The sequence below is a fragment of the Pseudomonas sp. PDM02 genome, from assembly GCF_014852285.1.
Classification (GTDB): Bacteria; Pseudomonadota; Gammaproteobacteria; order Pseudomonadales; family Pseudomonadaceae; genus Aquipseudomonas; species Aquipseudomonas migulae.
Map to the genome: position 1 here is coordinate 170,293 of NZ_JACVBL010000002.1, position 55,850 is coordinate 226,142.

Here is a 55,850-nt window from a genome sequence, read left to right on the forward strand (position 1 = left end):
GGCGGCCAGCGGTTGATTCAGTTCATGGCTGATGCTTGCCGACATGGTCCCGAGCGCCGACAGCTTGCCGGCCTGCACCAGGTCATCCTGGGCGCGTACCAGTTCCTGCTGGGCGTGTTCGCGCTCCAGCACTTCCTGTTTCAGTCGGCGGTTCAGGCCTTCAAGGTCGCTGGTTCGTTCAGCGACCCGGCCTTCCAGTTCGCGCCGGGCCTTGGCTTCGAAGGCGATCCGTTCAAGGTAGTGACGGCGCCGTTGCATCATCAGGCCGAGCAGCAGCATCAACACCAGCAGCGTCGCGCCGCCGATGGCGACCACCGTGCGCACCGGGCGATCAATCAAGGTGCGCGGTGCAAGAATGCTGACGCTCCAGCCGGTTTCGTCGATCTGCCGGGTTTGGGTCAGCCAGGCGTCGGGATTGAGATTCAACGGCTTCGGGTCGCGGGTTGGATAGGGTTGAATCGCGGTGATTGCCTCGCGCTCGCCCTCGCCCAGTGGCCGGGTCGCGCGGAATCGCCATTCTGCCCGCGAGGTGAGGATGACTACGCCGTTGTGGTCGGTGACCAGCAGTTGTTCCGGGGTTTTACCCCAAAGGCTTTCGGTGTGGTCCAGGTCGACCTTGACCACCAGCACGCCGAGGATTTTTTCACCGTCGCGCACGGCCGCCGCAAAGAAGTAACCGCGTTTGGCCGAGGTGGTGCCCAGCCCGAAAAACCGCCCGAGACGCCCGGCCATGGCTTCGCTGAAGTACGGGCGAAACGAAAAATTCCGGCCGACGAAGCTGTCGTGTTTGTCCCAGTTGGACGCCGCGAGGGTCTTGCCGGTGGTGTCCATCAGGTACATGACTTCGGCACCGGTCTGCGCGCTGATGTTCTTCAGCAGGCGGTTGGCATTGCCTTGGGTCACACCGTCGTCGGGGGCCCCGAGCGTGGCGCGCAGGGCCGGCAGGTCGCCGAGGATCTGCGGCAGCACTTCGTAACGGTGCAGGGTGCCCAGCAGGTTGGCGACGTACAGGTCGAGGGTCTGCCGGTTCTGCCCGGCCAGTTCGCTGCGGTAGTAACGCTCGGCCAGATGCTCCAGCGGCCACAGCAACGGCGCCAGGCACAGCGCCAGCAGGGCGAGGCTACGCCAACGGGGTCTGCGGGGGAGGGTCGGAGTCATGAGCATCAGGCGCCTGAGGGTACAGGCGCATTATGCCTAGGCTTGCCCGGCAAGACACTCGCGCAGCGCGGTTTGCCAGTCTGGCTGACTGACGCCCCATTCGCGGAGCAGCCGACTGCAATCGAGGCGCGAGTTCAACGGTCGGGCGGCAGGCGTCGGGTATTCGCTGGAAGGGATGGGCAACAGGTGTGCGCAAGGCTTGCCCTGTTTGCGCAGCGCTTCTCCGATGGCCTGGGCGAAACCGAACCATGAGGTTTCACCTTGAGCGGTCAGGTGATAAGTGCCCCAGGCGCCCCGCTCACCGGCCTGCCAGCGCTCGATCAGCGCGAGGGTGCTGTTGGCGATCGTGCCGGCCCAGGTGGGCGCGCCGATCTGATCGGCAACGATGCGCAACTCGGGTTTTTCTTGCAGCAGACGCTGCATCGTCAGCAGGAAATTGCTGCCACTGGCCGAGTAGACCCAACTGGTCCGCAGAATCAGATGCATGCCCCCCACCGCCGTGATGGCTTGTTCGCCAGCCAGTTTGCTCTGGCCGTAGACCCCCAGCGGCTTGGGCGCGTCGGCTTCGTTGTAAGGCTCGCCCTTGCTGCCGTCGAACACATAATCGGTGGAGTAGTGAATCAGCGGGATGCCCAGCGCCAGTGCTTCTTCGGCCAGAATTCCCGGGCCCGTCGCGTTGATGGCGAACGCCAGCTCAGGTTCGCTTTCTGCCCGATCGACCGCCGTGTGAGCGGCGGCGTTGATGATCAGGTCGGGACGAACGCGCCGGACCTGCTGACGAATCTGCTCCGGTTGAGCCAGATCGAGTTGATCGCGCCCCAGCACCATGAGTTCATCAGCCGCGCTCAAGCGACGCTGCAGTTCGCGTGCGACCTGGCCGTGCTGGCCAATGATGAGAATTCGCAAAGGGATTTTCATGGAAGCAGTTCAGATTCCTGCCAGCTTTTACCGTGTTGGTCCTTTTCTGACAGTTGAGGCGCTTCTTCCAGTTCCCAGTCGATGGCCAGTGTCGGATCGTCCCAGCGAATGCAGCGATCTGACGCCGGGTCGTAATAGTCGGTGGTTTTGTAGAGAAACTCGGCGTACTCGCTGAGTACCAGGAAGCCATGGGCGAAGCCTTCCGGTATCCACAACTGACGATTGTTCTGTGCGGACAAACGCACACTGGCCCAGCGTCCGAAGTTTGGCGAACTGCGGCGGACATCAAGGGCCACATCGAGTACTTCCCCCGCAGTCACCCGAACCAGCTTGCCCTGGGTGTGTTGCACCTGATAGTGCATGCCACGCAGCACGCCTTTTCGCGAACGCGAGTGGTTGTCTTGAACGAACGCTTTCTTGAGGCCGGTGGCGTTTTCAAACTCACGGACATTGAAGCTTTCATAGAAAAACCCACGTTCGTCACCAAAGACCTTCGGCTCGATAATCAGCACACCTGGTAACTGGGTGGGGGTGACTTTCATTACGCTTCTCCGGCAATCGTATAGAGATACTGGCCATAACCGGTCTTGCCGAAATACTTCGCTCGCTCAAGCAAGTGCTCGCGATCGATCCAGCCATTCATGTAGGCAATTTCTTCGAGACAGGCCACTTTCAGTCCCTGGCGGTGCTCGATGGTTTGCACGTATTGCGACGCTTCAAGCAGGCTGTCGTGAGTGCCGGTGTCGAGCCAGGCGAAACCGCGGGTAAAGCGCTCGACCTGAAGTTTGCCGCGTTGCAGATAGGCGTTGTTCACATCGGTGATTTCCAGCTCGCCGCGCGGTGACGGTTTGACGGCCTTGGCAATGCGGATAACGTCGTTATCGTAGAAATACAGCCCGGTGACCGCATAGCTGGACTTTGGCTTGAGCGGTTTTTCTTCGATCGAGATGGCGCGGCCTTCTGCGTCGAAGTCGATCACGCCAAAGCGCTCCGGGTCCTTGACCCAATAGCCGAATACCGTCGCGCCGCTGGTTTGCTGCGCCGCTCTTTGCAACTGGCCACCGAAGTGCTGACCGTGGAAGATGTTGTCACCGAGGATCAGGCACACCGGGTCGTCGCCGATGAATTCCTCACCAATCAGAAACGCCTGGGCCAGGCCATCCGGCGTAGGCTGTTCGGCGTAGCTGAAATGGACGCCGAACTGACTGCCGTCACCCAGCAGGTTGCGGTACTGCGGCAGATCCTGCGGGGTGGAAATCACCAGGATTTCCTTGATGCCAGCCAGCATCAACACCGAGATCGGGTAGTAGATCATCGGCTTGTCGTAGATCGGCAACAGCTGTTTGGAAACGCCTAGCGTGATCGGGTGCAGGCGCGTGCCCGACCCTCCAGCCAACACAATTCCTTTCATCATGCGAGTAACTCCTTGATATCGGTGTAGCCTAGTCGTTCACCCTGATAACTGCCATCTTGAACGCGGCGGCACCATTCCAGGTTTTCCAGATACCACTGAACGGTTTTGCGCAGGCCGGTTTCGAAGGTCTCTTCCGGCACCCAACCCAGGTCGCGCTCGATTTTTCCGGCATCGATCGCGTAACGCAGATCGTGCCCGGGGCGGTCCTGGACGAAGGTGATCAAGTCGGCATATCGGGTAACACCGGCTGGTTTGACCGGGGCAAGTTCTTCGAGCAGGGCACAGATGCTGCGCACCACGTCGATGTTCGTTTGTTCGTTGTGTCCGCCAATGTTGTACGTCTCGCCGACGACACCTTCGGTGACTACTTTGAGCAACGCTCGTGCGTGATCCTCGACGAACAGCCAGTCGCGGATCTGCAGGCCGTTTCCGTAGACCGGCAGCGGTTTGCCGGCCAGCGCGTTGAGAATCACCAGCGGAATCAATTTTTCGGGGAAGTGGAACGGGCCATAGTTGTTCGAGCAGTTGGTCAGCAATACCGGCAGCCCGTAGGTGCGCTGCCATGCGCGGACGAGGTGGTCCGAGGCCGCTTTGCTGGCGGAGTACGGCGAGCTTGGCGCGTACGAAGTCGTTTCGGTGAACAGATCATCGACACCGTGCAGGTCGCCGTAGACTTCGTCGGTGGAGATATGGTGGAAGCGGAAGGCGCTTTTTTCCGGCTCGGCCAGCGTGTGCCAGTAGGCGCGAGTGGCTTCCAGCAGGCTGTAGGTGCCGACGATATTGGTTTGAATGAAGTCCGAAGGCCCATCGATGGAGCGGTCGACATGGGACTCAGCCGCCAGGTGCATGATGGCGTGTGGCTGGAAACGTGTCAGTACGGCGCTCACGGTGGCTTGGTCGACAATATCGGCCTGCACGAACTCGTAGCGAGTGTCGGTGGCAATGCTGGTCAGCGATTCGAGATTGCCCGCATAGGTCAGTTTGTCCAGGTTGAGCACTTCATGCTCGGTGTGCCGAATCAGCTGGCGAACCAGGGCAGAGCCGATGAAACCGGCGCCGCCGGTGATAAGAATACGCATGTGGGCCAGCCTTTTTTTCCGTCAGACGATATAGCGAAGATCATAGCTTGTCGGCAGGAGAGTGGTGGTGCAAGAGGGTTGTGTCTGCAATTTGGGTTTTGTGGCGTAAACAGGGGGTTGATTATCGACCGATGCGGTGGCGATATAAGCGCCTAATAAAATTTCAGGGGTTGTTGTATGCCGCTCGCCACGTTGATTCATCGCGCCAGTTTGCCCAGCCCGCAAGTGTCTGCGGAGCAAGCGCTTGAGCTGCTCGAGGGGCATTACGGGCTGAGCGCAAAGCTGCAGGCGCTCGGCAGCCAGCAAGACCTCAACTTCCGCGTTGACAGTAAGCATGGGCGTTTCGTCCTGAAAATCTGCCGGGGCGACTATTCGGTGCTGGAGCTGCAAGCCCAGCATGCCGGGCTCAAGCATCTGGCCGAACACTCCGGTGTGCCGGTGCCGCGAGTGATCACCGCGCAAAGCGGCGCCGACCTGCTGTCACTGGAAATCGACGGGCAAGCGGTGCACGTACGCCTGCTCGAATACATCGAGGGCCAGTCGCTTACACATCTCGATCATCTGCCCGGATCCGTGGTGGCCGGTTTCGGCCGGCTCTGCGGCGAAATGGACCTGGCGCTGGCCGCTTTCGATCATGCGGGCCTTGAGCGCACCCTTCAGTGGGACGCCCGCCACGCGAATGCGTTGATCGCGCATTTGCTGCCGGTGATTGAAGATGACCGACAACGCGCGTTGATCGCCAAAGTGGCCGAACAGGCCGAGCGGCATTTGCAGCCGCTGGTGGACAAGTTGCCGGTACAGGCCATTCACATGGATATCACCGACGACAACGCGGTCTGGCAGCGCGATGCACAACGCCAGTGGCAATTGCAGGGCGTGATCGATTTCGGCGATCTGGTCCGCACGTGGCGCATTACCGACCTGTCGGTGACCTGCGCGGCGCTGCTGCACCATGCCGGTGGCGATCCGTTCTACATTTTGCCGGCGGTTCAGGCTTATCACGCGGTCAATCCGTTGCAACACGAAGAGCTGCTGGCGCTGTGGCCATTGATCGTTGCGCGGGCGGCGGTGCTGGTGCTCAGCGGCGAGCAGCAGGTCAGCATCGACCCGGGTAATGCCTACAGTCGCGACAACCTGACCCATGAGTGGGAGATTTTCCGCGTGGCCACGTCGGTGCCGTTGGCGTTGATGGAAGCGGCGATCCTCACCTCGGTCGGCCACAGCCTGCCGGACATCGGCAGCGAAGGTTTCGCACCGCTGCTGCCGAGCCTGGTCGGGCGTGAATTTGCCTTGATCGATCTGGGTGTATTGAGCCCGCATTTCGAGGCCGGTAACTGGGAACAGGAGGGGATCGATCAGCGTCTGTTGAGCGAAGCGGCTGCGGCCCACCGCTTGGCAGCGAGCCGTTACGGACAATACCGTTTGTCCCGCACCCGCCCGGACAGTGCGACGGAACCAGACACCTGCCCGTTGCATGTCGAGCTGCGGGTGCCTCATGGCACTGCGGTCGAATCGCCGTTTGCCGGGGTTGTGCATCAACCAGCGTCGGGTGTGCTGCAACTGGACGGCCCGCAGTTGAGCGTGCGGTTGTGGGGCGTGACACCGTCGCTGCACACTGGTGCGGCACTGGTCAAAGGCCAGGTGTTGGGTTCGGTCAGCGGCCCGTTGCGGGTGCAGTTGTGCCGAGGCGCGGCGCTCGATGCGCCGTTGTTTTGCACGCCTTCGCGCGCGGCCGCCTGGCAAGCGTTGTGCCCGTCGCCGGCAGCGTTGTTGGGGCTGGCGTGCGATGCCGAGGCAGAGCTCGATGCGCAGACTTTGCTGGCGCGCCGCGACGCCAGTTTCGCCCGGACCCAGAAGCACTATTACGTCGACCCGCCGCGCATCGAGCGTGGCTGGCGCAATCACTTGATCGACATGCAGGGTCGCTCCTACCTCGACATGCTCAACAACGTCGCGGTGCTTGGCCACGGTCATCCGCGCATGGCCGCGGTCGCCAGTCGTCAATGGTCGCTGCTCAACACCAACTCGCGGTTCAACTACGCAGCGGTTGCCGAGTTTTCCGAGCGCTTGCTGAAACTGTCGCCGGAGGGCATGGACCGGGTGTTCCTGGTCAACAGCGGCAGCGAGGCCAACGACCTGGCGATCCGTCTGGCGTGGGCCTACAGCGGCGGTCGCGACATCATCAGCGTGCTGGAGGCGTATCACGGCTGGACCGTGGGCGCGGACGCGGTCTCGACCTCGATCGCCGACAACCCCAAGGCCTTGAGCAGCCGTCCCGACTGGGTGCACCCGGTGACCGCGCCGAACACCTATCGCGGCGAATTCCGTGGCCCGGACAGTGCGCCGGATTATGTGCGCAGCGTCGAACACAACCTGGCGAAAATCGCCGAGCAAGGTCGCCCGCTGGCCGGTTTCATCTGCGAGCCGGTGTATGGCAATGCCGGTGGTATTTCGCTGCCGCCGGGTTACCTGAAACAGGTCTATGCAATGGTTCGTGCGCAGGGCGGCGTGTGCATCGCCGACGAAGTGCAGGTGGGTTACGGACGCATGGGCCATTTCTTCTGGGGCTTCGAAGAACAGGGCGTGGTGCCGGACATCATCACCATGGCCAAAGGCATGGGTAACGGCCAACCGCTGGGCGCGGTGATCACCCGTCGGGAAATCGCCGAAGCGCTGGAGGCCGAGGGCTACTTCTTCTCGTCGGCGGGTGGCAGCCCGGTCAGTTGCCAGATCGGCATGGCCGTTCTGGATGTGATGGAAGAGGAAAAACTCTGGGAAAACGCCCAGGTCGTGGGCGGGTATTTCAAGGAGCGTCTTGAGGCGCTGATCGACAGTCATCCGCTGGTGGGCGCGGTGCACGGTTCCGGTTTTTATCTGGGCGTCGAGTTGATCCGCAACCGTGAGACTCTGGAACCGGCAACCGAGGAAACGACGGCGCTGTGTGACCGGCTGCGGGAGCTGGGGATTTTCATGCAGCCGACCGGTGATTTCCTGAACGTCCTCAAGATCAAACCGCCGATGGTTACGTCGCGCCAGAGTGTGGATTTCTTTGTCGACATGCTGGCGAAGGTGCTCGCCGAGGGGTTGTAAACGCATAACCCCTGTGGGAGCGGGCTTGCTCGCGAATGCGGTGGATCAGCTGACATTTTTGTTGATTGATACACCGCATTCGCGAGCAAGCCCGCTCCCACAGGGGGATAATGATTAGTCGATTGTTATCGGGTTTTAGTGCTGTTGTTTTCGACAGAAGGAAGATTAATCGCTTTTAAAGCCGATTTTTATCGGCTATAAAGTCGCCATTGCCGCGGCGTGTCTCTTCACGCCCGGCGCTTCCCTTTCTGTCATCGGTCGATGCCAAACTCGACCCACAGCACTTGCCCGGAGATGATTCATGAGCCGTATCGTTACCGTCGCCGCCACCCAGATGGCCTGTTCCTGGGACCTTGAAGCCAACCTCGAAACCGCTGAAAGGCTGGTCCGTGAGGCTGCGGCCAAAGGCGCGCAGATCATCCTGATCCAGGAACTGTTCGAGGCGCCGTACTTCTGCCAGAAGCCGAACCCGGATTACCTGCAACTGGCCACGACGGTTGAAGACAACGTCGCCATCAAGCATTTCCAGAAAATCGCCAAAGAACTGCAAGTAGTGCTGCCGATCAGCTTCTACGAACTGGCCGGCCGCGCACGTTTCAACAGCATTGCGATCATCGATGCCGACGGCTCCAACCTCGGGATTTATCGTAAAAGCCACATCCCGGACGGCCCTGGCTATCACGAAAAGTATTACTTCAACCCGGGCGATACCGGCTTCAAAGTCTGGAACACCCGCTACGCGAAAATCGGCGTAGGCATCTGCTGGGATCAGTGGTTCCCGGAATGCGCGCGCAGCATGGCGTTGCTGGGGGCGGAAATTCTGTTCTACCCGACCGCCATCGGCAGCGAGCCGCACGACAAGACCATCTCGTCCCGCGATCATTGGCAGCGTGTGCAACAGGGCCATGCCGGTGCCAACCTGATGCCGCTGATCGCCAGTAATCGCATCGGCAATGAGGAGCAGGACGGGTACGACATTACCTTCTACGGCTCGTCGTTCATCGCCAACCAGTTCGGCGAGAAGGTTCAGGAACTCAATAAAACCGAAGAAGGCGTATTGGTTCATCGCTTCGACCTCGACGAACTGGAGCACATTCGCAGTGCGTGGGGCTCGTTCCGTGATCGCCGCCCGAACCTATACAATGCGCTCAAAACCCTCGACGGTTCCCTGGAGTCCTGACCGCATGACCACTTTAAACAGCACCCCGCGCGCCGACGGCTTCTACATGCCCGCCGAGTGGGCGGCGCAAACCCAAACCTGGATGATCTGGCCCGAGCGTCCAGACAACTGGCGCCTGGGCGGCAAACCGGCGCAAGCCGCACACGTGGCGGTGGCCAAGGCCATCGCGCGTTTCGAACCGGTGACCGTGGCGGTGTCCGCCGGCCAATACGAAAACGCCCGGGCGCGTCTCGACGTGCCGAATATTCGTGTGGTCGAGATGTCCAGCGACGATGCCTGGGTCCGCGACACCGGCCCGACATTCGTCATCAATAACAGCGGTGAAGTCCGCGGCGTGAACTGGGATTTCAATTCGTGGGGCGGTTTTGACGGCGGGTTGTATTCGCCGTGGAACCGCGACTCGCAGGTCGGCGGCAAGATCCTCGAGATCGAGCGCAGCCCGCGTTATCGCACCGAGGGTTTTGTGCTCGAGGGCGGTTCGATTCACGTGGATGGCGAAGGCACGCTGATCACCACTGAAGAATGCCTGCTCAACCGCAATCGCAACCCGCACATGAACCGTGCGGAAATTGAAGCGATGCTCAGCGCGAATCTGGCTGTGGATAAAATCATCTGGCTGCCGGACGGTTTGTTCAACGACGAAACCGACGGCCATGTGGATAACTTCTGCTGCTACGTGCGTCCGGGCGAAGTATTGCTGGCCTGGACCGACGACCCGCAAGACCCGAATTACCCGCGCTGCCAGGCGGCGATGAAAGTGCTGGAAAGCAGCACCGACGCCAAGGGTCGCCCATTCAAGGTGCACAAGATGCCGATTCCGGGGCCGCTGTATGCGACCGAAGAAGAGTGCGCCGGTGTCGACCCGGTGGACGGAACTCAGGAGCGCAATCCGACCGTGCGTCTGGCCGGTTCCTACGTGAACTTTCTCATCGTCAACGGCGGCATCATCGCGCCAAGTTTCGACGACCCGCTGGATGGTCCGGCCAAAGAGATTTTGCAGAGCCTGTTCCCGCAACACGAAGTGGTGATGGTGCCTGGCCGCGAACTGTTACTGGGAGGCGGTAACATCCACTGCCTTACCCAACAACAGCCCGCGCCGCACAAGGAGTGAGTGGGGTTGTAACAGCTTGAGTTGATTGCTAAATCGCTCAGGCAAACGTTTTCCCCGTACGCCTCGCAGAAAGCCCGCAGCCCGTCAGGACTGCGGGCTTTTTTTGTATCCGCTCGTCGACCATCCAGACACATTGGCACAGCTCTTGTATCTCACCAGGTGTAGACAGGGAGGGGGAGGACTTCGATGTTCTGTCATAAACCTTGGATAAGTTAGCCGCTCACAAACCAGGAGAGAGCGCGGAAATGAACGCCGAAATGAATGTGGTGAGCGAGCGGGCATTGCATCCCCTGGCAGTAAAGAACAGCGATTCGCTCCAGATTCTGGCGCACTGGTTGAAGTCCAATGGAACGCGTCAGATCAGGGAACCTGATCCGCGCCGGATGATGATCGAGCGTTACCCCGCTGGTTTATTCAGCGAAGCGGAACTGGAAGCGTTGTGGGATGTGATGGAAGGATAAGAAGAAAAACAACGGATTGATAAAAGCGCTGCCGGGAGGGCGGCGCTTTTTTATGGGTGATGGTTTTGTGGGCATTACGCATAACCCCGTGTAGGAGCCGGCTTGCTGGCGATAGCGGTCGTCCGGCCAGCAAATACGTTGACTGTTACACCGCTATCGTCGGAACGCCGCCCGCAACAAGCCGGCTCCTACACGGGGCGGCGTGATGTCGGAGTCCGGGGTGTTTAGAAGCTGTAAGTCCCGGTCACCACCACGCTGCGCGGTTCACCCGGCTGAATCTGCGCCGCGCTGGTGGCCGACGAGTAATAGGTTTTGTCGCTGATGTTGTTCAGCGCCGCACGCAAATCCCAATCCTTCTGACGGAACCCGGCCAACGCATCCCAACGGCCATAACCCGGTAGCACGGTGGTGTTGAGGTTGTCGGCGTAACGCTGGCCCACCAGGGTCAAACCGGTTTCGGCGTACCAGCCCATTTCCGGTTTCCAGGTCAGGAACAGGCTGCCGTTGTGCTTGGCCACGTTGCTGATGCGCTTGCCTTCAAAGCCGTTGTTGTCCTTCTCGACCGTCGCGTCCTGAACGCCCACGCCACCGCGCACGTACCAGTTGCCGACAATCTTGCCGGTGCCGGTCAGCTCGATCCCGCGGGAACGTTGTTTACCGGTAAGCAAGGTAATGGTCGGGTTGAGCGGATCGCTGGTGCGACGGTTGTAAAGCTCCAGTTCGTAGACCGCCAGCGTGGTGCTCAGGCGATCGTCGAGCCAGTCGCTCTTCACGCCGATTTCCTTCTGCTTGGTCAGCTCGGGACTCAGGTCGTTGGTGTTGCCGGCAGCGCCAGGCGTGATGCCGATCAAGCCACCGCCCACCGGGGAAAAGGTCTTGGTCCATGACGCATAGAAGGAGTGATTCTGCAGTGGCGTCCAGACCAGTCCTACACGTGGGCTGGTGCTGTGGCTGTCGCGGTCCTCGGAAATGTCCCGCAGGTTGTTGGTCGATTCGATGTCGAAGGTGTCGTAACGCAGACCGCCCAACAGTTGCCATTCATCGTTCAGGCGCAGTTGGTCCTGCACGTACACCGCACGGCTTTCGACTTCGGTGTGGTTGTCGCTGGACACCTGCATGCGTCCGGTGTGACGCAAATTGCGATTAGGGTTGTTCAGGTTCAGCGCCGGTACGGGCCGACTGCCGGGGCCGGTCGTGGCGGCGGTGTACAGGATCGGGTCGCGGCGCTGGCTGCCGATTTCGATGCCGGTCAGCAATCGATGCTCAAGGCCAAAGGTATCGAAACCACCCTCCAGCTCAACGTTGTTAAACACGTTGCGCGTATTCAGGTCCTGCTGCCAGTGCTGGCGCGTGACCGAATTGGTCGCCGGGGTGTAGCCGATCAGGTAGGTGTTGTCGAAATCGCTGTTGAGCTTGAACACACCCAAGGTCTGACGCAGTTGCCAGTTCTCGTTGATGTCATAGCTGAGTTTTGAGCGCAGGGATTGCGACTTGTCATCGATGAAATCGTTATCGCTGCCGTAGGTCGTATCCCGTCCGACATCGGCCGGGCGTCCGTTGACACCGGGGATTCCGCGATCCGGCGTACGGTTGTAGCGGCTGTATTCGTACTGCACCAACCAGTTCAGGTCGGGTGTCAGTTGCCAGCTCATCGACGGCGCGAACAACTGGCGATTGCCGCTGACGCCATCGCGGAAACTGTTCTGATCCATGTTGCCCATGTTCAGACGCAGGCTGATGTTCTCGCTGGGGTCAGTGCTCAGGTCCGCGTAAAGGCTGCGCAGATCGTTGCTGCCACCTTGGGCTTCGATGGTCGAACGGCGGCCGAATTCCGGCAACTTGCTGACCCGGTTGACGATCCCGCCCTGGCTGCCACGGCCGTACAACACCGCCGCCGGCCCCTTGAGGACTTCGATGCGCTCGATGTTGTGCAGGTCGCGCACGTACTGGCTGTCGTCCCGAATACCGTCCAGGTAAAAGTCGTTGCTGGCGTCGAAACCGCGAATGCGCAAGCTGTCGAAGCGGGTGTCGGCGCCGCTGCTGACGTTGGGCATTCCGCTCAGCGCCGTGCCCAGATCGTTGGTCCCGTAATCGACGACGTTCGAGGTTTTTATCGAGTCGATGGCTTGTGGCACGTAGCGTACCGGCGTGGCCGTGCGGGTCGCTGTGCTGGTTTCTTTCACACGTGGATCGTCAGCCTCTGCTTCGGCGCTGATCGAAGTAGCCGGCAGGGTTGTAGGCGCGGCGTAGGTAAAACCGGCAGATAGCAAGGCAGAGAGCCCAAGACTGAAGGGCGTAAGACGAAAAGGGGCAGGCATTAAGGACGCATCCGTAGGATTTTGGGTAGTATCGTGAAGGGTGCGAATGGTAATGCTTGCTATTTACTTTCGTGAATTATTCCTGAGAAGTTCCTTTGTTTGATTGTTTCAATTTGTGTCGTATTTGTTACAGAAAGGATTTTCAGCATTCGACCGATTCATGAAACAGACTGAAAGCCATTCCGGCGTTTTTCAGAAACTGTCGCAGGGCTAACCTGCCGGCATCGATTTTCCCTACCTTTTTGCCGGAGCCTTCCCATGATCCTTCACTACATTTACGACCCGTTGTGCGGCTGGTGCTACGGCGCAAAACCACTGGTGCAAGCCGCTCAGGCCGTTCTGCCGGTGATTGCCCATGGCGGCGGCATGATGACCGGCGCCAACCGCCAGAGGGTCTCGCCACGTTTGCGTGACTACGTGATGCCCCACGACCGGCGCATCGCCGAGTACACCGGTCAGCCATTCGGCGAAGCGTATTTCGAAGGGTTGCTGCGCGATGAAACGGCGGTGTTCGATTCCGCTCCGCCGATTGCCGCCGTGCTCGCGGCTCAGCAGATCGCTGGCCGTGGGCTGGAGTTGTTGGGCCGTTTGCAGAGCGCGCATTACGTGGAAGGGCGGCGTATCGCCAATGAAGCCGTGTTGATCGAGCTCGCCAACGACATCGGCCTGGAAGCCGAAGCCTTCTTGTCAGCGTTTGAAAACGCCGACACCGATGGCCACATCAAAGCCAGCCGCGCCTTGTTGGCCAACGTCGGCGGCCATGGTTTCCCGACCTTCGCCCTGGAGCAGGATGGCCAGTTCACGTTGATCGACATCAGCCCGTGGCTCGGCAAGCCGCAAGCCGTCGTGGCATGGCTGAGTCAATCGCTTCCCGCAGACGCCGCGACATCCGAGTTTCAGGCCTGTGGCCTCACCGGCTGTGCCCACTGAATTCTCCCGGAGCCTCTCATGGATAACCTGAGCCTGATCAAAAGCACCTACGAAGGCGCCAACTCCCAGGAAAATGCGCGCAACACCGCCGCAGCCCTGGCCGATGACGCTCGCTGGACCGAAGCCGCAGGCTTTCCCTACGCCGGCACCTACGTTGGTTTTGACGCCATCGTCGAGAATGTCTTCAAGCGTCTGGCCACCGAATGGGAAGGTTTTCAGCTGAAGATCGAGGACTACGTCGCACAGGGAGACAAGGTGTTTGCCTACGGCAATTACAGCGGAGTCTACAAAGCCACCGGCCGCTCGATGAATGCTCGCGTCGCCCATTTGTGGACCATCGCCAATGGCAAAGTTACCCATTTCGAACAATTCGTCGACAGCCACACCGTGCAGCTGGCAATCGTGGACAAGTAATTTCTTAGACGATTTTCACCTAATCACAGACGATTCATGAAATTGACACATGGTTAAGGGCGCGGATAGGATTCGCCCCAACGCCTGTGGCTAACCGCCATGACTCAAAAAAATAAAAAGGCCCGCTCCGCGATTTATCGTGGGCGGGCCTTTTTGTTTTCGGGTGAAAAAAGAGTGCGATAGCGCCGTTTCAGCCGTTCGACACAGCGCGTATCAACCCGAAATAAGGAAAAGAACAAAATGTTGAATAAGCGAATCAGCCTGATCGCTCTGGGGATGTTGAGCGCGACACAGGCCATGGCTAACGACCAGGCCGAATCCAAGGGTTTTGTTGAAGACAGCAGCCTAAAAGTGCTGCTGCGCAACGCCTACATCAATCGTGACTACAAAGACGGTCGTGCGGACAAAGCCGAGTGGGGCCAAGCGGCCATCGGCACGTTCTCGTCCGGTTTCACCCAAGGCACCGTCGGTGTGGGTGTGGACGCGTTCGGTCTGTACGCACTGCGTCTGGACGGCGGCAAGGGTCGCACCGGCGCGCAAGGCATCGACTTCTTCAAGAAAGGCGACAGCGGCAACGCGGCTGACGACCTGTCGAAGGGCGGCGCAGCGGTCAAGTTCCGTCTCTCCAGCACCACGCTGACTTACGGTGACCAGATGCCGGCCTTGCCGGTGTTGAGCTACGACAACGTGCGCCTGCTGCCGGAAAGCTACACCGGCACGCTGATCACCTCCAAGGAGATCAAAGGCCTGGAACTGAACGCCGGGCGCTTCACCGCCGAATCGCGCAAAAGCGCGGAAGGCCGTGACAGCGGTGGCCTGAAGTCGATCAACGTATTGGGCGGTAGCTACCAGTTCACCGAACAGTTCAAGGCGGCGGTGTACGCGTCCGACGTTGAAGACGTGTTGAAGAAGCAATACGTGAACGCCAACTACGTGTTCCCGATCGACAAGGATCAGTCCCTGACCCTCGACTTCAACGGCTACCGCACCAAGCTGGACGATTCTTACGTCCGCGAAAGCGGTGCCACCGGCGACGACAACAAGATCTGGAGCCTGGCAGCCACCTTCGCCACCGGCCCGCACTCGTTCACCGTCGCTCACCAGCGCAGCACCGGCGACAGCAACCTGGGCTACGCCTACGGCGGCTATCAGAAGGATCAAGGTCGCGTCGGTGACGGTGGCAACACCATCTACCTGGCGAACTCCTACTGGTCCGACTTCAACGCTGAAGACGAACGCAGCTGGCAGGTCGGCTACGGTCTGGACTTCAGCACGTTCGGCGTTCCGGGCCTGAGCTACAACGTGGCTTACGTGCGCGGCGACAACATCACCACCTCCACCAGCGAAGGCGGTACCGAGCGCGAAATCTTCAACCAGTTCAAATACGTCGTGCAAAGCGGCCCGGCCAAAGACCTGAGCGTGAAACTGCGCAGCTCGATCCTGCGTGTTTCGCAGAAGTCGAGTGAGTACAACGTCAGCGGCAACGAAGTACGTGTGTTCGTCGACTACCCGATCAACATTTTCTGATGATCGGTTGCCGTATCGAGGCCTGATTAGAGGCTGAGAACGAAGAAGCCCCGACTGGTTCGGGGCTTTTTTGTGGGCGGCACGAGGCTCTAGGTCGCGGCAAGCGCATCAGGTGCTCAACGACTATCGACGCAAAATGATCAAAACGAGCATTCGCAATGATTGATTTGCGCAATTTGTAAGGGTGGCATAAGATTATTTTGACTGAATCAATCACTCTTGTGATCGGTTCAGTCAGTTTCGAGGTGAAACACGTCTTACCCCACAATTATAAAAGGAGACCCTCGTGGCCCAATTTCCTATCAAGCGCACCATAGAACGCATTCCGGGCGGCATGATGATCGTGCCCCTGCTGATCGGTTCGCTGGTCGCCACCTTCATGCCTGATACGCCCAAGTTTTTCGGCTCCTTCACCAACGCGCTGTTCACCGGAGCGTTGCCTATCCTCGCGGTGTTCTATGTGTGCATGGGCGCGAGCATCAACATCAAGGCCACGCCTTACCTGCTCAAGAAGGGCGGCACGCTGCTGATTACCAAAGTCGGCATCGCCGTGCTCATCGGTATCGTGCTCGGGCATTTCCTGGGTGAGCAGCCGATTTCGTCAGGTCTGTTCGCCGGCATCTCGACGCTGGCGGTGGTCGCCGCGATGAACGACACCAACGGCGGTTTGTACATGGCGCTGATGGGGCAGTACGGTCGCTCCGAAGATGTCGGTGCCTACTCGGTCATGTCCCTGGAGTCAGGCCCGTTCCTGACCATGGTCACCCTCGGCATCGCCGGCCTGTCGGCGTTCCCGTGGCCGACGCTGGTGGGCAGCATCCTGCCGCTGGCGCTGGGCATGTTGCTGGGCAATCTCGACCGCGACATGCGCGACTTCCTGGCCAAGGCCGTTCCGGTGATGATCCCGTTTTTCGCTTTGGCACTGGGCGCAAGTCTGGATCTGCACAACGTCTGGCAGGCTGGCTTGCTCGGTCTCGGCATGGGTGTTGCGGTGGTCGTGTTGACCGGTATTCCGCTGTTTTTCGCTGATCGTTTGACCGGTGGCACGGGCGTCGCCGGTGTCGCTGCGGCTACCACCGCCGGGAACGCCGCAGCCGTTCCTGCGCTGATCGCGGCGGCCAATCCGGTTTACGCCGAAGCGGCCAAGAGCGCGACCATATTGGTAGCCGCCTGCGTGGTGGTCACCGCGATCCTCGCGCCGATACTCACTGCAGCCGTCGCCAAGCGCGTACAAAAGCGCAACCCTGTCGTCGTCTCTGAGCAGGAGATCGAACCTCAAAAGCAGGAGGCGTTGCGATGAGGATTCTGATCATCGCCGATGATCTGTCCGGCGCGGCGGATTGCGCCATTGGTTTTGCGAGTGTCGGGCTGCAAACCGTCGTCACGCTCGATCCTCTGAATGACAAGGCCGATGCTCAGGTGATCGCTGCTGATACGGACACTCGCCGCCTCTCTGCGGCGCAGGCTGCCGAGCGCACCGTCGCTGCGTTCAAGGCGCTGCATCAGCCTGGGCAGCGGTTGTACAAGAAAATCGATTCGACCTTGCGCGGTAACTGGGCAGCGGAAGTTGCTGCCCTGCAACCCTTGGCCGGCCTGGCGATCGTTGCCCCGGCATTCCCTGCTACGGGGCGCACGTTGCGCGGCGGTCGGGTCTTCGTGAACGGTCAACCGCTGGAAACCACCGATACCTGGAAGCTCGAAAACGCTGATCGCCCAGCTGACGTAGAAGCGATGCTCATCGCCGCCGGCCTGAGTACCGCGAAGCTGGACCTCGACACTTTGCGCGGCAACGAAAATGCGCTCGCGCAGCACATCACCGAAGTCGCCCGCAGCGGCACGCAGGCCCTGATCGTCGATGCACAAATCGAAGACGATCTGCTGACCCTCGCTCGCCTGACTGCGTCGATGGATCAGCCGCTGTTCTGGATCGGTTCGGGAGGCCTGGCGCGGGAAATCGCCAGCCTTCCGGATTTCTCAGAAACACGGTTCACGGCCATCGAACCGACCGCGCAGGAAAAAAACCAGGCGCCGATTCTGATCCTCGTCGGCAGCCTGTCCGGTGTCTGCGAGCGGCAATGCGCGCTGCTCAAGGAGCGCGGCGGTGTCAGCGAATTGGTCGTCCCGCCTGAGGTCCTTCGCCAGGGCGTCGCCCATGAAGATTGGGCAACCTGGCAGGCGCGCATTGGCGAGCAACTCGATGGCTGGAGCGACCTGCTGCTGCGCATCGGTCGCGATGATGCGTTCGATCCGCAAGAGGGCGCACAACTTTCAAGCATGTTGGCCGTGCTGGTCGAACCGCACTTCGCCAAGGTCGGCGGCCTGATCGCCACCGGCGGCGAGACGGCCCGGGCCATATTGACCACTGTCGGCATCGACAGCCTGCAACTCATCACCGAAATCGAGGCCGGCGTTGCCTTCGCCCGCCCGACTGTTTCCCGGCAAGGCCATCGTCCCGGCATCGTGACCAAGGCCGGCGCGTTCGGCACCGATCACGCTTTGTATGCGGCATGGCAACACCTGAGCGACAGCGTCGATCGCTCCTCGCCCCAACGCACACGAATCCAAGGACTCGAATGAACACTATGAGCAATTACCTCCCTATCATTGGCATCACCATGGGCGACGCCTCGGGTGTCGGTCCGGAAATCGTGGTCAAGAGCCTGACTCACGACATCGTCTATCAACAATGCCGACCGCTGGTGATTGGCGATGCGCGTCGTCTCGAACAAGCCAATGTGATCGTCGGCGGCAGCGCCAAAATTCGCCGCATCAAGGACGCTTCCGAGGCACGCTACGAGACCGGCGTGATCGACTGCATCGACCTCGACCTGATCCCCGACGACCTGCCATTCGGCGAACTCTCGCCCATTGCTGGTGACGCCGCTTACCAATACATCGCTCGTGCCGTGGAGCTGGCGCAGGCCAACCAGATTGACGCGATCTGCACCGCGCCGCTGAACAAGGAAGCGCTGCACGCCGGCGGCCACAAATACCCCGGCCACACCGAAATGCTCGCGCACCTGACCAACGTCGATGAAGTTTCCATGATGCTGGTGGCACCGCAGCTGCGGGTGATTCACGTCACGACGCACATCGGCATCATCGATGCGATCCGCAAGATCGAGCCGGGCCTGGTCCAGCGCACCATCGAGCGCGGCAACGCGACGCTGATCAAGGCCGGCATCGCCCGCCCGCGCATCGGCGTGTGCGGGATCAATCCGCATGCCGGTGAAAACGGCCTGTTCGGTTATGGCGAAGAAGAAGAAAAAATCATCCCTGCGGTGAAGCTGTTGCAGGAACGCGGCCTCGATGTCACCGGCCCGCTGCCGGCCGACACCCTGTTCTTCCGCGCCGGACGCGGCGACTTCGATCTGGTGGTCGCGATGTATCACGACCAGGGCCACGGCCCGGTCAAAGTACTCGGCCTGGAAGCGGGCGTGAACGTCACCGTCGGCCTCGACGTGATCCGCACCTCGGTCGATCACGGCACCGCGTTCGACATCGCCGGCAAAGGCATCGCCGATGAGCGCAGCCTGCTCGAAGCGCTGCGCCAGGGCGCGGAACTGGCCACGCGACGGGGATGAGCCGCAGGGGCGCTGTCGTGTAAGATCGACCACCGTCCACCGTGCGAGACCCGCCATGAAAGCCTCCGAACGCCACCGCGCCATCCTCGACCTCGTACGCATCGGCGATGCCAACGTCGAGCAATTGAGCGCGGCCCTCGGGGTTTCGGAAGCCACGGTGCGACGCGACCTGACCATGCTCGCCAAACAACGGCACCTGGTGCGCACCTATGGCGGCGCCACCGCCGTGGTCGGCGTGCATGAACCGGAAGCCTCCCTCGAAGAACGCAAAACCAGCCAGTGGGAACAGAAAGACGCCATCGCCCAAGCGGCGGCGGCGCATGTCCAGGACGGCGACACCGTCCTGCTCGACGGCGGCACCACCTGCGCCGCGCTGGCCCATCACCTGTGCTCGCGACAAGACGTGCACGTGGTCACCAACAACCTGCTGGCAGTGATGACCCTGGCCAATGCGCCGGGCATTCGCCTGACCCTGATCGGCGGCGACTTGCGCGGTTCGAGCATGAGCACGTTGGGGCCGTTGGCGGAGTTGACCTTGAGCCGGTTGAGCGTCGACAAAGCCTTCCTCGGCGCGGATGGCGTGGTCGCGGAATTTGGCTTGTGCGAAGCGAGCGCGCAGCAAGCGTATCTCAAGGAATGCATCATCAAACGGGCGGCGCAGATTGTGGTGCTCGCCGACACCGACAAACTCGGCCGTGCGCGGCAACAGCACTGGACGCCGATTGAGCGGGAGTGGCGGTTGATTACCGGGGCTACCGCCGATGAAGCTGCTCTCGCACCGTTTCACGCCCTCAAGCAAATCACCGTCGAAACCGTAATCGTCGATTAAACCCCCCGAACGTGTAGGAGCCGGCTTGCCGGCGATGGCGTCTTCAAAATCGCCATCGCCAGCAAGCTGGCTCCTACAAAAAGCGATTCCCAAGACGTGTCGCAAAAAGTGAAAAATTGCGCCACGTAACAAGGCGGACTACTTCAAAAGAGGCTGAGTCCTACTGCGGAAACAGCCAGCGATAACTACTAAACAGCGCCCATCAATCGTCTACTGAGACGTTCGGAAAGCAGCGCCTGTTCCAGGTAGGAATCCACTTTTGAAGAGATTTGCTTTTGTAAATGAAGCTGCAACTCGTGAGTACAAAGACTTGCCGAGCTGGGTACAGGATGAGTTCGGGAAAGACCTGATGCGCGTGCAATACAGCGCAGATCCAGAACTGGCAATCAAGCAGATCAGTTCAGTTGGAGCGGGCGCCATTGAGTTGATCATCAACGGTAGCCCTGCATACCGCTGCATTTACATTGCAAAGTATGCGGACACCATTTTCGTCCTTCATTCGTTCGTGAAAACCACGAACAGAACAGATCGTCACGCAATGGCCGTCGCGCAAGATCGGTTGAAAGAGCTGAAAAGAGAGCTTCGGAAAATGGGGTTCAACGTCTAGCCAGCGTGAGCTTGTGAAATGACGATTTGTGGCAAGGCTCCGGCCTCGTTGGACGGCAATGTAAACGTGGTGCGCAAGCCCAGTTTATCCAGCATGTCCATCATTGCATCGATGGTGAATTTCTCGATCTTGCCAGTGGCCAGTTCTGAAATGCGTGATTGGGTAACGCCGAGCCTGGCTGCGGCCTCGCTCTGTTTGAGCCCCAGTTTTTTGATGCAGTCAGTGATGAATATCGACAACTCCATTTTCAAGGCCATTTTGCTGGCGACCTCCTCGTCATGCGTGACGTGGAATGGGCTGTCGAAGAATTGAATTGCCATGAAGCGTCACCTCTTTTTAAGCGTTATCTAAAATTTTCGATAAAAAGAGATTAGCCGATTGACGATTTTTGATCCAAGCATTTTTTCTGACTGCGCAGCACTACCCATTACACCACGTAACTAATGATGTTCCCGCCCCCACCTTTATCCCCACCCCCCAACCTCCTACATTGAGCTCCAACACCTACCCATCATCCCGATGAGCAGGTCACTGGAGATCTTCCTCATGCCTTTTGTAAGCGTACGCATTACCCGCGATGGCGTTACCTCTGAGCAGAAAGCTCAGGTGATCGCTGAAATCACTGAAACACTGGAACGCGTCCTCAAGAAGGACCCGCACCTGACCCACATCGTGATCGAAGAAGTCGACACCGATAACTGGGGTTACGCCGGGATCACTACCACCCAGTACCGCAAGCAACTGGCGGAGAAGGAGAGCAAGTCGTGACTGCGTCGGTCTCCATCGATTTCGTCTCCGACGTGGTGTGCCCTTGGTGTGCACTGGGCGCGACGGCGTTAGAGCAGGCGATCGAGAACGTGGCGGGTGAAGTCTCGGTGGAGCTGACCTACAAGCCGTTCGAGTTGAACCCGAACATGCCGCCTGAAGGCGAGAAAGCCGTCGAGCACTTGATGCGCAAATACGGGCGCACCGCTGAAGACGTCGCCGCCGGCAAAGCGATGCAGATCGCTCGCGGTGAAGCACTCGGTTTCAAGTTTGACCTGGAGAAGCGCACCCACTTCTACAACACCTTTGATGCTCACCGTCTGCTGTTGTGGGCGTTACAGGAAGGACGGCAAGTTGCACTGAAGAAGATCCTGCTACGCGGTTACTTCACCGACGGCCAGAACCCGAGTGATCGCGAGACGCTGGTTCGACTGGCAGCCGAAGCGGGGCTGGATGCAGCGGCGGCGCAAGAGGTGTTGGCGTCCGGAGCGTTCGCCAAAGAAGTGCGTGAGCTGGAAGCTTTTTACCAGCAGCACGGCATCAATTCGGTACCGGCCATGATCCTCAACGGTCGGCACCTGGTGTCCGGTTCGCAGTCGGTCGAGTACTACGAACAAATGTTGAGACAAATGGCGAAGGAACCCGCCGAAGCCTGATTACTTACTTTTCAAACCATCATTTATTAGTAGAGGTTCATCATGAGCAATTCGAAAAAAGTCATCGTTATTACTGGCGCTTCCCAAGGTCTCGGCGCCGGCATGGTTAAAGCGTTCCGTGATCTGGATTACAAAGTTGTCGCCACTTCCCGTTCGATCAAGCCATCCACCGATCCGGACATCCTCACCGTGGCCGGCGACATCGGCAACCCGGAAGTCGCTCAACAAGTGATCCGCGAAGCCATCGCACGTTTCGGCCGCGTCGACACCCTGGTCAACAACGCCGGTATCTTCGTCGCCAAACCGTTCACCCAGTACACCGCTGAAGACTACGCCAATGTGCTGTCGGTGAACCTGAATGGCTTCTTCTACATCACCCAACTCGCGATCACCGAGATGGAAAAACAAGGCAGCGGCCACGTCGTCAACATCACCACCAGCCTGGTCGACCACGCTATCGACGGCGTGCCATCGGTACTGGCTTCGCTGACCAAAGGTGGCTTGAACGCGGCAACCAAATCCCTGGCCATTGAATACGCCAAGCGCGGGATTCGGGTCAACGCGGTCTCCCCAGGCATCATCAAGACGCCGATGCACGGTGAAGAAACCCACGCAGCGCTGGGCGCTCTGCACCCGGTCGGGCACATGGGCGAGATCAGCGACATTGCTCAGGCGGTTGTTTATCTGGATAGCGCCAATTTTGTTACTGGCGAAATCCTGCATGTGGATGGTGGGCAGAGCGCGGGTCACTAAGGCCGGCTTTTCCAAACGGCGGAAACAACAAAGCCCTCGTATGAGGGCTTTGTTTTGCAGAGTCGAAAATAAATCCGACTCCTGTTTGTTGTTTTTTATGTGCCGCGTTCTAATCAATCGGGTCGAGTTGGTCTAGTGCCCGTCTCTCGGTCTGCCACATCCATGGTGATAACACTGGCGGATGCCAGTGACTCGCTTACACAACCCAGCAGGGTTTGAACGTCGACTTCCGGGTTGACGGTGTACATCGTGCAAGGCGTGCGCGGGGTGGCTTTGATGTCCGCGAAGGAGCTGTGGCGATCATCGTCGTCGCGGTTGGTCGCTTCGTCGGGCTTTTGTGTACTGGGGCCTTCGTTCGGAGATGCGTTATCTGCATTCGGGGGATCAGGGGTCACTTTACGCATGCGATTATTCCCTATTGGTTGCCAACCCCTTCCGCTGCTAAACGCAAAGGGTGGCAGCTGCACGCAGGTTAGCAGACCGGGGAATATCGCAAAGCCGGCGCGCCCGAAGGCGCCCTACGTACAGCCACCATCAAACCGTAGGCATGGAAAACACCTGTGGGATGGATGCACTTGCAAGCGATAAACCGCGAGCTGCTAAACCCGACCACTGATGAGCAGTGGCAGGTCAACGATAGAGCCCGGGCAATACCCGCACAAGCCGGCGGAGTCTGGCGTACCTGTAGGCAATGCCGCAAGGTTTTGTAGCTTTCAGGAAGTGACGCGAAACGCGATTAAACAAGTACCTCTAAACAAGCCATACATCCGTCGTAGAAGACTTTCAGGGGAGCATTTCCATCAAGCGATGAGGAAATCTCCGACGACTCTCCACTAATGGAGCTGTATCGGTGTGCTCGGGCGACGACGGTATAAGATGCGCAACCAACGTTCTCTATCAAGGCTGCCATGACCGAGATATCCCTGAACCTGCCGGAAGACCTTTCAAACGCTCTCGCAGATCTGACCAGGATTAGGGGGCAAAGTGTGAGCCACTTGGCGACGGGTGTTTTTCGCGACTACATCGAGCACGAGAAGACATTGACTGCACAGATCGAACTGGCGGTAGAAGAGGCCGATCAGGGTAAATTCGCCTCCGATGATCAGGTAGTAGCGATGCGCGCCCGGCGCAGGAGCAGGAATGCGGGTTAGTGGCTGGGAAAACTGCTCAAAACCAGAAGTACGACGCTGGCCACGTTGCACTTGAATATCCCAAGGCTGCTGACGACTTTTCCGATGCGATTTATGCTAGCGTAGACAAATTGCTCGAGTTCCCAGGTATGGGTCGTGGAGGTCGAGTCAAAAACACGCGCAAATGGGCTGTGCCCAATTGACCCTTTCTTATTCCCTATCGAGTACGTGGTGATCGACTTCAAATCCTCGGGGTGTTTCACACGCGGCAACGTCCTCGTACCAAGTGGTAAGAGGCCCCCCGAAAACATAAAAGCCCTCGTATTTCTACGGGGGCCTCGTTAATCCGTCAAGCCTCGTGAAAAGATCACGCGGATTGACTATTACTAGTTCTCGCCCACAAAGTGGGACGTTTGGTAATAAAAGCTAAGCAACTTCCGGTAGTAAGAAAAATTGGCGTTAGGTGATAGGTTTTACAGCATCCTTACCAAACCATTTTATCGCCGTGGCGATAGCTGTGCTATTTGGATTTTTGTAATATATGGCCAAACATTTTTTTGATCTAGTGGTGCAGACATAAAAAAGCTTTTTTGTACGCTCTATTACAGAAGCGGTACCTTCTCCTTTGAATATATAATCGAAGTTATAGCTTGACCAGTTGCCATTGTCTAAAACTACAAGAACATTATCAAACTCTGCGCCTTTGATTTTGTGCTGGGTAGAAAACGGGGTGTATCCTTCAAGATAAGAGTAAAGTTTTTGGAATTCACTAAATTTGACTTTCACAACTCGGTCGTATACATAGCTGTTTTTGGTAATAAAAATTGCTAATTTATCATCTTTCCTACAGATGCCTAATTCGTCCGCTTTATCGATTACAGACCCAATGTCAGAGGTGGACATGTTGCGAAGCTGATCAATAATAAGCTTAAGTTTTCGTTTGTCGCCGATAGTTCTTATTTTGAATTCGGTACGCTTCAAGAACTCGTTGTATTTTTGTCTCTCATAGAGGCTTAAGATATCTTGTATCTTGAATAAGTGCTTTATCAGGGCATCTCTTTTGCTACCTGCTTTCGCTGATCCATCGGGGTTGTCTTTTTTATCATCTATTAAAGCATCTTTGGTTAAGTATATTCGGCGGAAAATCCCATAATTTTCCTCCTTTGCTCGTATGAAAAGCTCAGGATTTTCGGCAATGAAATTTTGCATCGCAGGCGTCGGATTGATTTTTTTTGCGTCGACCGGAAAATTATCCAACAAATGCTGAATTACTTCTCCAAATGTATATGTTGAGAAGTCGTCGGATATGTTATTGGCTTTGATATATTTTTTGATGCGGTCGCGATACTCTAGTACCTTGTCTCCGTCATATATGAGCATTAGCTCCGGGAAGCCCGCTTTTGGTGCAATTAAGTTATGAGTTAAGTTTAGCTCTTTGTTCTCTCTGCTATCGTTAAAGTTCCAGCCGAGGGCCTCTTTAACTTGTGTTAATTTATCGTCTTCTCCTTCACTATAAATAAACCTCACGTCGCCATCTATGACTTTGCCATTCAGCATATTTGGAGCGGTGTCATCAAATGATGCTTGCTGCACGAGTCCATCAGTCCTCAATCGGTTTGCCAACTCATAAACTAAACGAGGGTTTCGTCTGTTTTGGGTTTTTTGAACTTCAACGACTCGCTTAAGAGCGATATATTTGTTTAGGTTGCCCACGCCATCTGGATATATTGATTGCATGGCGTCGCCAAAAAAACCGACGATGTTTCTTTTTACGCCCTGCAAGAAATGCTCCAAGAATATCTCGACAACCGCTTCGGAAGTGTCTTGGTATTCATCGATAAATATAAATTTGTATCTATCTTTCGCTATATCGCAAAGTTTTGGATGGGACTTAAACATAGCGCGAGCCAGTATCAGAATTTCATCGTGGGAAATTATGGCTTCTCTGACTAATGTATATTCTTTATATTGAACCTCTAGGCCTAGCAGAGTATGAGCATCAAAATCCTCGTCCGGACTTTTTATTGAGTCTGGGTCATCGCTTCTCAACGATGCTATTAACGACCACATTAGCTCGACTTTAAATGGGCGAATTAAGTCCCAAAGAAATTCATGGATGGTGCCGACATTTAAACGAGAGTCGGTAATCCTGCTATTGATTTCTGTCACAGCCGCATTTGTATACGTCATACATGCCACTTTGCTACAAGGATGCTCGCGTAGGACTTGTTTAATAACGTGTACTAACGAATAAGTCTTCCCGCTTCCCGCACCTCCGCTAAGTAAAAAGTTTTCCCCGTTGTCGATGTGCTTGAAAATTTCCTGTACTTCCGGTTCTAGATTTAGTCTTGCTTCAGCCATGTCAATGCTTCCTTGATATATGCAGGAGTAGACCAATTAGAAAATTCAACATCGACGGTAATGTCGTTACCACTTTCAATGTCAATAACCGTAGTTGGAGTGATTGTGCTATTAAGCAGGATTTCCATCGCGAAGGAGGGTTTGCTACCCACAGCTTTCGTTGCGCAAGTGTAAGCGTCTGTCTTGGAATTAGCAAAATCCTTCAAGTGAATCTGGACAAGCGATGGAAATTTTGTATTCCCTATGAACTTTGAATGCTGATCAAAAGCTAAGTCTTTTATGAACGCTCTGTTTATATGGAAGAAAGAGTCCTCAAAGCTTCTTGCATGATAATCTGCACCCGTTGAATCCTTCTCCAAAGTTTGATACGCACAAAATAGGTCGCCACCTTCTTGTTGAGTCCATTTAGAGTTGCTGTCCTTTGTGAGTATCTTGTCTTTATAAGAGAGCCCGGTATAGAAAGCTAAGCTTTTGTTGTTAAAAAAGAAGTTTAGAGACGCGTTTGTAGTGGAAGTCCCATGTTCTACTTTGCATTTTTTTAGCTCAGTCTTTGCCGTTCCGTCCGCGTTTGTTTTTGCGACGCCATTGTCATCTAGTACTGGATGCTCATTTGCGGCATCAATATCAGTAATGATGAGTGAGCGTACTCCAATGAAATTAACAAATTTTTCAAAAATATGTGAGTATGCACCAACCTCAATCATCGATATGTTTTGCGATAGAAGCGGTATGGAGCTCTTTGAGCCGGTACGCAGGTCTTTAATAAAGTCTTCTTGGTCCACCTTCATCATCATCGCAGGGAGCAAGACGCGCTCGGTGTCTCCTTCGATGAAAATGGCCTTGTCTGCGAAAAACAACTCTGATCTATGTATAGTTAGGTATTGCTTAAGGAAAGTGTAGTGCTGCCCGTCTTCGTAGTAATCTTTCAGATCTTTTAAATTTTTTGAGGTCACACAGTCATCTGATTTTTTGAAATACTTTATATCTTCAAAGTCGCTTTCTGATACGATATAGGACGAGTGGGTACTTAATATTGTTTGTAAGCCCCGAGTAGTACCATCATCTCTTCTAATTCCCGGCCTGAGGAGAGATTTGATGTTTTTTATGAAAATTCGTTGAAGTTGTGGGTGGGTGGGTGTGCGCTTCAGGTTCTTCAATGAATAAAATGTTTATGTCTGAAGGTGTTTCATTAACGTCCTTGTGAAAATCATGAAGTTTAAGCTTTATTTCAAATATCATGCTTATAAGGTTAAGGTATCCTAGTCCGTTGTAATTTTCCGGTAAGTTATGTTCGCCAGCCCCTAGGCCGTACATCACGGTAGTGTTTTCCTCCAGTAAATCACGATGCTGAAGGGAGGACACAATTTTGATGACGGAATCATTCTGGCTTACCCCGCCGAATTTCTTAACGTCATCTATAACGTCCTTGAAGATTTTTTCATACACTATATTTAGTTGAGTGTCTGTATCTGTTAGAGTGTCTTTAAATTCTTCTACGATACTTTCGTTGGGGTTAGTTGCTTCCAGCTTCTTGTATATCTTTGCAGATAGCATTGAGAGCGAGTTGTCAGTATCTTTGTTGGATACATTTCGGCGTGCACTGATCCATTTGAAATTTATTAGGTTAGATATTTTTATCCCTTCGGCATCCAAGTCAACAAAATCATTTATATCGATATCTTTTGTTGCGATGTCATATCGCACACTTCGTCTAGTTATAGAAAAATAACGAGCGTGATTTTCTTTCATGTAGTCAAAAAGGCTTTTTGGGGTTTTTCCCTCTTCAACCTTTTTTGTTTTAACTTTTCTATAGTCTGCAGCAATACTTTGAATATCGTCTGGTGTAACTTTGTAATCGAAAGTCAAAACTACAAACTTGTTGTCCGGATCAAGATCCATAATGACCTTGTCGCCGATATTTCCTAGGTCATCATGCTCATTATACTCAATGAATATTTGTAAGGAGATGCCCAAAGTTTGATTGTTGGGGAGCTCGTTATCCACTACCTTAAGTAAGTGGTCTTTTGCTTCGCTATTTAGGTCTTCAAAGGTAAAGCTGTTTTTTGGTGAACTACTGCCTATGAACTTTTCTAAGCAAAGCAGGAATGATGTTTTACCGCAGTTGTTTTTTCCAATTATTAGCGACAGGTTCTTTTCTAAATCGACTGTTAAATTCTTAAGAAGTCTGAAGTTGTGAACTTTGATCTTGGTCACTCGCATTGCAGCGTCCTTTCTTAAGCGATTTCGGTTTATGGTTGTTCCTGCAGTTAAGCCGAGCTGGCAGTTGTATTACTTCTGAGCATCAGGGTGACATTGAAGCTCTCCTTTGCAGGCCATCAGAATCCGTTCTACCCAGTGACTTTGTGCGCAAACGGGTGCGAAGGAAAATGCTAGTGATGGCACATTAGCTACGCTTGGAAGCGATAGCAAGACCCTGAGATAGCAGGGGCCGGCGTCCCAAGGCCGAGCTGGAAGGGGCTGAGCTAAGGTGGTGATTTCCCACTCTCGGTGCGTGCGGATTGCCTGCCGGAGCCAAAACCTCCTGAGTGAGGGGACGCCTCCATTGTGAGCATCCACGCAAACAGGATAATCAGTATTGATTGTTCCGAATCTTAATCAATGTTCGCTATCAGCTTAGCGTGTGTCTTCCCTCTCGAAGCGCCAAGTTTTACCGAGGCGGATAGCGACTAACTGAACGGTTAGCAGATAGTAATATCGCGTCGGCTGGGTGCGCTGAGTTAGGTGCAAATTTAGAAACCATATGAGGTGTTTTTGCTGCCAGGTCCATGGATTATCTCGGTGCCAGCGACTAGCAATCGCCATCTGAATAGCCTTCGCTTGGCGTAGGTGACGCTGGCGAGTGGAGTGCGACCCCGTCAGTACACCTGCCAGGAAAAGCTCCATATCGAATGGCTTGCTCATACTCGACCACCAATGTAAGCCGACACCACGTCGGTGCGGCCGTGCCCAAGTTCATAGCTGATTTGTGCTCGAGCCTCTTGATCGAGGCATCGGTCGAGTTGATAGCAATGGGCACCGTTGATGGATGCGGGATGATGGGTGATTTGCTCATAGCGTTCGCACGCATAGGCTGCTCGCAATTCGTGGAAGCCTTTGAGGTTGTGCTTATGGAGGATGTCACGTGCGAAGCGGACGATCCCCTGTTGAAAACCTAGGTAGCTTTCATCCGGTGCAAGCAGGTTGCGGCTACCGTCGGGCGAGACCTGTTCGGCAAACCTCAGTGCGTCACGAATATGATCATCTACTGTAATCCAGCGAGGCGCCGACGCGCCGGAGCGACCACCTTTGGTGCCATCCTGGATGTTGATCTTCCTGTATTGTTCGGACTCACGCTTCAGGCGAGGAAGGTCGGCCAAAATGGCCTCGCGCAAGCGCATTCCGGCGGCTCGCGCCTCGTGCACGATGGCGGCAGCGCGTGGCATTTGGTTTTCGCAGAGTACGTCGACTATCCGTTTCACATGTTCGCGGTCTTGGCCTTGCGGCACCGATTGACGAACACTGGTGCGCCGCATTCCCAGCGCCTTGCTCGGACTCGGCACTTTCACATACTGATCACCACGAAGCGCAGCCATGGTTCGGTTCACGCTGGACAATCGGTTTTGCGCGGTGGCGATGGCGAGGTCACCTTGTTCAACTTGCTGCCGCAGATGCTCGGCGTAGTTCAGCAAGGTCTGCCGATCTATCTGCCGCGCATCGTCAAACCCTGGGCCATCCTCCGCCGACACCAGCGTACAAACGCCAGCCAGCGATCACTGTGCGCCTTGACCGTGGCGTAATGCCTGCCACCAAATAGATCGTGCAATGCTTGCGGCCCGGCATAGCTCAATTGCCGCCCATAGCCAAAATTCCGCCCATCCCGTCTACCCACCAGTGCCATGATCGAACTCCTCTCGAAGGCAAAACTTTTAAAACCTTCCCCACGTCATCCCGCCATGGAAGTTGAGTGTTATCAGGGATCAAGGCCCCTGCGACCTGTGAGGGTTGTCCACTAACGCGGGACTGGCGGCTCTTTACGACCGGGAGCTTGGGCATCTCATGATCTGACCTCCTGAGCACTTCCGAAGAAGTGGGCGGGTGGAGGCTGCACTGGCTGACGAGACCAGCACCGCGAGATCCTGAGTCAGGTGAAGGCAGTGAAGCGATGACCGGGGCATGCCTGACTGTCAGTCAGGTGCAGTCCATTCCATGGTCTGCGGCACCATCATCTGCATCGCTGTTGCTGGTGACTTCGGTGTCTGTCACGCCGATTGTCACGAGGGGGAGTGCCGCAAAGCCTTGTACGAGTTGGGCTGCAGCAGCGGTAGGAGCGCCCGTCTCTTTCCGGAAGAAAGAGACGGGCGTAGGTTGGCGCAATGAAATGGCCAAGCGGAGAGGTTGCTGCAGGGCAGCGATGGAAGGGGAATGAGTTGCCGCAGTGGGCACGCTGGTAAAAGTAGGCATCCATCACATCGCAGTGACCGTGCGAGCCGCCGGACGCTAATCGCACTTTGGGAGAACCACCACGGTGTGGCGTAGCCTTAAAGGTTCTGGCTACCTGGGTTGCTGTCAAAGCCACATCTTTGGGGGGGCGTTTTCAACACCCACGCTAGGCTTCAACGGCAACCCGTCATCGTCTTCGGATGATCAGCGATTCAGAACCTTACTGATGTCCACCAGCTTTTTTCCATTACTTTTAGTCAGGTTGTACATTTCGGTAATCAGTGTGTCGATTTCGTCAATCAAGTCCGAGCGCTCTGCCTTGGTGGCACTATTGCGCAGGGTGTTAAGGCGGTTGGTAATGATCCGTTTCTTACCAAGCAAACTGAAGTCCTTCACGCTTCCGTAGATTTCCCAGTATTCATAACTTGGGTACTTCATTGCGATTTCTGAGATGTTAACGCCGCTTTCCAGCAGTTGATTCATCTCTTTAAGTTCGTGTTGCGCAATGCTCATCAGCGTTTACTCGTCCTTGTGACAGCGAGCGGGGCGCTCGCCAAATCGGATAGAGAATAACTAGCCGAGATACAAAAATGCCATCTTTTTGATATCACTTGTAAAGGCAGTTCGTGAGCGCTCATGAACGGCTGGTGGCCGGATTTGGAGTGGCACGCAGCATTTGGATGCTGGTGTGAGAGAAATTGTGAAAAAGGGAAAACAAAAAAGGCCCACCTTGCGGTGAGCCTTTCTTGATACTGCGTATGGTGCCGGCACCAGGAGTCGAACCCGGGACCTACTGATTACAAGTCAGTTGCTCTACCAACTGAGCTATACCGGCGTGTTAGGGCGACGATTATAGCGATTGGATAGCTTCTGTAAACCCCTGAATTCAGACTATTTTTACGCAGCCTTCAGACCAGCCCCACAGACGCATCTGCGGGGCTGGCCAATGAAGCACTACACGCCGTTTTTAACCGCGTTGATCAGGTCCTGACTCAGCACCTGCGCAGGCGCCACTTGCACGCTTTGCGTATAGAACGGCGGCAGGTTCTGGGCCAGTGTCGATAACGCTTGCGCGGTGGTGTTGCCCGGCAGCAACACGTATTGCAGGTTCGACGGATAGCTCTGCGGCACAGGGCCTTCCATGGTCGAACCGTACGCGCCGAAGGTCATCACGGCCTGGGGCGTTGTTGGATCGGGGGCATAGAGGAAGACGAAGGTGCCGTACTTTGGATGGGTCAGGTATTTCGCTGCCTGGTCACGAACCACCGGATCAGGGTCGTTCATCAGGGTCCAGCGCATGACCGCATAGCTGCGGGTCGTTTCCATGAACGCTGTACGAATCGGCGACTGGTTCTCGACGCCTCCCAGGCACACCAGCAGGTTGCCGAACGGGTCGATTAGCGCCACCGAGTTGAACACCGTGCTTTGCTGCGCGGTTTTCAGCAGGGGAGGCGCGAGTTCGGCGCCGGGATCCCGTGGGTTCGCCGATTGCACGGTCAGTGCGAATGGGCTGAGCGCTGTCAGTGCCTGGCGCACTTTGCTGTTGGCCGGCAGGGTGGCGGGGTTTTGCAGTTGATCCGGCGGCAGGCCGCTGTTGTTGCTGGCATCGCGCACGGTGTTAACGCTGGCGGAGAAGATCGAGCTGCACAGGAAGTACGCCGCCGAATCGATGGTCTGGCCGCCGAACACCGGGCTGGTCGAACCCTGATAGGCGCGGCTGACTGGTGCTGCAATCGCGTAATAGCCCCAGGTGTTCTGCGCCTGCTGGCGGATCTGCGGCGGCAACGATGGAAAGGTGAACTGGCTGTTGTAGTTGATACCCGCGTAGTCGTCGATGGCACTGACGGCGACGTTGAATCCTGCGGTCAGCAGCGAACCGGCGCACATGGCGCATGGGTCGAGCGTGGTGACGACGGTCAGTTGATTGGGCGGTGGCAGGTTCAGTGGTGCGACGTTTTCGTAGTACCAGTCCACCAGTTGCCGTTCGCCGTGGGCGGTCGGGTCGTGGGGTAGAAAGTAAGTCGTGCCGCCGCCAGGGAAAGGCATCAGCACGTTGTTGTGCAGGGCGGCGATGACCTCGCCCGTTGCGTTGTTGATGATGGCGCCGCCCACCGCGAAGGTTTGCTGCAACGCAGCGACAATGGCTTCGTTGGCGACGGTATCGACGGCTTCCTGTGCACTGTTCAATGTGCTCATGTTTTCCCAGCTCCTTGCTGTCCCTGACATCAGAGAATTCTGACGCTTGGCAAAGATAGTTGAGGATTTCCGGGGCGTTTATGTTCTTTTGAATTAATGCTTATGCACAACGGGGAAGGCGATGCACGCGGTTAAGATCGAAAATGTGGATCCAGTCTCATTTTCTCGCAAATGCCTGTTTTTCCGGTTTTTTATTCGGGTGTACGAAAATTGAACAGTTTGGTTTCAGCCCTGAAACAGGCGTAAACATTGGATCCACGATATTTCATCAACAGAGTTATCCACAGGCTGTGGCTGTTTTAGACGCGTTCCGCCAGCAACAGGAAGTTACGCGGCGTGAGTGGGGTTTCACAAAAGGTGCCGAGGCGAACGGTATAGCCCTGCTCAGAGAGGAAAAGTGCTCGATCAAGGTTCAGCCAAAGCTCCAGCGGACGTCGGAAAAGTCCGCGCAGCAGCTCCAGATTGCGTACTTCGGCCAGTCGCTGCCAGCCGGCGGCTTCTAGCGCTGACCAGTCTTGCGAGCCGACTGTGGATAACTCTTTGAATGCGGCCAGATGGTGGCAGTAGTCGGCGAATGATCTGTCCAGCCAGGCGCTCGGCAGAGAAGGCGTGGGCAGGTACTCATCAACACCGCGCAGTTGCCGTTGCAGCAGGTCGAAAGCCAGGCGTCGGGCCATGGACGTGTCGCGCTGACGTCGGACGCGGGCACCGGCGGTGACGGTTTCGCTCATCGGGAGTGAGAGATCGTCGAGTGACAGCTGTAGGTCGGAGCGCAAACCGACAGCGGAAACTGGCTGGTATGCAGGAAGACTGATCCTGTTATAGCAACACGGCGCAATGGCCATTTGTTTGCACCCGGCGGCGCTGGCGAGCTGGATCAATCGCACATGCAGATCGCCACAGGCATGCAGTGCGACCGGTGTGTGATCGGCGTTCAGCAAAGAGGCGGCGCCGGGTGCCAGCACATCCTGCTCGACATGCAGCGCATGCAGTTGATGGCGCTGACTTAGCGCCTGACCGCCTAGCACCAGTGCAGGATCCTGTTCCAGGCACGTGAGCTGCTGACCGGCTTGCAGCAGGCGTCGACCCAAGTGGCCTTTACCCGAGCACCAATCCAGCCAATGCATCGGTGGCGCAGCAAACGACAACCGACTGGCAAACGCCTCGATCTGCTGCCACTTGCGTCCCGGCACATCGACATTCAACCGATGCCCTGCGGTCTCCAGCGTGTGTGCCGGCAGCTCACCCACCGAACCCAGCTCAAGGGATAGCGTCGCCAGCGAAGCAAACGGTTCCGGCGCATCCAGCAGACAAGGTTGGTTATGACTGTTTTCCGCGTCTTCCAGTGACCGCCCGCGTAGCCATACAGCCAGCTCCGGGTAGGACGCTTCCCAAGGAAGTAGCAGATGGGTAAACGGTCGAGGCTTCCACAGCGCCTGATGCTCGATCAGAAAAGCATCCAGCGCCATGAAGCGGGCGAGCAGGGCCTCGCCCGTCAACACGTGGGAATCAACGCCCTTGGCAGGCATCGACGCGCAACCAGCGCTCCAGCAGCTTGAAGCCGCGAACCAGCACGTAAGCCATCAGCAGGTAGAACATGCCTGCGGCGAAGAAGATCTCCACCGGCAGATACGTCCGGGCAATGATGGTGCGAGCCATGCCGGTCAGTTCCAACAGGGTCACGGTACTGGCCAGCGCGCTGGCCTTGAGCATCAGGATTACTTCGTTGCTGTACGCCGGCAGGCCGATGCGCGCCGCTCGCGGCAGGATGATGTAGAACAGCGCCTTGGCCCGGGACATGCCCAGTGCCCGCGCCGCCTCGATCTCGCCCGGTGGAATCGCCTGGATCGCACCGCGCAGGATCTCGGCGATGTAGGCCGCGGTGTGCAAGGTCATGGTCGCCGTGGCGCACCAGAACGGATCGCGCAGGTACGGCCACATCGAGCTGTTACGGATCGCATCGAACTGCGCGAGGCCGTAGTAGACCAGGAACAGCTGAACCAGCAACGGCGTACCGCGGAGAAAGAAGATGTAGCCGTAGGGAAATGCCCGCACCCACCACAGGCGCGACGAACGTGCGATGCCCAGCGGAATCGCCAGCAACAGGCCGGCAATCACGGCGATGGCCACCAGTTCCAGGGTCAGCGTTGCGCCCTGAGCCAGTTTCGGCAACCACTTGATGATGACTTCCCAGTTCATTGGGTGCTCCTCGCGAAGCCGCGAGCGGCGCGTTTTTCCATGAAGTGCATGCCCGTCATGGCCAGAATCGTCAGGCCCAGGTACATGAACGCGGCCACCATATAGAAGGTGAACGGCTGTTTGGACACGGTCACGCCGATTTGCGCGTGACGCATGATTTCTTCCAGGCCGATCACCGACACCAGCGCGGTGTCTTTCATCAGGATCATGAACAGGTTGCCCAGGCCGGGCAGGGCGATGCGCCACATCTGCGGCATGATCAGCTTGGTGAAGATGCGAAACTTCGAGAGACCCAGTGCCACACCGGCTTCGCGGTGGCCTTTGGGGATCGCCAGGATTGCACCGCGGAACACTTCCGTGGCGTAGGCGCCAAAGCACAGGCCCAGCGCAATCACGCCGGCCGCAAAGGCATTGAGTTCAAGGTCGGGGTTGCCGAAAAACTCGCCCAGGGCACGCATCAGATTGACCGTGCCGAAGTAGATCAACAGCACCCAGAGCAGTTCCGGGATGCCGCGAACCAGTGTCGAATAAGTGCCGCCAAGCCATTGCAGCGGCTTGTACGGGGAAGTCTTGGCCAAGGCGCCGAGCAAACCGAGCACCAGCCCGAGACACAGGGCCGAAAGTGCCAGTTTCACAGTCATCAGCGCGCCAGCGGCGAGCGCCGGGCCGAATCCGTAGAGGTCGATAATCATGGATTTCTTTTCAAATCGCGGCAGGCAAGGCCGGGGACCGGCGCCGTCAGAAAACGGCGTCGGTCCGGCAGGTCAGTATCAATAGATGCTGAACGGGAAGTACTTGTCGTTGATCTTCTTGTAGGTGCCGTCAGCAACGATTTCTTTCAGTGCGACGTTCAGCTTCTCGCGGATCGGGTCGTTCTTGCGAACGGCGATACCGATCTTGTCGCTTTCTTCCACCGGGTCGCCTTTGAATTCGTAAGGCTTGCCGGCGTCGCTTTTCAGCCACTCGTAGTTGACGTATTTGTCCGCCAGGATGCCGTCCAGACGACCCGAAGTCAGGTCGAGGTAAGCGTTTTCCTGGGTGTCATAAAGCTTGGTTTCAACGCCAGGCATGTTGTCTTCGAGCCAGGTGCCGGCCAGTGTCGCGCGCTGGGCGCCAATCACTTTGCCTTTCAGCGCATCCTTGTCGGTTTTGAAGTCGACGTCTTTCTTGGCGATGAATTGCAGCTTGTTCGAGTAGTACGGGTCGGTGAAGTCGACAGCTTGCTTGCGCTCGTCGGTGATCGACATCGAGGAGATCAGGAAGTCGAACTTCTTGGCGTTCAGGGCCGGAATGATGCCGTCCCAGTCGGAGGTGACCACGGTGCATTCGACTTTCATTTTGGCGCACAGGGCGTCGCCGATTTCCTTGTCGAAGCCGACGACATTGCCACTGGCATCTTTGTTGTTGAACGGCGGGTAGGCCGCTTCGATGCCCATCTTCAGGGTTTCGGCCATGGCACCGGCGCTGAACGCCAGGGTGACGGCGGCTGCCAGGAAGACCTTTTTGTAGTTCTGCATGCGGGTAGCTCCGTTAGCGGTTGCTGGACATGAATTGTTTGCAGCGCGCCGAAAGCGGGTTTTCGAACACCTGCTGTGGCGATCCTTGCTCTTCTACCAGGCCCTGGTGGAGGAACACCACTTCGCTGGACACCTGACGGGCAAAACCCATTTCGTGGGTGACCAGCAGCATGGTGCGGCCTTCTTCGGCCAGTGCGCGGATGACATTAAGTACTTCCTGGACCATTTCCGGGTCAAGGGCGGAGGTGGGTTCGTCGAACAGGATCACCTTGGGTTGCATCGCCAGCGTGCGGGCAATGGCCGCGCGTTGTTGCTGGCCGCCAGACAATTGCGCCGGGTACGCATGGCGCTTGTCGGCGATGCCGACCTTGGCCAGCAAGGCTTCGGCGACTTCGATGGCTTCGGCCTTGCTCTGGCCGAGTACGCGGCGTGGGGCCTCGATGATGTTGTCGAGCACGCTCATGTGCGGCCACAGATTAAAGTTTTGAAACACAAAACCAATCTCGCTGCGCAGGCGGTTGATCTGTTTGCCGTCGGCCGCGACCAGTTCGCCGTTCTTGGCGGCTTTGAGCTTGAGTTCTTCGCCGGCCACCAGGATCTGACCCTGGTGCGGGTTTTCCAGCAGGTTGATGCAGCGCAGGAACGTGGACTTGCCGGAACCGGAGGAACCCAGGATCGAGATCACATCGCCGTCGCGGGCGGTCAGCGAGATGCCTTTGAGCACCTCAAGCTGTCCGTAGCGTTTGTGCAAGTTGCGGATTTCAAGCGCGGGCGTGGCCTCAGCCATGTGCGTTCCTCATATATGTTGCGCTCCTGCTGTTGGCGGGCCTTCCTGGCGAGGCGGCCAACCTAGCATAGCGTCTGAATGGCAGCCAACAGCGCTACGGGCGGTAAACGGGTGGCATGTGACAGGTTGTCGCATCGGTACAGCAGACTGTCGCGCTGCTATCAACCGAACAGCCGTTTGAACCCGATGTGGCGCGGCTGTCCCGTAAAAAAGGGCGCGATGTTGCCAGCTTTGGCGGGGTGTTGGAAGCGCTAACCGGCCAAACGTTCCTGAACCGCACTTTTATTGTGCGTTGAGCATTTGTTGGGTGTGTTTCCGGTGCGCTGATTCGTTCCTTAAGTGAGTCGCAGGGTAACGCTCTGGCGAAGTGCCATTATTTTCAATGACTTGCGATGACTGTCCGGTCAGGGGGAGATCGCCGGGTTAGAGGGTTTTGAAACATTTTGGCGCAATTATTGCGTGCAGATTCCGGAACGCCCCGTTGGTTTCTTTTTACAGAAGAGAGTTCACGACGGGATGCACGCATTCGCTTTTCCTTACAAAGGTAGTTTCAATGAGCAATACCCAAAGCTCTAACGGCCTCGAACAGGGGCTCAAACCGCGTCATGTGACCATGCTGTCGATTGCCGGTGTTATCGGCGCCGGCCTGTTCGTTGGCTCGGGCCACGCTATTGCTGCAGCAGGCCCGGCCGTGCTGTTGGCTTATGCCGCCGCCGGTATGCTGGTGGTGTTGGTGATGCGCATGCTGGGTGAAATGGCGGTTGCCTCGCCAGACACCGGCTCCTTCTCGACATACGCCGATCGCGCGATCGGTCACTGGGCCGGTTTCACCATCGGCTGGCTGTACTGGTGGTTCTGGGTGCTGGTGATCCCGTTGGAGGCCAACGCCGCCGCGACCATCCTGCACGCCTGGTTCCCTGGCGTGGACATCTGGGCTTTCGCCTTGGTCATCACGATGCTGCTGACCATCACTAACCTGTTCAGCGTGAAGAACTACGGCGAGTTCGAGTTCTGGTTCGCCCTGCTCAAGGTTGTGGCGATCATTGGTTTCATCATTCTGGGCATCGCGGCGATCTTCGGTTTCCTGCCGAATAGCCAGGTGAGCGGCGTTTCGCACATTTTCGACACTCAGGGCTTCCTGCCAAACGGCATGGGCGCGGTACTGGGCGCGATCCTGACGACCATGTTTTCCTTCATGGGCACCGAGATCGTGACCATCGCGGCCGCAGAATCGAAGAACCCTGGCAAGCAAATCTCCAAGGCCACCAACTCGGTGATCTGGCGGATTGGTTTGTTCTACCTCGTTTCGATCTTCATCGTCGTGGCCCTGGTGCCATGGAACGACCCGGTTCTGGCCAGCGTCGGTTCCTATCAGACCGTGCTTGAACGCATGGGCATCCCGAACGCCAAGATGATCGTCGACATCGTGGTACTGGTCGCTGTAACCAGCTGCCTGAACTCGGCGCTCTACACCTCGTCGCGCATGATGTTCTCGCTGGGCAAGCGCGGTGATGCACCGGCCGTGTCCACGCGGACCAACAAAAGTGGCACGCCATACTGGGCGGTGATGCTGTCCACGGGTGCAGCGTTCCTGGCAACATTCGCCAACTATGTGGCTCCGGCTGCCGTGTTCGAATTCCTGCTGGCCAGCTCCGGCGCCATTGCGTTGCTGGTGTACCTGGTGATCGCGATCTCGCAACTGCGCATGCGCAAACAGCGTATGGCCCGCGGTGAAAAAATCGCCTTCAGCATGTGGCTGTTCCCGGGCCTGACCTACGCGGTGATCGTCTTCATCGTCGCGGCCCTGACCATCATGCTGTTCCAGGACGCCCACCGTGTGGAGATCCTCGCGACCGGTTTGCTGAGTGCGCTGGTGGTTGCTACCGGTTTGCTGGTGGCTCGCCGTCGTCGCAATGAGCAACTGGTTGGCGCAGTGGCGCGCTAAGCTTTACGCACACTGTCGATGTAATGAAAACGACCGCCATCAGCCATGATCGCGGTCGTTTTTGCTTTCATTCAGGGGGGTTATCGGTCTGCTCCCTGATGGACACGATGATGTCGAGATAGTAGCCTCCTTGCCGAATGTGTATCTCGCTGTTGCGGGATGCAATGGAGTTTCAGGACACGGATTGTTCGACGCCCCAGCCTTCCCGGCTAAAGCCCCTCGACCCTTTCTTGCCTGCTCCCTCATCTGATGCTTGTCACAGATGCATTTGCGTGCGCCTGCCGTTTGCGCGGCAGTCACGAGCCAGCGCTGTATGGAGCTAGCCCGGCCATTCAGCTTACCCATTGGGGCATCAAGGAGAGACAGGCATGGCGTTTACATCGGTTGTGTTCAAAAACCCTAATACCGGAGCCATGAAGGAAGCCCCGATTGGCTTCTCGTGGACCGTGTTTTTCTTCGGCTTCCTGCCGCCACTGTTCCGTGGCGACATCAAGTGGGCAGCGATCATGTTCATCGTGGCCTGCGTCACATTCGGCCTCAGCAACTTCGTGTTCATGTTCATCTACAACAAGCTGTACGTGCGCGACCTGATCGGCGCCGGTTTCAAGGCTCAATCCATCGCCAGCGGTGACCTGAGCTACGCCAGCGCCAAGGTCGGGATGGAAATTCCACGTCTGGAAGCTGCGGCTGCCTGATTGTTGTTTTCAGGTTTGTAAAAAAACGGCCGCTGTCAGTGATGACAAGCGGCCGTTTTTGTTGGCTGCGTTTAATTCAATCCGGATGAGCCCAGTCTTCTACGCGTAAACCTTTGACCCGCTCAAACTCTCGCAGGTTGTTGGTTACCACAATGAGTCCGCGCGAGCGCGCATGCCCGGCAATCATTTGGTCATAGGGGCCTATGGGTGTTCCCGCTTTCGCAAGCTCGGATCGAATCATTCCGGTGTGTGCAGCTGCTTCATTGTCGAAAGGCCAGACTTCGAGGCGAGCCGCCAAGCCCTCGATCACCGCCAAATTCTTTTCGGGAGTCGCAGATTTTTCGGCGCCGTAGATCAGCTCCATCAGCGTCACCGCACTGATGCACAACTGTCCGTCATGACGGTTGAAAGCCTCTCTTACGATTTGCGGCTTGTTCTTGATGGTGAAGATGCAGATGTTGGTGTCGAGCATGAACTTGATCATCAGAACGACTCGCGCTCCTGATCAGCGGGTTGGTCGCGATCGGTCATAAAGTCTGCACTTGCGCTGTCCCCGTCGAACCAGCTGTCCCATGTCTCGTCTGCCGGTGTGATGATGCGAGCGCGGCCGATGGCGACCACGTTCACTCTTTTTACATCGCTAGGCATTGCAACAGCTTTGGGAAGGCGAACGGCCTGGCTTCGATTGCTCATGAAAAGCGTTGTCTGTTCCATTTTTGCCTCCTCAAGCAGTGGCGGGTGTAGTAAGTCTGAAGAATAGTTTTCTAAAGGGATATGTCAATGGGATATACATTACCACTGACGGGAGGTCGTCCACATTTTCCGGTTTGCTGCGTACAAAAAAACGGCCGCTGTCAGTGATGACAAGCGGCCGTTTCTATTTCTGAGGGCTTTTACTCGCCCTTTTCTTCCTGCGCATCCGGCGACTGGCGATAGCTATCCAGCGCAATGCCGAAGTCGGTGATGAATTGCGGGTCGGTCAGCCATGCCTGGGCGGTTTCGCGATCCATGCCGTCGGCCCACATGCGGTAGTCGATCAACATGTCGGCGGCCAGGTGAGTGGCGGCCATGCCTTCGTCGTCGGCGTTTTCCATGTCCAGCAGTTCTGGATGGTCAATGATGATAAAGGCGAGGTTCGTCAGCAGCACGGAGAGCATTTCACTGCGGCCGACAGCTTCGGCGTCGCGCATCTTGCTGAACATCGCCAGGGTGTATTCCGGGATCGGCTCGCCGATTTCACCCAAGTCATCGTCCAGCGCGGCGGGTTTTCTGCCGTGGATGTTGATCTGTTTGGCTTTGATCTTGGCGCGCTTGGCGCGTTTCTGTTGCTTGTTCAGGGAGGCCATGGGAACTCAGTTCGGTTTCTGTTGGGTTTGGGCTGCGATGATGTCGGAGGCCGCTACATAGTCGGCCTGGAAGGCCGGGGATTCGATCCATGCCAGGGCGCCGGCTTCATCGACCTCGGTGGACCATTGGCGGTACTCGATCAGCGCGGCGAGGATGAAATCCATCGCGCCTTCTTCGCCTTCCTGTTCGTACACCAGTTCCAGCAATGGGTCTTCAAGGAAAGCGATGCACATGGCTTGCTGACTGGTTTTTTCAGCGTCGATCATTTTCTTGAACAGCTCGGTGAGGTCCACCGATTCAAAGTCGATGCGATCATCGTTCGGGTCCAGCTCGACCGGCGCGGCAGCCCGTTGGGTGCGGTTCTGCTTGGCCTTGGCTTTGGCGCGGGTGGCGCGTTTTTGCTGCTTGTTGGCGGAGGCCATGGTTTTGATCCGTCGTGCGTTAAAAGGACTCGCTGCGCGGTACTGTCCGCCCGGGGGTATCGGGGGCCAGTTCACCGCTTTGCAGCCAGGACAATGCAATGGGCCATAGTGTGGCTTGGTATGCGCTACGAAAAAAGGCGAAATGTCCGACTTCTGCTTCGCCGATGTCTTCGGGGGCTATTCGCCAGTGGGTGTTCGTACCGCCACTGAAGTAGCCGAGCAGGCGTTCGATGGCCGGGATCGTGCCGTAAGGATCGTCTGTGATGCTGATGGCCAGTGTCCTGGCTTTCATCGTCGCCCCTGGTTTTTTGGCCAGCGTGCGACCGCTGGGCCGCGTTTCATATCGGCGGGTGGGCGTGCTCCAGTCTCGAACCACCCCGGCGGGTGTGTCTTCCAGCCAGCCAAGACGCTTTCCGGGGAAGTAGCCATAGATCATGGTGATCAGCGGCATCACCACATGCCACTTGCCGAACATCCTCCAGCGATGAGCGGGCGCGTAGTCGCGCCAGTAGGCGAATTGCGCACCGACGGTGACCAGACGCCGAATCAGCTGCCCTGAGGCTCCCAGGCCCGCCGCACAGCCGCCAAAGCTATGGCCGACGACATCGATGGGCTGGCCGGGAAATTCGCGCTCAGCGCGCTTGAGCATCGCCTCGAAATCCAGCGCGCCCCAATCAGTCCATGAGGCGTCGAGATTTTTCAATGACGCAGGGCGTGATTCGCCGATGCCACGGTAGTCATAGGTGATGACATCGAAGCCGTTGGCGAACAGGTAATCGGCGAAGCGCGAATAGTGCCGGCAGCGAACCGAGGTGGCGGCGTTGATGATGACGACCGGGCGCACGAGGTCCTGAAAGGCGTGCCGCCAGGTGAAACCGCCGAGGATGAAGCCGTCTGCGGCGGGCTCTTTGAATGGTTCGCCAGAAACTGGAGTTGGCAGCGGTAACTCGATTTGAGTGGGGGCCAGTGACATGTCCTGCAAATTCATCGGCTTCAGACCTTTGCGGGTAGCTGCCAACGATAGTCTTCGTGCGGCGGGTGGACAATCCATCTGTGTTCATAGAGGGATCTGATCGAGCAGTCGCTCCTCGATTGCCGCCTGCTCCCGGTCCAGTTCAGTGCGGAGTTCGTCTTCGCTGGGCAGGACTGTTTTGTATTTGCTGGCGAAGAGTTGTTCGTTGTCTTTCAGCACTGAATAGCGCACCACTGATTCATCTTTTTTCGCACAGAGAATGATGCCGACGGTGGGGCCATCTTCCGGTCCGCGCTTGAGGTCGTCATACATGCGTACGTACATGTCCATCTGGCCAACATCCTGATGAGTCAGTTCGCCGCGCTTCAGATCGAAGATGACGAAGCACTTGAGTACGTAGTTGTAAAACACCAGATCGATGTAGAAGTCTTTGCTCTCGGTGCTGATGCGTTGCTGGCGAGCGATGAAGGCAAATCCTCTACCCAGTTCCAGCAGGAAGGCTTGAAGCTGATGGATCAATGCTTGCTCCAGATTGGTTTCTTGAGTCAGACCTGCGTTGGTTGAGCCAAGAAACTCCAGCATCACCGGGTCCCTGATGAAGTCTCGTGGGTGTGCTTTCATTTTCTGGATGTTGGTGGTGGCTTCCTGTCGGACGGCAGGTCGATCGCGGCTGGTGAGCAGGCGTTCGTAATAGAGGGTGTTGATCTGGCGTTCCAGGGCGCGGGATGACCAGTTTTGAATAGCGGATTCGTTCATGTACCAGTGGCGAGCGTGGTCATTGTCGATGCGCAGCAATCGGCGGTAGTGGGTCCAGCTTAATTCGAGACGCAGTGCGTCTCGAATTGGAAACACCTGATAAAACAGTCGCATTTTCCGCAAGTTGGTTTCGTCGAAGCCCTTCCCAAACTCAGCGCTCAGCACCTTCGCCAGCGTTGCCAGCAACTGCTTCCCATATTCCGCCCGCTGTGCCCCCTCCTGCTCGAACTCCACAATATGCCTCCCGATCTGCCAGCAGGTTTGCACCTGCACAGTGTCAACCGTTCGCAGGACCTTCTGCCGTGCATCACGAATCAGCTCTCCAAGATTGCCGAGTAGTGAGGCGAGTTGTGCATCCTGAGTGTTAGCGGGGTTGAGTGAGCTCATGGCGTCTTCTGCAAAGGAATGAACAGGCAGAAGAGGATGGCAGTGGAGGTGGGGGCAGCGATGCCGGGCGTGGCTGGTAAGCCGGAAGGAAAGCCCGATTGGGTTTGCGGGATCGCTCCGACGGCAAGTCGTGCTTCAGGAATATAACGTGTAGTCCATTTCGTAGTGAGCCCAAGTACCAATCAATCTAAAACCCGGGCGTTCGAGAGGAAATCTAAAAGGCATGACAAATGGGTTCCATGGAGCCCGGGAGGCGTGATCATGAAGTACGTGCATTCCCTTGCGTTGCCCATCGCCGCGGTGGGCATGTTGATGTTCCCGGTGATGTCGTCTGCCGCCAGTCTTGAACCAATCGACAGCGCTGGCGTGCAAGTTCAACCGCAGGAGCAAAACGGAATTACTTATCTGTCCGGCGGTATAGGCCTGGATGAGTCGAAGGCCATCCAGCAAACGGCTGGCTATAACTTGCACATGACGTTTTCGGTCGGGGCGGAGAATAAATACATTCCCGACGTCGACGTGGTCATTCAGAAAGCCCAAGGGCAAACCGTGTTGACGCTGAACGAGGCTGGCCCGCTGGTTTATGTCCAGCTACCGCCCGGCAAATACACCGTGGTTGCTACGCGACATGGAGAAGTGCGGCGTGATAGTGCCGACGTAGGAAGTGGCCCTGCACGTAATCTGGTCTTTCACTGGGCCGGTGAAAGCTAGCAGTTGGCCGGAGTTGGCCGGCCGATGCCTTTGTTCCAGCGAATGGGCGGCAGAAAATCATCTGTCCGCCCATTGCGTGGTTTTAGGCTTGAGCGGTCTGGCCTCTCAGGATCTGCTGCTTACGCTGTTCTTCCGGCAGATCGTTGATGCAGTAGTTGATGTAGTACACGTTGAACAGGAACGTGTAGAAGGCGTTCATTCGCAGGTCGACCTTGTGCTCGCTGAGGGCATATTCCGTCAGCGCCGTTTTAGCCTTGAATGCCCATACGATGTACAGCACGCCACTGGCAAGGCCGAGAGCTGCGGACGTGAAATCCAGAGCCACGTTGCCCAGGTTGGAGAATGTGCCGCTTAAGCCGGCGCATACAGCGATCCAGATAATGTAAACGTCATCTACCAATCGGACTTTGGTGGTGTCGCTGATGATTTTGCTGTTTTTGTATAGCCACAAAATAAGATAGATCCCGGCAGTGGCGATGGAGAGCAACACCAGGTTCCAGGTCTTCGTATCGATCTTGTCTTTTAGTTCATTGATTGTTGACATAACTTTTCCATGTCCTTTGGCTTAAGGGGATGTGTAGCGCTGGTGTTTACTGCGGGGGGAGGCATTCCTTGCGTTGTTACCTGTCCTTTTGGGTGCGTATTCCAACTGCGCCGTGGGGCAGTGGATTGCATTGAAATCGACCGGACGGGTTTCCGTGGTGTCGGTCGAGTTTGTGGCACAACGCTACTATAGAGCCTTGCTGAAGGCGAGTTTTGTTTTTGGATCGTCGATCCGTCGCTTCCACTGCCGTGTGCCGGACTTCGTTAAATCGCAGGCATAAAAAAACCCTGAATCTTGCGATTCAGGGTTTTCGGTATTTGGTGCCCAGAGACGGAATCGAACCGCCGACACGGGGATTTTCAATCCCCTGCTCTACCGACTGAGCTATCTGGGCAACGGGGCGCATTAAACGGGTTTTTCAGGGGGTCGTCAAGCAAGTTTTCAAAAAAAATTTAATTATTACCGTCGCTTACGTTCCGACCCCCGATAAAGCGGGATTATTCTGCAGGCGGAACGTAGCCTTCAGCCTTGGCGTATTCCTCGCCGGAGAAGTACTTGTCCATCTCGCCTTGCAGATATTTGCGGTCTTCGGCGTTCATCATGTTCAGGCGTTTTTCGTTGATCAGCAGGGTCTGGTGTTTCTGCCAGTCGGCCCAGGCCTTCGCCGAGACGTGGTCAAAAATGTCCTGGCCTTTGGCGCCCGGGAATGGAGCGCGCTCCAGGGCTGGCAATTCTTCTTTGTACTTGCGGCACATGATGGTGCGGGTCATGACGACTCTCCTGCGTTCAATACGGCGGCCGCGCGTTCGAGCAAGGTTTTGACCGGGGCGGCAAGGCCCAGGCGCGGCGGGGTGGCGAGGTTATACCAGAGCCAGTCGGCCTCGGCCACGTGATGGCCGGCCTCCTGAACCTGAACCAGCCAGGGTTCGATGGACAACTGAAAATGGCTGAACGTGTGTACGAGGCTCGGCAGCGCTTGTTGGCTGCCCAGCTCCAGCGAGTGCTGCGAGGCCAGATGTTGCAGGTCGTCGAGGTCGTCGAGTTCCGGCAGGCTCCACAGACCGCCCCACAAACCCGTGGAAGGGCGACGGTAAAGCAGAATCGCGCCGTCTCCGTTGGCGAGCATCGGCATCAGCGTGCGCTTCTGTGGCACGGCTTTGCGTGGCTTCGGGATCGGGTAGCGGGTTTCCAGGCCGAGCATGTGCGCTTCGCAGCCCTTTTCCAGCGGGCAGAGCAGGCAGCTCGGCTTGCTGCGAGTGCAAAGCGTGGCGCCCAGATCCATCATCGCCTGGGTGTAGGCGTTGACCCGATCATGCGGCGTAAAGCGCTCAGCGTTCGCCCACAGCTGTTTGGCGACCTTCGGCTCGCCCGGATAACCCTCTTGCGCCGTAAAGCGCGCCAGGACGCGTTTGACGTTGCCGTCGAGGATCGGCGCCCGCAGGCCCATGCTCAGGCTGGCGATGGCGCCCGCCGTGGACAGGCCGATCCCCGGCAGCTCGACCAGCTTTTCCACATCCCGCGGAAATTCGCCGCCGTACTCAGCGACGACGATCTTCGCGGTCTTCTGCAAATTGCGCGCGCGGGTGTAGTAACCGAGGCCGGTCCACAGGTGCAGCACTTCGTCTTCCGGCGCGGCGGCCAGGGCTTCGACCGTCGGCAGCGAGGCCATGAACCGGTCGAAGTAATTCAGCACGGTGCTGACCTGGGTTTGCTGCAACATGATCTCCGAGACCCACACCCGATACGGTGTGATGCCTTGCTGCCAAGGCAAATCGTGGCGGCCGTGGCGGTCGTACCAGTCCAGCACCGCCGATGAAAACTGCTCGGATCTCATCGCTTGAACAGCCCCTTCAATGCGTTTTTCAGCTCGGGACTGACTTTGTCGCCAAGCTTTTCGTCGATTTTTTCGCTGATTTTGTCGCCCGCCATTTTGGACGCGACCTGGCCCATGCGTTCGTTGTCGAGGCGGCAAGCCTTGGCGCCAAGCTCAAGCGGGCCACGGCAGCGCAACGGCCATTCTATGCCGACAAATTTGTCGCCGACCTGACAGGCCGGATCCGGCATGGCGCTCGTATCGCCTTCGACGATGATGCCGACGCGGTAATCCATGCCCAGCACCCGCAGGTCGACGTCGCCTTCGCCATTCACGGTCATGCCCGGGATGCGCACTTTCAGGTCCGGGTTGCTGGCCACGCCATTACGGAAGGCCAGGTTGCCCTTGAGCTCCTGGAACGGCGTGTCCTTGCCGCGTGGTTCGCCGCTGAGGGTTTTGCGGTTGAGCGTGGCGATGCCTTTGCACAGTTGCTGTTCGAGGTTGGCATTGAGCAGCACGCCGTTGTTGATGACGAAACTGGCATTGCCGTTGAGGGTTTCGATCAGCGATTTCTGGCTGTTGCCATTGCCGGTCAGATTGCTGTCGAGAGTGACCAGGCCTTTGACTGGCGGTTTTTTACCCTGGCTTTCGAGGATTTTTTCCACAGGCACTTTGCTGATGCGTGTCTGCATGTTCAGCGCTGGTGCCTGCTGGCGCACGTCGAGGGTGCCCCTGGATTCGAAGGTGCCGTCGTACAGGTCGCCGCGCAGGTTCTCAAGCGTCAGCAGACCTTCCTTGCCATTGGCCTTGAGCGCCGCGTTCTGGATCGGCAGCTTGTCGAGGGTCAACTGGCCAAAGGTCAGGTCAGCATCCACGTCGAGTTTGCTCAGGCGTTCCACCGGCAGCAGGCGCTCGTTGCTCCACGCGTCTTTGGTGGGTTTGTCCGGCAGCGGTGTGCTGCCTGCGCCGGCCATGGCATCGGCTTCGGTACTGGCCACTTCGGCCTGGCGCACTTGCGTCGCGCTGTTGGCTTCGGCGGATTTTGGCGGCAGGTAACGGTCGACGTTGAAGGTGTCAGCCTTGAGCGCGGCGCGTAGCGATTGCTTGGCGAAATCCTCGACGGCAATACGACCGCTGAAGGTGCTGTCATCGATTTTCAGGTTGATGTTGTCGAGCACCAGACTGGTCGGCGTGCCGGCAATGCGGCTGACCAGTTCAACTTTGCTCAAACTGCCTTCAGCCATCGCCGGGAGTTTCTGGCCGATGCTGTCGACGAATTTCGCCAGGTCGAATTGGGCAATCGAAAGGCCGCCGTTGATCTGCGGCGTTTTGTCGAGGTCGTTGACCTTCAGTTCGCCCAGTGCGCGCAACTGGTTGGCGGAAATCTTGATGCCAGTCCATTCGGCGACGTTCGCTGCTTTATCCAGCAGCAACTGGCCTTGGGCGGCGAAGGTCACGGTCTTGCCTTGCAGCGGATCACCGGCGATTTCGCCGGACAGCTTCATGTCCTCGAATTTGTAGCGTTGCAAGGCGCGTTCAAAACGCAGCTCGCCATTGAGCTCGGTGCGGACCCGCAGAACGGGCTGATTGGTGCCCAGGAACGCGGTGAGCTTGACCGGGATGTTGGTCGAATCGTGGACCGGCCCGGTGCTCAACTGGATGCTTTCGGCGCTGAAATGCTGGCCGGTCTTCTCGTCGCTGTATTCAACGCGGGCGTTGTTGACGGTCAGGCTGTCGATGTCCAGGCGGATCGGCTGCGCCGGTTTTTCCACTTGAACGGTGGTTTGCGGTGCAGGTTCGCCGGGCGTGACCGCAGGAGCGGTCGAGTTGGCAGTCGCCGGCACCTTGCCAATGTCTTCCCAGTTGCCGTGGCCGTCCTTGTCGCGGTTTAGGCGCAGGTTCAGGCCTTCGACGCGCACGTCGCTCATCTGCACTTCACGGCGCAGCAGCGGCAGCACGCGCACCGACAGGCCGAGCATCTGCAAGTCAGCGAACGGTTCGGTGGGCTTGGCCAGGGTCGCGACACTGGCTTCGTGCAATTCCAGGCCCAGCCACGGGAAAAGGCTCCAGCCGATGTCGCCATTGAGCGTCAGCTCGATGTGGGCCTTGTCGCGGGCAATCTGGCGAATCTCGTCTTTATAGTCGTTGGGATCGAAGAGGTGGGTCAGGGCAAAGCCCAGCGCCACAATGATCAGCAACAACCCGAGAAGTACCAGACCCAGGATTTTGCCGAACGCTTTCATGGGCGAGTCCTTGTAGTTAGTCGATTTAGCCGGGGAGTATAGCGCTCAGAAGTGGACGACCGGTCAGCGATCAACCCGGCAGCACATCCAGTGGCACTTTCAGTTTGGCCGCCAGCGCCTGGGACTCAAGGTGCCCGGCAGGTGCCAGCAGGCGCAATGTCGCACCCGATTGCGACGCCAGTTTCTGCGCTTCGTTCACCATTCGCTCGGCAACCCCACGACGACGGGTGATTTTTCGTACACACAGTTGGGACAGATGCCAGACGTCCTGGTGCCTTTGCAAACGTGCCGCGCCCAGCAGGCGATCATTGAAACGCCCGGCGATCAACGAGCCGTCCCGCAGGCAGCCTTCGATCAACTGCACATCATCGGTAAACGGCGCGAACAGCCAATCCGGCGCGTCGCGGTAAATCTTCTGCAAATCCTGCTGATCCTGGTAGGTGGCTTCGTTCAGCAGCTCGACGATGACAGGCATGACGGTTCCTTCAGTGGTACGAGAACAGATGACTTGCAAAAACGTGATATCAGTTTGGTTTTTCTGTCACGTGCAAATGGTAACCTCTGCCGGTTCGTCCGTCCTTCTGCGACGCGATGTCGCACCAAAATGGAGCTTTACCTCAAAAAAACAGTCATGCGTGCGCATAAAGGCTGGAGGTGAGCAGTGGCTGGCGAACCATACTAATAATTGGGGGATACACAATGACCACGAGCATCACGGCGGACGGCATCTATGCCGGCCAGCCTGCGTTCCTGTCCAAGGAGCGCATCATCGCCAAGCCCGGTTTCAACCGTTGGCTGGTGCCACCGGCCGCGCTGGCCATCCACCTCTGCATCGGCATGGCCTACGGCTTCTCGGTGTTCTGGTTGCCACTGTCCAAAGCCCTGGGTGTGACCAAGGCGGTGGCCTGTGCACCGGACATGAGCTTCATCTCGCAAGTGTTCTCGTCGCAATGCGACTGGCCGATCTCGATGCTCGGCTGGATCTACACCCTGTTCTTCATCTTCCTCGGCTGCTCGGCCGCGATCTGGGGTGGCTGGCTGGAACACGCCGGGCCGCGCAAGGCTGGTGTTGTGTCGGCACTGTGCTGGTGTGGTGGTCTGCTGATTTCGGCGCTGGGTGTGTATACGCACCAGATCTGGCTGATGTGGATCGGCTCCGGGGTCATTGGCGGTATCGGCCTGGGCCTGGGTTACATCTCGCCGGTCTCGACCCTGATCAAGTGGTTCCCGGACAAGCGCGGCATGGCGACCGGCATGGCGATCATGGGTTTCGGCGGTGGCGCGATGGTCGGTGCACCGCTGGCCGCAGCCTTGATGGGGCACTTCGCTTCGGCAGACAGCGTGGGCGTGTGGCAGAGCTTCCTGGTGATGGCCGCGATTTACTTCGTGTTCATGATCGGCGGCGCACTGTCCTATCGCGTACCACCAACCGGCTGGAAGCCTGAAGGCTGGACCGCTCCGGCGAAAAAAGCTTCGAACGCGATGATCACTCATCGTCACGTGCACGTGAATGTGGCGTGGAAAACCCCGCAATTCCGTCTGGTATGGCTGGTGCTGTGCCTGAACGTGTCCGCCGGTATCGGCATCCTCGGCATGGCTTCGCCGCTGTTGCAGGAAGTGTTCGCCGGCAAATTGCTCGGCACCGACCAGACGTTTGGTCAGCTCGACGCGGGCCAACTGGCCTCGATTGCCGCGATTGCTGCCGGCTTCACCGGTTTGCTGAGCCTGTTCAACATTGGCGGCCGATTCTTCTGGGCATCGTTCTCGGATTACCTGGGCCGTAAAAACACCTATTTCGTGTTCTTCGCCCTCGGTTTTGCGCTGTACGCGTTGATCCCGAACCTTGGTCACCTGGGCAACGTTGCGCTGTTCGTGGCGGCGTTCTGCATCATCCTGTCGATGTATGGCGGCGGTTTTGCGACGGTTCCGGCTTACCTGGCGGACCTGTTCGGTACACAAATGGTCGGTGCGATCCACGGTCGTCTGTTGACCGCCTGGGCGGCAGCGGGTGTGTTGGGTCCGGTGTTGGTGAACTACCTGCGTGAGTATCAGCTGAGCATCGGCGTTGAACGTGCCGCCGCTTACGACATCACGCTGTACATCCTCTCGGGCCTGCTGGTGCTGGGTTTCATCTGCAACCTGCTGGTGCGTCCAGTGGCCGACAAGTACTTCATGACTGACGCTGAACTGGCCGCCGAACAGGCGCTGGGCCACGACAAGGGTGCTGATGCCAGCACCTCGCTGGAGTGGAAGGCGGCGTCGGGCACCAAGCCGTTGGCGATTGCAGCGTGGCTGGTGGTGGGGATTCCGTTGGCGTGGGGTGTTTGGGTGACCCTGCAAAAAACTGCGGTCCTATTCCACTAAGTACCCCGCGCCCGATCCGTCGGGCGCACTGCTACCTGTAGGAGCGAAGCTTGCTCGCGAAGAACGATGATGCGGTGTTTCAGGTACACCGCCTTCGCGGGCAAGTCGGAGCGCCGCACCGCTCGCTCCTACATGTCATGACAGGTACACCACCGACTTTGTTGAATTCACTCCGTCAGTCATATCACCTCTCGTGTTTCTGTTTCCCGCCCGCGCCCCTATAATGGCTGCCTTTTTCGCCCAATGATTTTGCGGAGCTGGTGATGGCCGAACGTAAGGCGTCAGTCGAGCGCGACACTCTGGAAACCCAGATCAAAGCCTCGATCAACCTGGATGGCACCGGAAAGGCCCGATTTGATATCGGTGTTCCTTTTCTTGAGCACATGCTGGACCAGATCGCCCGTCACGGGCTGATCGACCTGGATATCGTCAGCAAGGGCGACCTGCATATCGACGACCACCACACCGTGGAAGACGTCGGTATCACCTTGGGTCAGGCTTTCGCCAAAGCCATCGGCGACAAGAAAGGCATCCGTCGCTACGGCCACGCCTACGTGCCGCTCGATGAAGCGCTGTCGCGCGTGGTGATCGACTTCTCCGGCCGCCCTGGCCTGCAGATGCATGTTCCCTATACCCGCGCCACTGTTGGCGGTTTCGACGTTGACCTGTTCCAGGAATTCTTCCAGGGCTTTGTCAACCACGCGCTGGTCAGCCTGCACATCGACAACCTGCGTGGCACCAACACCCACCACCAGATCGAAACCGTGTTCAAGGCTTTCGGCCGCGCATTGCGCATGGCCGTAGAGCTCGATGACCGCATGGCCGGTCAGATGCCATCGACCAAAGGCGTTCTGTAATGCAGACGGTCGCGGTTATCGATTACGGCATGGGCAACCTGCACTCGGTGGCCAAGGCCCTCGAGCACGTCGGTGCCGGCAAGGTCTTGATCACCAGTGATGCCGACGTGATTCGCGAAGCTGACCGGGTGGTATTCCCAGGCGTCGGCGCGATTCGCGATTGCATGGCGGAGATCCGTCGCCTGGGTTTCGACTCGTTGGTGCGTGAAGTCAGCCAGGACCGTCCGTTCCTCGGCATCTGCGTCGGCATGCAAGCCTTGCTCGACACAAGTGAAGAGAACGACGGCGTCGACTGCATCGGCCTGTTCCCGGGCGCGGTGAAGTTCTTCGGCAAAGGCCTTGTTGAAGACGGCGAACACCTGAAAGTCCCGCACATGGGCTGGAACGAAGTGAAGCAGACGGTGAGTCACCCGCTATGGCACAACATTCCGGACCTGGCGCGTTTCTACTTTGTGCACAGCTACTACATCGCTGCCGGTAATGCGCGGCAGGTGGTCGGTGGCGGTCACTACGGTGTCGATTTCGCTGCGGCGCTGGCCGATGGCTCGCGTTTCGCCGTGCAGTTCCACCCGGAGAAGAGCCATACCCATGGCCTGCAATTGCTGCAGAACTTCGCTGCGTGGGATGGTCGCTGGTAAATGGCCGTCAAGAAGAAGCCGCCGATCCTGACCCTCACTCCCGAGCAGGAGAACGAGGCCAATCACAAGATCAAACGCTTCATGGAGGATCGCTTCGAGCTGGACCTGGGTTCGTTCGAAGCGGCCGAAATCCTTGAGCTGTTTACCCGTGAAATTGCGCCGCACTATTACAACAGGGCGATTTTCGATGTGCAGACGCACCTTAAAGAAAGGTTCGAAAGCATCGAAAGCGACTTGTGGGCGCTCGAGAAAAACTGATTTCCGAGCGAAGCTGAACACTCGAATTTGAAGGTTTGCCAGATGCTGATTATTCCCGCTATCGATCTCAAGGACGGTGCCTGTGTTCGTCTGCGCCAGGGCCGCATGGAAGATTCCACGGTGTTCTCCGATGACCCGGTGAGCATGGCCGCCAAGTGGGTGGAGGGCGGTTGCCGTCGTCTGCATCTGGTCGATCTGAACGGTGCCTTCGAAGGCCAGCCGGTCAACGGCGAAGTGGTCACCGCCATCGCCAAGCGCTACCCGAACCTGCCGATCCAGATCGGCGGCGGTATCCGCTCGCTGGAAACCATCGAGCACTACGTCAAAGCGGGCGTGAGCTACGTGATCATCGGCACCAAAGCCGTGAAAGATCCGGCGTTCGTCGCCGAAGCCTGCCGCGCGTTCCCGGGCAAAGTGATCGTCGGTCTGGATGCCAAAGACGGTTTCGTCGCCACCGATGGCTGGGCTGAAATCAGCACCGTTCAGGTCATCGACCTGGCCAAGCAATTCGAAGCCGACGGCGTGTCCGCGATCGTTTATACCGACATCGCCAAAGACGGCATGATGCAGGGCTGCAACGTGCCGTTCACCGCTGCGCTGGCTGCGGCCACGAAGATCCCGGTTATTGCTTCCGGTGGTATCCACAACCTGGGTGACATCAAGTCGCTGCTCGACGCCAAGGCGCCGGGCATCATCGGCGCGATCACCGGCCGGGCGATCTACGAAGGCACCCTCGACGTCGCTGAAGCGCAAGCTTTCTGCGATTCGTACAAAGGCTGAGGACTGACCATGGCGCTGGCCAAACGCATCATCCCTTGCCTGGACGTGGATAACGGCCGGGTCGTCAAAGGTGTGAAGTTCGAAAACATCCGCGATGCCGGCGACCCGGTGGAAATCGCCCGTCGTTACGACGAGCAGGGTGCCGACGAGATTACTTTTCTCGACATCACCGCCAGCGTCGACGGTCGCGACACCACGCTGCATACCGTTGAGCGCATGGCCAGCCAGGTCTTTATTCCGCTGACCGTTGGCGGCGGCGTGCGTACCGTGCAGGACATTCGCAACCTGCTGAATGCCGGCGCGGACAAGGTCTCGATCAATACCGCTGCCGTGTTCAACCCGGAGTTCGTGGGTGAGGCGGCGCAGCATTTCGGTTCGCAGTGCATCGTGGTTGCCATCGATGCGAAGAAGGTCTCTGGTCCGGGCGAAACCCCGCGCTGGGAAATCTTCACTCACGGCGGGCGCAAGCCGACCGGTCTCGACGCGGTCGAGTGGGCGAAGAAGATGGAAGGCCTGGGAGCCGGCGAAATCCTGCTGACCAGCATGGACCAGGACGGCATGAAAAACGGTTTCGACCTGGGCGTTACCCGTGCGATCAGCGATGCGCTGGGTATTCCGGTGATCGCTTCCGGCGGCGTCGGCAACCTGCAGCATTTGGCCGACGGCATCATCGAAGGTCACGCCAGCGCCGTTCTGGCCGCGAGTATTTTCCACTTTGGCGAATACACCGTGCAGGAAGCCAAGGCCTACATGGCCCATCGCGGCATCGTGATGCGCTAAACAAACGATACAGGCCAGTGGACATCATGGCGGGCTCAAGGCACTCTTGGGTACGCCATGGATCTCGGTAGCCAGACATGCTCAAACGCCTTCTTCTTGCCCTCGCCAGCGCTTCTCTATTGCAGATCAGTGGCGTGCACGCCACCGAAAATCCCGACGCCGACCTGGTGCTGCTGACGGAAAACTTCCCGCCTTACAACATGGCCAAGAACGGCAAGAACTTCGCTCAGGACGAGAACATCAATGGCATCGCCGTGGACATTGTCCGCGAGATGTTCAAGCGTGCCGACGTAACCTACAGCCTGACCCTGCGTTTCCCCTGGGAGCGTATCTACAAGCTCGCCCTCGAGAAACCCGGGTATGGCGTGTTCGTGATGGCGCGGCTGCCTGACCGTGAAAAGCTCTTCAAGTGGGTCGGCCCGATCGGTCCGGATGACTGGATCATGCTGGCCAAGGCGGACAGCAAGATCAGCCTGGAAACGCTGGAAGATGCGCGCAAATACAAGATCGGTGCGTACAAGGGCGACGCGATTGCCGAGACGCTGGCCAAGCAAGGGTTGAAGCCGATTGTCGTGCTGCGGGACCAGGACAACGCGAAGAAACTGACCAGCGGCCAGATCGACTTGTGGGCCACGGGCGACCCGGCCGGGCGTTACCTGGCGCGTCAGGACGGTGTCACCGGGCTCAAGACCGTGCTGCGCTTCAACAGTGCGGAGCTGTATTTGGCGCTGAACAAAGACGTGCCGGATGAAACCGTCGCCAAGCTGCAAGCCGCGCTGGATCAGCTGCGCAAGGAAGGCGTGGTGGACGAGATCATGGGGCGGTATCTCTAATCTCGGTGACCTGCACAATCTAATGTGGGAGCGGGCTTGCTCGCGAATGCGCAGTGTCAGTCGACATTAACATTGACTGA

General features: G+C 57.4%; 56 protein-coding genes, 2 tRNA genes and 2 pseudogenes (1 of these 60 running past the window's edge). 27 read left to right on the forward strand and 33 right to left on the reverse strand.

The annotated features are described in order from the left end of the window. The 5 genes in view from IB245_RS04310 to rfbB are tightly spaced (at most 36 nt apart) and all read right to left on the reverse strand, a layout consistent with a single transcriptional unit that may run on beyond the window. Positions 1-1,158, reverse strand: the 5' portion of a protein-coding gene (locus IB245_RS04310) for a sensor histidine kinase (RefSeq protein ID WP_192226765.1). The gene continues 651 nt to the left of window position 1, outside the view; 1,158 of the gene's 1,809 nt are visible here — the first part of the coding sequence; it begins with the start codon at positions 1,156-1,158; its stop codon lies beyond the left edge, outside the window. 36 nt (positions 1,159-1,194) lie between these two features. Beyond that, positions 1,195-2,064, reverse strand: coding sequence for a dTDP-4-dehydrorhamnose reductase (gene rfbD / locus IB245_RS04315; protein ID WP_192227010.1), 870 nt, complete (start codon positions 2,062-2,064; stop codon positions 1,195-1,197). 8 nt (positions 2,065-2,072) lie between these two features. Further along, a complete protein-coding gene (gene rfbC, locus IB245_RS04320; RefSeq protein ID WP_008040112.1) occupies positions 2,073-2,618 on the reverse strand; it encodes a dTDP-4-dehydrorhamnose 3,5-epimerase in 546 nt (181 codons plus the stop codon). Continuing rightward, a complete protein-coding gene (gene rfbA, locus IB245_RS04325; RefSeq protein WP_008040111.1) occupies positions 2,618-3,490 on the reverse strand; it encodes a glucose-1-phosphate thymidylyltransferase RfbA in 873 nt (290 codons plus the stop codon). Before rfbA ends, rfbC begins: the two co-directional genes overlap by 1 nt. After that, complete coding sequence (gene rfbB, locus IB245_RS04330; protein WP_192226767.1) at positions 3,487-4,569, reverse strand: dTDP-glucose 4,6-dehydratase; 1,083 nt, start codon at positions 4,567-4,569, stop codon at positions 3,487-3,489. Before rfbB ends, rfbA begins: the two co-directional genes overlap by 4 nt. 177 nt (positions 4,570-4,746) lie before the next feature. Between rfbB and IB245_RS04335 the strand changes: the two genes are divergently transcribed. The 4 genes from IB245_RS04335 to IB245_RS04350 all read left to right on the forward strand — a co-directional run bounded on the left by IB245_RS04335 (position 4,747) and on the right by IB245_RS04350 (position 10,411). After that, positions 4,747-7,659: an aminotransferase gene (locus tag IB245_RS04335; RefSeq protein WP_192226769.1), complete on the forward strand. Its 2,913-nt coding sequence runs from the start codon at positions 4,747-4,749 to the stop codon at positions 7,657-7,659. Positions 7,660-7,960: 301 nt separating this feature from the next. Beyond that, on the forward strand, positions 7,961-8,839 hold the full coding sequence (gene aguB, locus IB245_RS04340; RefSeq protein ID WP_008025021.1) for an N-carbamoylputrescine amidase: 879 nt from the start codon (positions 7,961-7,963) through the stop codon (positions 8,837-8,839). Positions 8,840-8,843: 4 nt separating this feature from the next. Beyond that, complete coding sequence (gene aguA, locus IB245_RS04345; RefSeq protein ID WP_192226771.1) at positions 8,844-9,950, forward strand: agmatine deiminase; 1,107 nt, start codon at positions 8,844-8,846, stop codon at positions 9,948-9,950. Positions 9,951-10,195: 245 nt separating this feature from the next. Next, positions 10,196-10,411, forward strand: coding sequence for a hypothetical protein (locus IB245_RS04350; protein WP_008040104.1), 216 nt, complete (start codon positions 10,196-10,198; stop codon positions 10,409-10,411). 224 nt (positions 10,412-10,635) lie between these two features. Here IB245_RS04350 and IB245_RS04355 read toward each other — a convergent pair whose 3' ends face one another. Continuing rightward, positions 10,636-12,729 carry a TonB-dependent receptor gene (locus IB245_RS04355; RefSeq protein ID WP_192226773.1) on the reverse strand — a complete coding sequence of 698 codons (2,094 nt, stop codon included), beginning with the start codon at positions 12,727-12,729 and terminating at the stop codon, positions 10,636-10,638. 258 nt (positions 12,730-12,987) lie between these two features. Here IB245_RS04355 and IB245_RS04360 point away from each other — a divergent pair, with 258 nt between their 5' ends. The 8 genes from IB245_RS04360 (at position 12,988) to IB245_RS04395 (ending at position 20,620) form a co-directional block, all read left to right on the forward strand. Continuing rightward, entirely contained in the window at positions 12,988-13,659 is a 672-nt protein-coding gene (locus IB245_RS04360; protein WP_192226776.1) for a DsbA family protein, read from the forward strand. 18 nt (positions 13,660-13,677) lie between these two features. Next, positions 13,678-14,073: a nuclear transport factor 2 family protein gene (locus IB245_RS04365; RefSeq protein WP_192226778.1), complete on the forward strand. Its 396-nt coding sequence runs from the start codon at positions 13,678-13,680 to the stop codon at positions 14,071-14,073. Positions 14,074-14,313: 240 nt separating this feature from the next. Next, the gene (locus IB245_RS04370; protein WP_192226780.1) at positions 14,314-15,600 is read left to right on the forward strand and encodes an OprD family porin; all 1,287 of its coding nucleotides are present in this window, start codon (positions 14,314-14,316) and stop codon (positions 15,598-15,600) included. A 286-nt stretch (positions 15,601-15,886) separates the two neighbouring features. Continuing rightward, positions 15,887-16,900, forward strand: a complete 1,014-nt coding sequence (locus IB245_RS04375) for a 2-keto-3-deoxygluconate permease (RefSeq protein ID WP_192226783.1) — start codon at positions 15,887-15,889, stop codon at positions 16,898-16,900. After that, on the forward strand, positions 16,897-18,177 hold the full coding sequence (locus IB245_RS04380; RefSeq protein ID WP_192226785.1) for a four-carbon acid sugar kinase family protein: 1,281 nt from the start codon (positions 16,897-16,899) through the stop codon (positions 18,175-18,177). Before IB245_RS04375 ends, IB245_RS04380 begins: the two co-directional genes overlap by 4 nt. 5 nt (positions 18,178-18,182) lie before the next feature. Next, positions 18,183-19,184, forward strand: coding sequence for a 4-hydroxythreonine-4-phosphate dehydrogenase PdxA (gene pdxA / locus IB245_RS04385; protein ID WP_192227011.1), 1,002 nt, complete (start codon positions 18,183-18,185; stop codon positions 19,182-19,184). Positions 19,185-19,239: 55 nt separating this feature from the next. Then, complete coding sequence (locus IB245_RS04390) at positions 19,240-20,013, forward strand: DeoR/GlpR family DNA-binding transcription regulator (protein WP_192226787.1); 774 nt, start codon at positions 19,240-19,242, stop codon at positions 20,011-20,013. A gap of 259 nt (positions 20,014-20,272) precedes the next feature. After that, on the forward strand, positions 20,273-20,620 hold the full coding sequence (locus IB245_RS04395) for a type II toxin-antitoxin system RelE/ParE family toxin (protein ID WP_192226790.1): 348 nt from the start codon (positions 20,273-20,275) through the stop codon (positions 20,618-20,620). Here the strand turns inward: IB245_RS04395 and IB245_RS04400 are convergent. Continuing rightward, entirely contained in the window at positions 20,617-20,940 is a 324-nt protein-coding gene (locus IB245_RS04400) for a helix-turn-helix domain-containing protein (protein ID WP_192226792.1), read from the reverse strand. The genes IB245_RS04395 and IB245_RS04400 overlap by 4 nt on opposite strands. 226 nt (positions 20,941-21,166) lie before the next feature. Here IB245_RS04400 and IB245_RS04405 point away from each other — a divergent pair, with 226 nt between their 5' ends. The 3 genes from IB245_RS04405 to IB245_RS04415 are packed head-to-tail and all read left to right on the forward strand — an operon-like array spanning position 21,167 to position 22,794. Then, the gene (locus IB245_RS04405) at positions 21,167-21,388 is read left to right on the forward strand and encodes a tautomerase family protein (RefSeq protein WP_192226794.1); all 222 of its coding nucleotides are present in this window, start codon (positions 21,167-21,169) and stop codon (positions 21,386-21,388) included. Further along, entirely contained in the window at positions 21,385-22,041 is a 657-nt protein-coding gene (locus IB245_RS04410) for a DsbA family oxidoreductase (protein ID WP_192226796.1), read from the forward strand. Before IB245_RS04405 ends, IB245_RS04410 begins: the two co-directional genes overlap by 4 nt. 42 nt (positions 22,042-22,083) lie before the next feature. Then, positions 22,084-22,794 carry an SDR family NAD(P)-dependent oxidoreductase gene (locus IB245_RS04415; RefSeq protein WP_008024998.1) on the forward strand — a complete coding sequence of 237 codons (711 nt, stop codon included), beginning with the start codon at positions 22,084-22,086 and terminating at the stop codon, positions 22,792-22,794. A 113-nt stretch (positions 22,795-22,907) separates the two neighbouring features. Here IB245_RS04415 and IB245_RS04420 read toward each other — a convergent pair whose 3' ends face one another. Further along, positions 22,908-23,198, reverse strand: coding sequence for a hypothetical protein (locus IB245_RS04420; protein WP_225609791.1), 291 nt, complete (start codon positions 23,196-23,198; stop codon positions 22,908-22,910). 504 nt (positions 23,199-23,702) lie between these two features. Here IB245_RS04420 and IB245_RS04425 point away from each other — a divergent pair. Together IB245_RS04425 and IB245_RS29015 are read left to right on the forward strand one after the other, a co-directional pair. Next, positions 23,703-23,945, forward strand: a complete 243-nt coding sequence (locus IB245_RS04425; protein WP_192226798.1) for a CopG family transcriptional regulator — start codon at positions 23,703-23,705, stop codon at positions 23,943-23,945. Next, positions 23,945-24,217 (forward strand): annotated as a pseudogene (locus tag IB245_RS29015) (type II toxin-antitoxin system RelE/ParE family toxin). The gene IB245_RS04425 and the pseudogene IB245_RS29015 overlap by 1 nt, the downstream one beginning before the upstream one ends. A gap of 166 nt (positions 24,218-24,383) precedes the next feature. Here the strand turns inward: IB245_RS29015 and IB245_RS04430 are convergent. The 13 genes and pseudogenes from IB245_RS04430 to IB245_RS04480 all read right to left on the reverse strand — a co-directional run bounded on the left by IB245_RS04430 (position 24,384) and on the right by IB245_RS04480 (position 37,424). Further along, entirely contained in the window at positions 24,384-26,285 is a 1,902-nt protein-coding gene (locus IB245_RS04430) for a UvrD-helicase domain-containing protein (protein WP_192226800.1), read from the reverse strand. Then, positions 26,267-27,238 (reverse strand): ATP-dependent endonuclease, encoded by a 972-nt coding sequence (locus tag IB245_RS29020; protein ID WP_225609792.1) that lies wholly within the window; start codon positions 27,236-27,238, stop codon positions 26,267-26,269. The genes IB245_RS04430 and IB245_RS29020 overlap by 19 nt, the downstream gene beginning before the upstream one ends. Before the next feature lie 115 nt (positions 27,239-27,353). Next, positions 27,354-28,499, reverse strand: coding sequence for an ATP-binding protein (locus IB245_RS29025; RefSeq protein ID WP_318652954.1), 1,146 nt, complete (start codon positions 28,497-28,499; stop codon positions 27,354-27,356). A gap of 420 nt (positions 28,500-28,919) precedes the next feature. Continuing rightward, positions 28,920-29,207 carry a hypothetical protein gene (locus IB245_RS29030; protein WP_225609794.1) on the reverse strand — a complete coding sequence of 96 codons (288 nt, stop codon included), beginning with the start codon at positions 29,205-29,207 and terminating at the stop codon, positions 28,920-28,922. Continuing rightward, a pseudogene (locus IB245_RS04440) lies at positions 29,204-30,183 on the reverse strand (integrase domain-containing protein). The gene IB245_RS29030 and the pseudogene IB245_RS04440 overlap by 4 nt, the downstream one beginning before the upstream one ends. Positions 30,184-30,929: 746 nt before the next feature. Next, a complete protein-coding gene (locus tag IB245_RS04445) occupies positions 30,930-31,238 on the reverse strand; it encodes a hypothetical protein (RefSeq protein ID WP_145314196.1) in 309 nt (102 codons plus the stop codon). A 246-nt stretch (positions 31,239-31,484) separates the two neighbouring features. Further along, a tRNA-Thr gene (locus IB245_RS04450) sits at positions 31,485-31,560 on the reverse strand. A gap of 119 nt (positions 31,561-31,679) precedes the next feature. Next, the gene (locus tag IB245_RS04455; RefSeq protein WP_192226802.1) at positions 31,680-32,921 is read right to left on the reverse strand and encodes a nucleoside deaminase; all 1,242 of its coding nucleotides are present in this window, start codon (positions 32,919-32,921) and stop codon (positions 31,680-31,682) included. A 299-nt stretch (positions 32,922-33,220) separates the two neighbouring features. Further along, positions 33,221-34,450 (reverse strand): methyltransferase, encoded by a 1,230-nt coding sequence (locus IB245_RS04460; protein WP_192226804.1) that lies wholly within the window; start codon positions 34,448-34,450, stop codon positions 33,221-33,223. Beyond that, positions 34,431-35,120, reverse strand: a complete 690-nt coding sequence (locus IB245_RS04465; protein WP_192226806.1) for an ABC transporter permease — start codon at positions 35,118-35,120, stop codon at positions 34,431-34,433. The genes IB245_RS04460 and IB245_RS04465 overlap by 20 nt, the downstream gene beginning before the upstream one ends. Then, complete coding sequence (locus tag IB245_RS04470; protein ID WP_008024973.1) at positions 35,117-35,812, reverse strand: ABC transporter permease; 696 nt, start codon at positions 35,810-35,812, stop codon at positions 35,117-35,119. Before IB245_RS04470 ends, IB245_RS04465 begins: the two co-directional genes overlap by 4 nt. A 78-nt stretch (positions 35,813-35,890) precedes the next feature. Continuing rightward, positions 35,891-36,637, reverse strand: coding sequence for an ABC transporter substrate-binding protein (locus tag IB245_RS04475; RefSeq protein WP_008041033.1), 747 nt, complete (start codon positions 36,635-36,637; stop codon positions 35,891-35,893). A gap of 13 nt (positions 36,638-36,650) precedes the next feature. After that, complete coding sequence (locus tag IB245_RS04480; RefSeq protein WP_007897462.1) at positions 36,651-37,424, reverse strand: ABC transporter ATP-binding protein; 774 nt, start codon at positions 37,422-37,424, stop codon at positions 36,651-36,653. A gap of 553 nt (positions 37,425-37,977) precedes the next feature. Between IB245_RS04480 and gabP the strand changes: the two genes are divergently transcribed. Together gabP and IB245_RS04490 are read left to right on the forward strand one after the other, a co-directional pair. After that, positions 37,978-39,369: a GABA permease gene (gene gabP, locus IB245_RS04485; protein WP_008024968.1), complete on the forward strand. Its 1,392-nt coding sequence runs from the start codon at positions 37,978-37,980 to the stop codon at positions 39,367-39,369. Positions 39,370-39,737: 368 nt separating this feature from the next. Next, on the forward strand, positions 39,738-40,064 hold the full coding sequence (locus tag IB245_RS04490) for a hypothetical protein (RefSeq protein ID WP_192226808.1): 327 nt from the start codon (positions 39,738-39,740) through the stop codon (positions 40,062-40,064). 76 nt (positions 40,065-40,140) lie between these two features. On the opposite strand, the gene vapC is transcribed toward IB245_RS04490, so the two are convergent. The 6 genes from vapC to IB245_RS04520 form a co-directional block, all read right to left on the reverse strand. After that, complete coding sequence (gene vapC, locus IB245_RS04495) at positions 40,141-40,548, reverse strand: type II toxin-antitoxin system tRNA(fMet)-specific endonuclease VapC (protein WP_008041030.1); 408 nt, start codon at positions 40,546-40,548, stop codon at positions 40,141-40,143. Continuing rightward, positions 40,548-40,778 (reverse strand): type II toxin-antitoxin system VapB family antitoxin, encoded by a 231-nt coding sequence (gene vapB, locus IB245_RS04500; RefSeq protein ID WP_008041029.1) that lies wholly within the window; start codon positions 40,776-40,778, stop codon positions 40,548-40,550. The genes vapC and vapB overlap by 1 nt, the downstream gene beginning before the upstream one ends. Before the next feature lie 179 nt (positions 40,779-40,957). Then, complete coding sequence (locus IB245_RS04505; RefSeq protein WP_008041028.1) at positions 40,958-41,410, reverse strand: hypothetical protein; 453 nt, start codon at positions 41,408-41,410, stop codon at positions 40,958-40,960. A 6-nt stretch (positions 41,411-41,416) separates the two neighbouring features. Beyond that, positions 41,417-41,833, reverse strand: coding sequence for a hypothetical protein (locus tag IB245_RS04510; RefSeq protein ID WP_008041027.1), 417 nt, complete (start codon positions 41,831-41,833; stop codon positions 41,417-41,419). Between the two features lie 19 nt (positions 41,834-41,852). Next, positions 41,853-42,821: an alpha/beta fold hydrolase gene (locus IB245_RS04515; RefSeq protein ID WP_192226810.1), complete on the reverse strand. Its 969-nt coding sequence runs from the start codon at positions 42,819-42,821 to the stop codon at positions 41,853-41,855. 69 nt (positions 42,822-42,890) lie between these two features. Beyond that, complete coding sequence (locus IB245_RS04520) at positions 42,891-43,949, reverse strand: PDDEXK nuclease domain-containing protein (protein ID WP_192226812.1); 1,059 nt, start codon at positions 43,947-43,949, stop codon at positions 42,891-42,893. 261 nt (positions 43,950-44,210) lie between these two features. Between IB245_RS04520 and IB245_RS04525 the strand changes: the two genes are divergently transcribed. Beyond that, the gene (locus IB245_RS04525; protein WP_008041020.1) at positions 44,211-44,660 is read left to right on the forward strand and encodes a hypothetical protein; all 450 of its coding nucleotides are present in this window, start codon (positions 44,211-44,213) and stop codon (positions 44,658-44,660) included. An 82-nt stretch (positions 44,661-44,742) separates the two neighbouring features. Here IB245_RS04525 and IB245_RS04530 read toward each other — a convergent pair whose 3' ends face one another. The 6 genes from IB245_RS04530 to IB245_RS04555 all read right to left on the reverse strand — a co-directional run bounded on the left by IB245_RS04530 (position 44,743) and on the right by IB245_RS04555 (position 49,735). Next, entirely contained in the window at positions 44,743-45,204 is a 462-nt protein-coding gene (locus IB245_RS04530; protein ID WP_192226814.1) for a DUF4234 domain-containing protein, read from the reverse strand. Between the two features lie 318 nt (positions 45,205-45,522). Beyond that, positions 45,523-45,598, reverse strand: a tRNA-Phe gene (locus IB245_RS04535). Positions 45,599-45,701: 103 nt separating this feature from the next. After that, positions 45,702-45,974 carry an oxidative damage protection protein gene (locus IB245_RS04540; RefSeq protein ID WP_008024947.1) on the reverse strand — a complete coding sequence of 91 codons (273 nt, stop codon included), beginning with the start codon at positions 45,972-45,974 and terminating at the stop codon, positions 45,702-45,704. Beyond that, positions 45,971-47,038: an A/G-specific adenine glycosylase gene (mutY, locus tag IB245_RS04545; protein WP_192226816.1), complete on the reverse strand. Its 1,068-nt coding sequence runs from the start codon at positions 47,036-47,038 to the stop codon at positions 45,971-45,973. Before mutY ends, IB245_RS04540 begins: the two co-directional genes overlap by 4 nt. Next, complete coding sequence (locus tag IB245_RS04550) at positions 47,035-49,260, reverse strand: AsmA family protein (protein ID WP_192226818.1); 2,226 nt, start codon at positions 49,258-49,260, stop codon at positions 47,035-47,037. Before IB245_RS04550 ends, mutY begins: the two co-directional genes overlap by 4 nt. Positions 49,261-49,330: 70 nt before the next feature. Continuing rightward, entirely contained in the window at positions 49,331-49,735 is a 405-nt protein-coding gene (locus IB245_RS04555) for an acetyl-CoA sensor PanZ family protein (RefSeq protein ID WP_192226820.1), read from the reverse strand. Positions 49,736-49,959: 224 nt separating this feature from the next. Here IB245_RS04555 and IB245_RS04560 point away from each other — a divergent pair, with 224 nt between their 5' ends. From IB245_RS04560 to IB245_RS04590, 7 genes are all read left to right on the forward strand, one after another. After that, positions 49,960-51,624: an OFA family MFS transporter gene (locus IB245_RS04560; protein ID WP_192226822.1), complete on the forward strand. Its 1,665-nt coding sequence runs from the start codon at positions 49,960-49,962 to the stop codon at positions 51,622-51,624. Between the two features lie 263 nt (positions 51,625-51,887). Beyond that, positions 51,888-52,481: an imidazoleglycerol-phosphate dehydratase HisB gene (hisB, locus tag IB245_RS04565; RefSeq protein ID WP_003218037.1), complete on the forward strand. Its 594-nt coding sequence runs from the start codon at positions 51,888-51,890 to the stop codon at positions 52,479-52,481. After that, a complete protein-coding gene (gene hisH, locus IB245_RS04570) occupies positions 52,481-53,119 on the forward strand; it encodes an imidazole glycerol phosphate synthase subunit HisH (RefSeq protein WP_192226824.1) in 639 nt (212 codons plus the stop codon). Before hisB ends, hisH begins: the two co-directional genes overlap by 1 nt. Further along, positions 53,120-53,377: a DUF2164 domain-containing protein gene (locus IB245_RS04575; protein WP_008024930.1), complete on the forward strand. Its 258-nt coding sequence runs from the start codon at positions 53,120-53,122 to the stop codon at positions 53,375-53,377. It begins immediately after the preceding gene. A 42-nt stretch (positions 53,378-53,419) separates the two neighbouring features. Then, positions 53,420-54,157 (forward strand): 1-(5-phosphoribosyl)-5-[(5-phosphoribosylamino)methylideneamino]imidazole-4-carboxamide isomerase, encoded by a 738-nt coding sequence (hisA, locus tag IB245_RS04580; protein WP_008041005.1) that lies wholly within the window; start codon positions 53,420-53,422, stop codon positions 54,155-54,157. A gap of 9 nt (positions 54,158-54,166) precedes the next feature. Further along, on the forward strand, positions 54,167-54,937 hold the full coding sequence (gene hisF / locus IB245_RS04585) for an imidazole glycerol phosphate synthase subunit HisF (RefSeq protein WP_007972752.1): 771 nt from the start codon (positions 54,167-54,169) through the stop codon (positions 54,935-54,937). A gap of 77 nt (positions 54,938-55,014) precedes the next feature. Continuing rightward, on the forward strand, positions 55,015-55,770 hold the full coding sequence (locus IB245_RS04590) for a substrate-binding periplasmic protein (RefSeq protein WP_008024926.1): 756 nt from the start codon (positions 55,015-55,017) through the stop codon (positions 55,768-55,770). Positions 55,771-55,850 lie beyond the last annotated feature (80 nt).

Excerpts from the sequence above, each read along its gene's own strand:
- rfbC (WP_008040112.1), bottom strand. The coding sequence starts at position 2,618 with ATGAAAGTCACCCCCACCCAGTTACCAGGTGTGCTGATTATCGAGCCG.
- rfbA (WP_008040111.1), bottom strand. The coding sequence starts at position 3,490 with ATGATGAAAGGAATTGTGTTGGCTGGAGGGTCGGGCACGCGCCTGCAC.
- rfbB (WP_192226767.1), bottom strand. The coding sequence starts at position 4,569 with ATGCGTATTCTTATCACCGGCGGCGCCGGTTTCATCGGCTCTGCCCTG.
- IB245_RS04335 (WP_192226769.1), top strand. The coding sequence starts at position 4,747 with ATGCCGCTCGCCACGTTGATTCATCGCGCCAGTTTGCCCAGCCCGCAA.
- aguB (WP_008025021.1), top strand. The coding sequence starts at position 7,961 with ATGAGCCGTATCGTTACCGTCGCCGCCACCCAGATGGCCTGTTCCTGG.
- aguA (WP_192226771.1), top strand. The coding sequence starts at position 8,844 with ATGACCACTTTAAACAGCACCCCGCGCGCCGACGGCTTCTACATGCCC.
- IB245_RS04350 (WP_008040104.1), top strand. The coding sequence starts at position 10,196 with ATGAACGCCGAAATGAATGTGGTGAGCGAGCGGGCATTGCATCCCCTG.
- IB245_RS04355 (WP_192226773.1), bottom strand. The coding sequence starts at position 12,729 with ATGCCTGCCCCTTTTCGTCTTACGCCCTTCAGTCTTGGGCTCTCTGCC.
- IB245_RS04360 (WP_192226776.1), top strand. The coding sequence starts at position 12,988 with ATGATCCTTCACTACATTTACGACCCGTTGTGCGGCTGGTGCTACGGC.
- IB245_RS04365 (WP_192226778.1), top strand. The coding sequence starts at position 13,678 with ATGGATAACCTGAGCCTGATCAAAAGCACCTACGAAGGCGCCAACTCC.
- IB245_RS04370 (WP_192226780.1), top strand. The coding sequence starts at position 14,314 with ATGTTGAATAAGCGAATCAGCCTGATCGCTCTGGGGATGTTGAGCGCG.
- IB245_RS04380 (WP_192226785.1), top strand. The coding sequence starts at position 16,897 with ATGAGGATTCTGATCATCGCCGATGATCTGTCCGGCGCGGCGGATTGC.
- pdxA (WP_192227011.1), top strand. The coding sequence starts at position 18,183 with ATGAGCAATTACCTCCCTATCATTGGCATCACCATGGGCGACGCCTCG.
- IB245_RS04390 (WP_192226787.1), top strand. The coding sequence starts at position 19,240 with ATGAAAGCCTCCGAACGCCACCGCGCCATCCTCGACCTCGTACGCATC.
- IB245_RS04400 (WP_192226792.1), bottom strand. The coding sequence starts at position 20,940 with ATGGCAATTCAATTCTTCGACAGCCCATTCCACGTCACGCATGACGAG.
- IB245_RS04405 (WP_192226794.1), top strand. The coding sequence starts at position 21,167 with ATGCCTTTTGTAAGCGTACGCATTACCCGCGATGGCGTTACCTCTGAG.
- IB245_RS04415 (WP_008024998.1), top strand. The coding sequence starts at position 22,084 with ATGAGCAATTCGAAAAAAGTCATCGTTATTACTGGCGCTTCCCAAGGT.
- IB245_RS04420 (WP_225609791.1), bottom strand. The coding sequence starts at position 23,198 with ATGCGTAAAGTGACCCCTGATCCCCCGAATGCAGATAACGCATCTCCG.
- IB245_RS04425 (WP_192226798.1), top strand. The coding sequence starts at position 23,703 with ATGACCGAGATATCCCTGAACCTGCCGGAAGACCTTTCAAACGCTCTC.
- IB245_RS04430 (WP_192226800.1), bottom strand. The coding sequence starts at position 26,285 with ATGGCTGAAGCAAGACTAAATCTAGAACCGGAAGTACAGGAAATTTTC.
- IB245_RS29030 (WP_225609794.1), bottom strand. The coding sequence starts at position 29,207 with ATGAGCAAGCCATTCGATATGGAGCTTTTCCTGGCAGGTGTACTGACG.
- IB245_RS04445 (WP_145314196.1), bottom strand. The coding sequence starts at position 31,238 with ATGAGCATTGCGCAACACGAACTTAAAGAGATGAATCAACTGCTGGAA.
- IB245_RS04455 (WP_192226802.1), bottom strand. The coding sequence starts at position 32,921 with ATGAGCACATTGAACAGTGCACAGGAAGCCGTCGATACCGTCGCCAAC.
- IB245_RS04460 (WP_192226804.1), bottom strand. The coding sequence starts at position 34,450 with ATGCCTGCCAAGGGCGTTGATTCCCACGTGTTGACGGGCGAGGCCCTG.
- IB245_RS04465 (WP_192226806.1), bottom strand. The coding sequence starts at position 35,120 with ATGAACTGGGAAGTCATCATCAAGTGGTTGCCGAAACTGGCTCAGGGC.
- IB245_RS04470 (WP_008024973.1), bottom strand. The coding sequence starts at position 35,812 with ATGATTATCGACCTCTACGGATTCGGCCCGGCGCTCGCCGCTGGCGCG.
- IB245_RS04475 (WP_008041033.1), bottom strand. The coding sequence starts at position 36,637 with ATGCAGAACTACAAAAAGGTCTTCCTGGCAGCCGCCGTCACCCTGGCG.
- IB245_RS04480 (WP_007897462.1), bottom strand. The coding sequence starts at position 37,424 with ATGGCTGAGGCCACGCCCGCGCTTGAAATCCGCAACTTGCACAAACGC.
- gabP (WP_008024968.1), top strand. The coding sequence starts at position 37,978 with ATGAGCAATACCCAAAGCTCTAACGGCCTCGAACAGGGGCTCAAACCG.
- IB245_RS04490 (WP_192226808.1), top strand. The coding sequence starts at position 39,738 with ATGGCGTTTACATCGGTTGTGTTCAAAAACCCTAATACCGGAGCCATG.
- vapC (WP_008041030.1), bottom strand. The coding sequence starts at position 40,548 with ATGATCAAGTTCATGCTCGACACCAACATCTGCATCTTCACCATCAAG.
- vapB (WP_008041029.1), bottom strand. The coding sequence starts at position 40,778 with ATGGAACAGACAACGCTTTTCATGAGCAATCGAAGCCAGGCCGTTCGC.
- IB245_RS04505 (WP_008041028.1), bottom strand. The coding sequence starts at position 41,410 with ATGGCCTCCCTGAACAAGCAACAGAAACGCGCCAAGCGCGCCAAGATC.
- IB245_RS04510 (WP_008041027.1), bottom strand. The coding sequence starts at position 41,833 with ATGGCCTCCGCCAACAAGCAGCAAAAACGCGCCACCCGCGCCAAAGCC.
- IB245_RS04515 (WP_192226810.1), bottom strand. The coding sequence starts at position 42,821 with ATGAATTTGCAGGACATGTCACTGGCCCCCACTCAAATCGAGTTACCG.
- IB245_RS04520 (WP_192226812.1), bottom strand. The coding sequence starts at position 43,949 with ATGAGCTCACTCAACCCCGCTAACACTCAGGATGCACAACTCGCCTCA.
- IB245_RS04525 (WP_008041020.1), top strand. The coding sequence starts at position 44,211 with ATGAAGTACGTGCATTCCCTTGCGTTGCCCATCGCCGCGGTGGGCATG.
- IB245_RS04530 (WP_192226814.1), bottom strand. The coding sequence starts at position 45,204 with ATGTCAACAATCAATGAACTAAAAGACAAGATCGATACGAAGACCTGG.
- IB245_RS04540 (WP_008024947.1), bottom strand. The coding sequence starts at position 45,974 with ATGACCCGCACCATCATGTGCCGCAAGTACAAAGAAGAATTGCCAGCC.
- mutY (WP_192226816.1), bottom strand. The coding sequence starts at position 47,038 with ATGAGATCCGAGCAGTTTTCATCGGCGGTGCTGGACTGGTACGACCGC.
- IB245_RS04550 (WP_192226818.1), bottom strand. The coding sequence starts at position 49,260 with ATGAAAGCGTTCGGCAAAATCCTGGGTCTGGTACTTCTCGGGTTGTTG.
- IB245_RS04555 (WP_192226820.1), bottom strand. The coding sequence starts at position 49,735 with ATGCCTGTCATCGTCGAGCTGCTGAACGAAGCCACCTACCAGGATCAG.
- IB245_RS04560 (WP_192226822.1), top strand. The coding sequence starts at position 49,960 with ATGACCACGAGCATCACGGCGGACGGCATCTATGCCGGCCAGCCTGCG.
- hisB (WP_003218037.1), top strand. The coding sequence starts at position 51,888 with ATGGCCGAACGTAAGGCGTCAGTCGAGCGCGACACTCTGGAAACCCAG.
- hisH (WP_192226824.1), top strand. The coding sequence starts at position 52,481 with ATGCAGACGGTCGCGGTTATCGATTACGGCATGGGCAACCTGCACTCG.
- IB245_RS04575 (WP_008024930.1), top strand. The coding sequence starts at position 53,120 with ATGGCCGTCAAGAAGAAGCCGCCGATCCTGACCCTCACTCCCGAGCAG.
- hisA (WP_008041005.1), top strand. The coding sequence starts at position 53,420 with ATGCTGATTATTCCCGCTATCGATCTCAAGGACGGTGCCTGTGTTCGT.
- hisF (WP_007972752.1), top strand. The coding sequence starts at position 54,167 with ATGGCGCTGGCCAAACGCATCATCCCTTGCCTGGACGTGGATAACGGC.
- IB245_RS04590 (WP_008024926.1), top strand. The coding sequence starts at position 55,015 with ATGCTCAAACGCCTTCTTCTTGCCCTCGCCAGCGCTTCTCTATTGCAG.